This window comes from Acidovorax bellezanensis, assembly GCF_025421555.1.
Classification (GTDB): domain Bacteria; phylum Pseudomonadota; class Gammaproteobacteria; order Burkholderiales; family Burkholderiaceae_C; genus Comamonas; species Comamonas bellezanensis.
The window spans coordinates 391,873-446,742 of record NZ_JAODYH010000004.1 but is presented as its reverse complement, the minus strand read 5'-3'; the positions used below and the strand labels follow the sequence as shown (position 1 = coordinate 446,742).

At 66.8% G+C, this 54,870-nt stretch carries 53 protein-coding genes (2 of these 53 cut by a window edge); 23 read left to right on the top strand and 30 right to left on the bottom strand.

Annotated elements, in window-relative coordinates:
* On the top strand, positions 1-911 hold the 3' portion of the coding sequence (locus tag N0K08_RS23240) for a methyl-accepting chemotaxis protein (RefSeq protein ID WP_315967994.1). It extends 697 nt beyond the left edge of the window; only the last 911 of its 1,608 coding nucleotides appear in the window; its start codon lies beyond the left edge, outside the window; its stop codon occupies positions 909-911.
* Between the two features lie 85 nt (positions 912-996).
* Here N0K08_RS23240 and N0K08_RS10255 read toward each other — a convergent pair whose 3' ends face one another.
* The 6 genes from N0K08_RS10255 to N0K08_RS10230 form a co-directional block, all read right to left on the bottom strand.
* Complete coding sequence (locus N0K08_RS10255; protein ID WP_261500178.1) at positions 997-2,367, bottom strand: YadA family autotransporter adhesin; 1,371 nt, start codon at positions 2,365-2,367, stop codon at positions 997-999.
* A gap of 26 nt (positions 2,368-2,393) precedes the next feature.
* Positions 2,394-4,643, bottom strand: a complete 2,250-nt coding sequence (locus N0K08_RS10250; protein ID WP_261500177.1) for a phosphocholine-specific phospholipase C — start codon at positions 4,641-4,643, stop codon at positions 2,394-2,396.
* A 54-nt stretch (positions 4,644-4,697) separates the two neighbouring features.
* Positions 4,698-4,859, bottom strand: a complete 162-nt coding sequence (locus N0K08_RS10245; protein ID WP_261500176.1) for a hypothetical protein — start codon at positions 4,857-4,859, stop codon at positions 4,698-4,700.
* 62 nt (positions 4,860-4,921) lie between these two features.
* Entirely contained in the window at positions 4,922-5,914 is a 993-nt protein-coding gene (gene phnE, locus N0K08_RS10240; protein ID WP_261500175.1) for a phosphonate ABC transporter, permease protein PhnE, read from the bottom strand.
* Positions 5,911-6,744: a phosphonate ABC transporter ATP-binding protein gene (gene phnC, locus N0K08_RS10235; RefSeq protein WP_261500174.1), complete on the bottom strand. Its 834-nt coding sequence runs from the start codon at positions 6,742-6,744 to the stop codon at positions 5,911-5,913. The genes phnE and phnC overlap by 4 nt, the downstream gene beginning before the upstream one ends.
* Before the next feature lie 11 nt (positions 6,745-6,755).
* On the bottom strand, positions 6,756-7,688 hold the full coding sequence (locus N0K08_RS10230) for a phosphate/phosphite/phosphonate ABC transporter substrate-binding protein (protein ID WP_261500173.1): 933 nt from the start codon (positions 7,686-7,688) through the stop codon (positions 6,756-6,758).
* A 174-nt stretch (positions 7,689-7,862) separates the two neighbouring features.
* On the opposite strand from N0K08_RS10230, the gene N0K08_RS10225 reads away from it, so the two are divergent.
* The gene (locus N0K08_RS10225; RefSeq protein WP_261500172.1) at positions 7,863-8,681 is read left to right on the top strand and encodes an HAD-IIA family hydrolase; all 819 of its coding nucleotides are present in this window, start codon (positions 7,863-7,865) and stop codon (positions 8,679-8,681) included.
* Here the strand turns inward: N0K08_RS10225 and N0K08_RS10220 are convergent.
* On the bottom strand, positions 8,668-9,576 hold the full coding sequence (locus N0K08_RS10220; protein ID WP_261500171.1) for a MurR/RpiR family transcriptional regulator: 909 nt from the start codon (positions 9,574-9,576) through the stop codon (positions 8,668-8,670). The two genes, N0K08_RS10225 and N0K08_RS10220, sit on opposite strands and share 14 nt — an antisense overlap.
* Before the next feature lie 122 nt (positions 9,577-9,698).
* Here N0K08_RS10220 and N0K08_RS10215 point away from each other — a divergent pair, with 122 nt between their 5' ends.
* The gene (locus N0K08_RS10215; RefSeq protein WP_261500170.1) at positions 9,699-10,829 is read left to right on the top strand and encodes an esterase-like activity of phytase family protein; all 1,131 of its coding nucleotides are present in this window, start codon (positions 9,699-9,701) and stop codon (positions 10,827-10,829) included.
* Positions 10,830-10,834: 5 nt separating this feature from the next.
* Here N0K08_RS10215 and N0K08_RS10210 read toward each other — a convergent pair whose 3' ends face one another.
* A complete protein-coding gene (locus N0K08_RS10210) occupies positions 10,835-11,713 on the bottom strand; it encodes a LysR family transcriptional regulator (protein ID WP_261500169.1) in 879 nt (292 codons plus the stop codon).
* Between the two features lie 108 nt (positions 11,714-11,821).
* On the opposite strand from N0K08_RS10210, the gene N0K08_RS10205 reads away from it, so the two are divergent.
* The 4 genes from N0K08_RS10205 to N0K08_RS10190 all read left to right on the top strand — a co-directional run bounded on the left by N0K08_RS10205 (position 11,822) and on the right by N0K08_RS10190 (position 13,957).
* Positions 11,822-12,157 (top strand): DMT family transporter, encoded by a 336-nt coding sequence (locus N0K08_RS10205; protein ID WP_261500168.1) that lies wholly within the window; start codon positions 11,822-11,824, stop codon positions 12,155-12,157.
* 3 nt (positions 12,158-12,160) lie between these two features.
* Complete coding sequence (gene mdtI / locus N0K08_RS10200; protein ID WP_261500167.1) at positions 12,161-12,490, top strand: multidrug/spermidine efflux SMR transporter subunit MdtI; 330 nt, start codon at positions 12,161-12,163, stop codon at positions 12,488-12,490.
* A 168-nt stretch (positions 12,491-12,658) separates the two neighbouring features.
* Positions 12,659-13,417, top strand: coding sequence for a hypothetical protein (locus N0K08_RS10195; RefSeq protein WP_261500166.1), 759 nt, complete (start codon positions 12,659-12,661; stop codon positions 13,415-13,417).
* Positions 13,418-13,456: 39 nt separating this feature from the next.
* Positions 13,457-13,957 carry a nucleoside 2-deoxyribosyltransferase gene (locus N0K08_RS10190; protein ID WP_261500165.1) on the top strand — a complete coding sequence of 167 codons (501 nt, stop codon included), beginning with the start codon at positions 13,457-13,459 and terminating at the stop codon, positions 13,955-13,957.
* A 38-nt stretch (positions 13,958-13,995) separates the two neighbouring features.
* Here N0K08_RS10190 and N0K08_RS10185 read toward each other — a convergent pair whose 3' ends face one another.
* Entirely contained in the window at positions 13,996-15,390 is a 1,395-nt protein-coding gene (locus N0K08_RS10185; RefSeq protein WP_261500164.1) for a sensor histidine kinase, read from the bottom strand.
* On the bottom strand, positions 15,387-16,046 hold the full coding sequence (locus N0K08_RS10180; RefSeq protein WP_261500163.1) for a response regulator: 660 nt from the start codon (positions 16,044-16,046) through the stop codon (positions 15,387-15,389). Before N0K08_RS10180 ends, N0K08_RS10185 begins: the two co-directional genes overlap by 4 nt.
* 141 nt (positions 16,047-16,187) lie before the next feature.
* Here N0K08_RS10180 and N0K08_RS10175 point away from each other — a divergent pair, with 141 nt between their 5' ends.
* Both N0K08_RS10175 and N0K08_RS10170 read left to right on the top strand, forming a co-directional pair.
* Positions 16,188-18,023 (top strand): phosphoethanolamine transferase, encoded by a 1,836-nt coding sequence (locus N0K08_RS10175; protein WP_261500162.1) that lies wholly within the window; start codon positions 16,188-16,190, stop codon positions 18,021-18,023.
* A gap of 257 nt (positions 18,024-18,280) precedes the next feature.
* Positions 18,281-19,795, top strand: coding sequence for a M28 family peptidase (locus tag N0K08_RS10170; protein ID WP_261500161.1), 1,515 nt, complete (start codon positions 18,281-18,283; stop codon positions 19,793-19,795).
* Positions 19,796-19,827: 32 nt separating this feature from the next.
* On the opposite strand, the gene blaOXA is transcribed toward N0K08_RS10170, so the two are convergent.
* The 3 genes from blaOXA to N0K08_RS10155 form a co-directional block, all read right to left on the bottom strand.
* Positions 19,828-20,628, bottom strand: coding sequence for a class D beta-lactamase (gene blaOXA, locus N0K08_RS10165; protein ID WP_261500160.1), 801 nt, complete (start codon positions 20,626-20,628; stop codon positions 19,828-19,830).
* Positions 20,629-20,647: 19 nt separating this feature from the next.
* Positions 20,648-22,786 carry a putative bifunctional diguanylate cyclase/phosphodiesterase gene (locus tag N0K08_RS10160; protein WP_261500159.1) on the bottom strand — a complete coding sequence of 713 codons (2,139 nt, stop codon included), beginning with the start codon at positions 22,784-22,786 and terminating at the stop codon, positions 20,648-20,650.
* A 498-nt stretch (positions 22,787-23,284) separates the two neighbouring features.
* Positions 23,285-24,160 (bottom strand): amidohydrolase family protein, encoded by an 876-nt coding sequence (locus tag N0K08_RS10155; RefSeq protein ID WP_261500158.1) that lies wholly within the window; start codon positions 24,158-24,160, stop codon positions 23,285-23,287.
* 139 nt (positions 24,161-24,299) lie between these two features.
* Between N0K08_RS10155 and N0K08_RS10150 the strand changes: the two genes are divergently transcribed.
* Genes N0K08_RS10150 through N0K08_RS10130 form a run of 5 tightly spaced genes read left to right on the top strand, consistent with a single transcriptional unit; the run spans position 24,300 to position 29,314 of the window.
* On the top strand, positions 24,300-25,082 hold the full coding sequence (locus N0K08_RS10150) for a crotonase/enoyl-CoA hydratase family protein (protein WP_261500157.1): 783 nt from the start codon (positions 24,300-24,302) through the stop codon (positions 25,080-25,082).
* Between the two features lie 43 nt (positions 25,083-25,125).
* Complete coding sequence (locus tag N0K08_RS10145) at positions 25,126-27,006, top strand: feruloyl-CoA synthase (protein WP_261500156.1); 1,881 nt, start codon at positions 25,126-25,128, stop codon at positions 27,004-27,006.
* 11 nt (positions 27,007-27,017) lie between these two features.
* Positions 27,018-27,782, top strand: coding sequence for an SDR family NAD(P)-dependent oxidoreductase (locus N0K08_RS10140; protein ID WP_261500155.1), 765 nt, complete (start codon positions 27,018-27,020; stop codon positions 27,780-27,782).
* 23 nt (positions 27,783-27,805) lie between these two features.
* Complete coding sequence (locus N0K08_RS10135; RefSeq protein ID WP_261500154.1) at positions 27,806-28,795, top strand: Bug family tripartite tricarboxylate transporter substrate binding protein; 990 nt, start codon at positions 27,806-27,808, stop codon at positions 28,793-28,795.
* A gap of 57 nt (positions 28,796-28,852) precedes the next feature.
* The gene (locus N0K08_RS10130; RefSeq protein ID WP_261500153.1) at positions 28,853-29,314 is read left to right on the top strand and encodes a MarR family winged helix-turn-helix transcriptional regulator; all 462 of its coding nucleotides are present in this window, start codon (positions 28,853-28,855) and stop codon (positions 29,312-29,314) included.
* Here the strand turns inward: N0K08_RS10130 and N0K08_RS10125 are convergent.
* The 3 genes from N0K08_RS10125 to N0K08_RS10115 all read right to left on the bottom strand — a co-directional run bounded on the left by N0K08_RS10125 (position 29,311) and on the right by N0K08_RS10115 (position 32,169).
* Positions 29,311-30,870, bottom strand: a complete 1,560-nt coding sequence (locus tag N0K08_RS10125) for an EAL domain-containing protein (protein ID WP_261500152.1) — start codon at positions 30,868-30,870, stop codon at positions 29,311-29,313. The two genes, N0K08_RS10130 and N0K08_RS10125, sit on opposite strands and share 4 nt — an antisense overlap.
* A gap of 75 nt (positions 30,871-30,945) precedes the next feature.
* The gene (locus N0K08_RS10120) at positions 30,946-31,443 is read right to left on the bottom strand and encodes an AAA family ATPase (protein ID WP_261500151.1); all 498 of its coding nucleotides are present in this window, start codon (positions 31,441-31,443) and stop codon (positions 30,946-30,948) included.
* A 195-nt stretch (positions 31,444-31,638) separates the two neighbouring features.
* Positions 31,639-32,169, bottom strand: a complete 531-nt coding sequence (locus tag N0K08_RS10115) for a hypothetical protein (protein WP_261500150.1) — start codon at positions 32,167-32,169, stop codon at positions 31,639-31,641.
* Positions 32,170-32,334: 165 nt separating this feature from the next.
* Here N0K08_RS10115 and yghU point away from each other — a divergent pair, with 165 nt between their 5' ends.
* Both yghU and N0K08_RS10105 read left to right on the top strand, forming a co-directional pair.
* Positions 32,335-33,177 carry a glutathione-dependent disulfide-bond oxidoreductase gene (gene yghU / locus N0K08_RS10110; protein WP_408642938.1) on the top strand — a complete coding sequence of 281 codons (843 nt, stop codon included), beginning with the start codon at positions 32,335-32,337 and terminating at the stop codon, positions 33,175-33,177.
* 70 nt (positions 33,178-33,247) lie between these two features.
* Positions 33,248-34,234, top strand: a complete 987-nt coding sequence (locus N0K08_RS10105; protein WP_261500149.1) for a Bug family tripartite tricarboxylate transporter substrate binding protein — start codon at positions 33,248-33,250, stop codon at positions 34,232-34,234.
* Positions 34,235-34,259: 25 nt separating this feature from the next.
* On the opposite strand, the gene N0K08_RS10100 is transcribed toward N0K08_RS10105, so the two are convergent.
* A complete protein-coding gene (locus N0K08_RS10100; RefSeq protein WP_261500148.1) occupies positions 34,260-34,751 on the bottom strand; it encodes a DUF6882 domain-containing protein in 492 nt (163 codons plus the stop codon).
* Between the two features lie 136 nt (positions 34,752-34,887).
* On the opposite strand from N0K08_RS10100, the gene N0K08_RS10095 reads away from it, so the two are divergent.
* Positions 34,888-35,514: a glutathione S-transferase family protein gene (locus N0K08_RS10095; RefSeq protein WP_261500147.1), complete on the top strand. Its 627-nt coding sequence runs from the start codon at positions 34,888-34,890 to the stop codon at positions 35,512-35,514.
* Positions 35,515-35,559: 45 nt separating this feature from the next.
* Here N0K08_RS10095 and N0K08_RS10090 read toward each other — a convergent pair whose 3' ends face one another.
* Genes N0K08_RS10090 through N0K08_RS10080 form a run of 3 tightly spaced genes read right to left on the bottom strand, consistent with a single transcriptional unit; the run spans position 35,560 to position 38,969 of the window.
* Positions 35,560-36,693 (bottom strand): CaiB/BaiF CoA transferase family protein, encoded by a 1,134-nt coding sequence (locus N0K08_RS10090; RefSeq protein ID WP_261500146.1) that lies wholly within the window; start codon positions 36,691-36,693, stop codon positions 35,560-35,562.
* Positions 36,690-37,685, bottom strand: coding sequence for an oxidoreductase (locus N0K08_RS10085; protein ID WP_261500145.1), 996 nt, complete (start codon positions 37,683-37,685; stop codon positions 36,690-36,692). The genes N0K08_RS10090 and N0K08_RS10085 overlap by 4 nt, the downstream gene beginning before the upstream one ends.
* Positions 37,686-37,727: 42 nt before the next feature.
* Positions 37,728-38,969, bottom strand: coding sequence for a CaiB/BaiF CoA transferase family protein (locus N0K08_RS10080; RefSeq protein ID WP_261500144.1), 1,242 nt, complete (start codon positions 38,967-38,969; stop codon positions 37,728-37,730).
* Positions 38,970-39,093: 124 nt separating this feature from the next.
* Here N0K08_RS10080 and N0K08_RS10075 point away from each other — a divergent pair, with 124 nt between their 5' ends.
* The 4 genes from N0K08_RS10075 to N0K08_RS10060 all read left to right on the top strand — a co-directional run bounded on the left by N0K08_RS10075 (position 39,094) and on the right by N0K08_RS10060 (position 43,514).
* Positions 39,094-39,903, top strand: a complete 810-nt coding sequence (locus N0K08_RS10075; RefSeq protein WP_261500143.1) for an IclR family transcriptional regulator — start codon at positions 39,094-39,096, stop codon at positions 39,901-39,903.
* 13 nt (positions 39,904-39,916) lie between these two features.
* Positions 39,917-41,071, top strand: coding sequence for an acyl-CoA dehydrogenase family protein (locus N0K08_RS10070; protein WP_261500142.1), 1,155 nt, complete (start codon positions 39,917-39,919; stop codon positions 41,069-41,071).
* A gap of 78 nt (positions 41,072-41,149) precedes the next feature.
* The gene (locus N0K08_RS10065) at positions 41,150-42,136 is read left to right on the top strand and encodes a Bug family tripartite tricarboxylate transporter substrate binding protein (RefSeq protein WP_261500141.1); all 987 of its coding nucleotides are present in this window, start codon (positions 41,150-41,152) and stop codon (positions 42,134-42,136) included.
* A gap of 139 nt (positions 42,137-42,275) precedes the next feature.
* A complete protein-coding gene (locus N0K08_RS10060) occupies positions 42,276-43,514 on the top strand; it encodes an MFS transporter (protein WP_261500140.1) in 1,239 nt (412 codons plus the stop codon).
* A gap of 14 nt (positions 43,515-43,528) precedes the next feature.
* Here N0K08_RS10060 and N0K08_RS10055 read toward each other — a convergent pair whose 3' ends face one another.
* From N0K08_RS10055 to N0K08_RS10030, 6 genes are all read right to left on the bottom strand, one after another.
* Entirely contained in the window at positions 43,529-43,894 is a 366-nt protein-coding gene (locus N0K08_RS10055; RefSeq protein WP_261500490.1) for a cupin domain-containing protein, read from the bottom strand.
* Positions 43,895-43,948: 54 nt separating this feature from the next.
* Positions 43,949-45,217, bottom strand: a complete 1,269-nt coding sequence (locus tag N0K08_RS10050; RefSeq protein WP_261500139.1) for an NAD(P)/FAD-dependent oxidoreductase — start codon at positions 45,215-45,217, stop codon at positions 43,949-43,951.
* 35 nt (positions 45,218-45,252) lie between these two features.
* Positions 45,253-46,548: an NAD(P)/FAD-dependent oxidoreductase gene (locus N0K08_RS10045; RefSeq protein ID WP_261500138.1), complete on the bottom strand. Its 1,296-nt coding sequence runs from the start codon at positions 46,546-46,548 to the stop codon at positions 45,253-45,255.
* A 4-nt stretch (positions 46,549-46,552) separates the two neighbouring features.
* Complete coding sequence (locus tag N0K08_RS10040) at positions 46,553-47,284, bottom strand: amino acid ABC transporter ATP-binding protein (RefSeq protein ID WP_261500137.1); 732 nt, start codon at positions 47,282-47,284, stop codon at positions 46,553-46,555.
* A complete protein-coding gene (locus tag N0K08_RS10035) occupies positions 47,281-47,940 on the bottom strand; it encodes an amino acid ABC transporter permease (RefSeq protein ID WP_261500136.1) in 660 nt (219 codons plus the stop codon). Before N0K08_RS10035 ends, N0K08_RS10040 begins: the two co-directional genes overlap by 4 nt.
* 82 nt (positions 47,941-48,022) lie before the next feature.
* The gene (locus N0K08_RS10030) at positions 48,023-48,784 is read right to left on the bottom strand and encodes an ABC transporter substrate-binding protein (protein WP_261500135.1); all 762 of its coding nucleotides are present in this window, start codon (positions 48,782-48,784) and stop codon (positions 48,023-48,025) included.
* A 257-nt stretch (positions 48,785-49,041) separates the two neighbouring features.
* Between N0K08_RS10030 and N0K08_RS10025 the strand changes: the two genes are divergently transcribed.
* Positions 49,042-49,896: an IclR family transcriptional regulator gene (locus N0K08_RS10025; protein ID WP_261500133.1), complete on the top strand. Its 855-nt coding sequence runs from the start codon at positions 49,042-49,044 to the stop codon at positions 49,894-49,896.
* A 36-nt stretch (positions 49,897-49,932) separates the two neighbouring features.
* Here N0K08_RS10025 and N0K08_RS10020 read toward each other — a convergent pair whose 3' ends face one another.
* Both N0K08_RS10020 and N0K08_RS10015 read right to left on the bottom strand, forming a co-directional pair.
* Positions 49,933-51,459, bottom strand: a complete 1,527-nt coding sequence (locus N0K08_RS10020) for an amidase (RefSeq protein WP_261500132.1) — start codon at positions 51,457-51,459, stop codon at positions 49,933-49,935.
* 21 nt (positions 51,460-51,480) lie between these two features.
* Positions 51,481-52,464 (bottom strand): Bug family tripartite tricarboxylate transporter substrate binding protein, encoded by a 984-nt coding sequence (locus tag N0K08_RS10015; RefSeq protein WP_261500131.1) that lies wholly within the window; start codon positions 52,462-52,464, stop codon positions 51,481-51,483.
* 128 nt (positions 52,465-52,592) lie between these two features.
* Between N0K08_RS10015 and N0K08_RS10010 the strand changes: the two genes are divergently transcribed.
* A complete protein-coding gene (locus N0K08_RS10010; RefSeq protein ID WP_261500130.1) occupies positions 52,593-53,507 on the top strand; it encodes a LysR family transcriptional regulator in 915 nt (304 codons plus the stop codon).
* An 11-nt stretch (positions 53,508-53,518) separates the two neighbouring features.
* Here N0K08_RS10010 and alr read toward each other — a convergent pair whose 3' ends face one another.
* Positions 53,519-54,628: an alanine racemase gene (alr, locus tag N0K08_RS10005; protein ID WP_261500129.1), complete on the bottom strand. Its 1,110-nt coding sequence runs from the start codon at positions 54,626-54,628 to the stop codon at positions 53,519-53,521.
* A protein-coding gene (locus N0K08_RS10000; RefSeq protein ID WP_261500127.1) for a D-amino acid dehydrogenase crosses the window boundary here: on the bottom strand, positions 54,625-54,870 show its 3' end. 1,047 nt of this gene lie beyond the right edge of the window; 246 of the gene's 1,293 nt are visible here — the last part of the coding sequence; the start codon falls outside the window, past its right edge; its stop codon occupies positions 54,625-54,627. Before N0K08_RS10000 ends, alr begins: the two co-directional genes overlap by 4 nt.

The following is a 54,870-nucleotide window of genomic DNA, read 5'->3' as shown; positions in this document are numbered from 1 at the left end:
ATTTGCACACGGCCATAGACGTCAAGAGCCGCGACGAGGCCGGCCAGCTGCTGCAGGCCTTGCAGGAGATGCAGGCGGGCCTGACCGGCGTCGTCGGCACGGTGCGCAGCGGCTCCGAGGCCGTGGCCACCGCCAGCAGCCAGATCGCCCAGGGCAACAGCGATCTGTCGCAGCGCACGGAAGAACAGGCCAGCGCGCTGGAAGAGACGGCCGCCTCGATGGAAGAGCTGTCTTCCACCGTGCGCCAGAATGCCGACAACGCCCGCCAGGCCAGCCAGCTGGCCCAAAGCGCCTCGGGTGTCGCCGTCCAGGGCGCGGATCTGGTGGTCCAGGTGGTCAATACCATGCGTGGCATCAGCGATTCGAGCAAGACCATCAGCGACATCATCAGCGTGATCGACGGCATCGCTTTTCAGACCAATATCCTGGCGCTGAACGCGGCCGTGGAAGCCGCGCGCGCGGGCGAGCAGGGCCGCGGTTTTGCCGTGGTCGCGTCGGAAGTGCGCAGCCTCGCAGGCCGCTCGGCCGAGGCCGCCAAGCAGATCAAGACCTTGATCACCGACAGCGTGCAGCGCGTGGCCCAGGGCAACCGCCTGGCCGACCAGGCGGGCAGCACCATGCAGGAGATCGTCGCCAGCATCCAGCGCGTGACGGACATCATGGCGCAGATCAGCGCGGCCAGCAGCGAGCAAAGCCAGGGCGTGTCGCAAATCGGTGAAGCCATCACCCAGATGGACCAGGTGACGCAGCAGAATGCGGCGCTGGTCGAGGAAATGTCCGCGGCCGCCAACAGCCTGCGCAGCCAGGCGAGCGAGCTGGTGCAGGCCGTGGCGGTGTTCGATCTGGGCGCGCAAGGCGCGCGTGCCGTGCCTGGGCCCGCAGCCCTGCCCGCGCCGGCCGCGTCTCTGTGACCCATGGCGCCAGCGCCCTCCGCAGCCCAAGCCACTGGCGTGCTCCCGCAAGGGGGCGCGACACAGTCGCTCAGGGCGGCTGGTTTCAGTCAAACACCCCGGTGAATGCCACCCGGGAGACCGCGCCCGAGCTGCTCAGGCCGACGCCGGCGGTGACGCTGTAGCGGCCGTCCTTGAAAGTGTGGCGTACCGAAGCGCCGACCGCGCTTTCGCTGCGGTAGTTGCCCATGCCCACGGCGTAGCTGGTCTTGCCCGGAACCAGCGGCGCGGCTTCCATGGCCGCGACGCCGGCAATGCCGGCATAGGCGCGGCGGCGCGTCTCATGCAGTTCGCTGCGCAGCGCGGCCGTCGCCATGTCGCTGTGCTGCATGGCCTGGCCGACCATGCCCTGGACCTGGCCCAGATTGGTCGCATCCGTGGCTTCGCTGGCGGCGGCCACGCCCGTGATCTGGCGCTGGCCCACGGCCACTTCGCCGTTCGAGGACTGGGCCTGGGCGAGGCCGGCGGCCTGGTAGCTGGCGAGCGCGCCGCGGCTGGTGCTGCTGCCCGCGCCCAGGGCGATGCTGCTCGCGTGCGTGGCCTGGGCACCGGCGCCAAGCGCGATGGCGCCCGTGGCGCTGGCCCGTGCGCTGCTGCCGATGGAGACGGCGTCATCGGCGCTCACATAGCTGCCGGCGTCGTTGCCGATGGCCACGTTGCGCTGGCCTTGCACATGCTGGCCGGCGGCCTGGCCCAGGGCCATATTGCCCGTGCCGACCACGCCTTGGCCCGCTGCCGTGCCCAGGGCCTGGTTGTGATTGCCCTGCACGCCGCTGCCCGCGCCCTGGCCGAGCGCAAGATTGGCCGTGCCGTTGACGCCGGAGCCTGCCATGGCACCCAGGCCGACGTTGTTCGCGCCGGTGACGTTGGAGCCGGCATTCGAGCCCATGGCCAGGTTGTCGTCGCCCTGCACGCGGTTGCCGGCGTTGGCGCCATGGGCCTGGTTGCTGTTGCCGTCCACATTGCGGCCGGCGTTGCTGCCATGGGCCTCGTTGAAGGAGCCGGTGGTGTCGGTGCCGGCCCAGAAGCCGGAGGCGTTGTTGTAGTTGCCGGTGACGTTGCGGCCGGCGCTGCGGCCGAAAGCCTGGTTCCAGCCGCCGACCACGTTGTTGCCCGACTCGTAGCCTATCGCCTGGTTGGCATTGCCGCCCGAGACGTTGTTGCCCGCGGACTGGCCGATGGCGAGGTTCCAGTCGGTGGCGACGTTGTTGCCGGCGTTGCCGCCCATGGCCTGGTTGCCCTTGCCCGTGATGTTGGTGGTGCCGGCGTTGTTGCCCAGCCCCAGGTTGTTGCGGGCCGGGTCCCATTGCATGGGGGGCGGAGTCTGGGCCACGGCCAGGCCGGTGCCCAGGGCAGTCAGCAGGGCCAGGGCCAGTGGGTGTGTGCGCGCCGCGGCGCGGGAAATAAGGTGTTGCATGACGGTGTGCTGGTTAGGTCGGTGGGTCAGGCCTGCAGGTGCAGTGCCATGGCCGGGTCGCTCAGGCCGTTGCGGCCGGTTTCGACGCGACCGGCGAAGCGGCGCTCGAAGTGCGCCGCGGTGACGCTGAAGTCGTACCAGTGGGCGCTGCGGGTCAGGTCCCAGTGCTGCTCGGCCGAGCCGTTGGCGGGCACTGTCAGCGTCCACGGGCCTTCGCTGAAGTAGGCGTTGGCGCTGATGCTCACCTGGCCGGCCGCGTCGCCGCGGTTGTGCACCTTGAGATAGACGTTGCCGGCCGCGGGGTCGTAGCAGACCTGCACTTCGGGGCGAAAGCCCGCCTGGGCCCACTGCAGGCTGTTGCCCTTGAACGTGCGCACAAAGCCATTGCTGCCGTAGACCCAGAGGTCGTAGTCACCGTTGTCGGTGGCGGCGCTGCGCCAGTAGTCGGTGAGCGACTTGCCGGCTTCCACCGTGTAGCGGCGTGGAATCAGGTCCAGGTGCAGCTTGTCGTAGACGTGGAACACCGCGCCTTGCGCGCCGGTATTGGAGAACAGCAGCTGCAGCAGTCCGCCGGCTTCGGTGCGCGCGCTGGTGTGCAGCTCGTAGGGCAGGGCGCGCGAGAAGCGCGTGCCGGTTTCCTGGAACAAGGGCTGGGGCGTGGCGGGCGCGGTGGTCACGGGGCCCGTGGGCAAAAGCCGCTGCGCCGCATTGATCGCCGGATAGTTGCTGGTGTCGGGCAGCTTGGGGACGACGGGATCGTTGGGGTGGACGAAGTCGAAGCAGGAGGTCAGGTCGCCGCAGACGGCGCGGTGCCAGGGGCTGATCGCATCCACCGTGATGCCGAAGCGCTTCTCCAGGAACATGCCCATGGAGGTGTGGTCGAAGACCTGCGAGCTGACCCAGCCGCCCTTGCTCCACGGCGAGACCACGTACATGGGCACGCGCGAGCTCAGGCCCCAGGGGCGGGTGGTGCCGCTGACGGTGTCGGCGGCCGTGAGGTATTTGCGCGCCGGGTCGGAGAAGTAGTGGCCCTCCAGCGGCACGGTGGACTTGCCCATCAGCTGGCCGTCGGCGTCATACGAGGGCACGGCGGGCATCGCCAGGTGATCGAAGAAGCCGTCGTTCTCGTCGAAGGTCACGAACAGCGCCGTCTTGCTCCAGACCGCGGGATTGGCCGTCAGCGCGGACAGCACGTCCGAGATGAAGTCGGCGGCGCCGCTCACGCCTTCCTTGCTGCCGGGATGCTCGGCCAGGTCCTGCGTGGGCAGGACCCAGGAGACCTGGGGCAGCGTGTCGTTCATCACGTCCTGCTGCAGCTGGGCGAGGAAGTTCACCGCGCCGTCGGCCTTCTCGGGGCCGCCGGTCAGGCCGCGTTCATAGATGGGCGAGCCCGGCTGCGCGGTGCGGAAGCTCTCGAAGGCCAGGCCGCCGTGCATGGCGCCCGTCCAGTTGTTGTTCATGTTCTGGTAGATGTGCCAGCTGACGTTGGCCTTTTGCAGCAGGTCCGGCAGGGTGTCCCATTGGAAGCTGTTGTTGACGTATTTGTAGTTGGGCACTCCCGTGGACGGGTCGACCTGGCCCGAGCCGTCGGCCTGCTGCGCCCGACCCGCGACCCAATTGGACGGCTTGGGCCAGCAGCGCGAGTTGACCGGCTCGGAGTCGGTGTCCGTGCTGTTGATGCCTTGCTTGCGCAGTTCCGGGTTGAAGTTGGAGCCGGACATGAACACGATGCGGTTCGGATCGGTGCCGGTCAGCACGGAGCAGTGGTAGCCGTCGCACAGCGTGAAGGCATCGGCCAGCGCGAACTGGAACGGAATGTCTTCGCGCAGGTAAAAGCCCATGGTCGCCTGGTTCTTGAACTGGATCCAGCGGTCCATCTTGCCCTGGCTCCAGGCCGCTTGCTGGTCGGGGAAATTGTGCGGCGTGCCCGAGCCGATCAGTGCATTGGCGATGCGCGAGTCGCGGCGGAAGGGCGGGATGTCCGGGCCCCCTTTGGGGTTGGGCTGGAAATACACCGGCTTGCCGCTGGCCAGCGGAATCGGGAAACGGTCGCCGAAGCCGCGCACGCCGCGCAGGGTGCCGAAGTAGTGGTCGAAGCTGCGGTTTTCCTGCATCAGGATGACGATGTGCTTGACGTCCTGGATGGTGCCGGTCTCTACGGCGGCCTCGATGGCCAGGGCCTTGCGGATGGCCGGCGGCAGCGCTGTCAGCGCCGTGGCGGCGCCGAGCGCGCCCGCGGAGGTACGAAAGAAGTTGCGGCGTTGGATATCGGTCATGGGATGGGACTGGATAAGGCGGAACAGGTGGGAAGGGCGGCAGGCGGGTCGCGCTCAGGGCGCGCAGCGCAGTTGTGGCGGCTGCTGGGGCGTGGTCGGGACTTCGGGTCCGGTGGGCGGCGTGGTCGTGCCGCCGTCGTCGCCACCACAGGCGGCCAGGCTGAGCAACAGGGCGCTGGCACACAGGCCATGCAAAAGACGGGATGCAAGCTTCATCGCGGAAATCCTCGATAGGTGGGGGAAGAAAGGGGGAAGGGGAAAAACGGGAGGCAGCGGCTTCAGGCGAAGCGCCTGCGCAGGCGGGCGGCGATCTGGTCGAGCAGGAACACCGTCACGAAGATGGCCAGCAAAATGGTGCCGACATGGGCGTACTGGTACATGTCGTAGCGGCCCTTGAGCTCCTGGCCTATGCCGCCGGCACCGACCAGTCCGACCACGGTGGCCATGCGCACATTGCGGTCCAGCACATACAGCGTGTAGCCGATGAATTGCGGCATGACCTGCGGCAGCACGGCATGGCGCATCACCTGCAGCGGGCTGGCCCCGATGGCGCGCAAGGCCTCCTGGGGCTTGTCGTCGGCGGTCTCTATGTCCTCGGCGTAGAACTTGCCCAGAAAGCCCGCGCCATGCAGGGCCAGGGCCAGCACGCCGGCAATGGGCCCGAAGCCATAGGCCAGCACCAGCAGCAAGGCGCTGACCAGTTCGGGAATGGCGCGCAGCGCGCTCACCAGTGCGCGGGCCAGGCTGTAGCAGAGCCGGTTGGGGCTGTAGTTGGTGGCGCTGAACCAGGCCAGGGGCAGGCTCAGCAGCACCGCCAGCAGCGTGGCCCAGAGGGCGATTTCCAGCGTTTCGCCCATTTTCAGCAGCACATGCCACAGGTAGCCCAGCGGCTCGACCAGCACTTCGCGCTGTGCCTGCTGGGTCTCCATCTGCAAGGTCTCGGGGTTGAGCCGGGGCTCGTCCACGCTTTCGCGCTCGATGAAGGCAAAGGGCGGCAGCTGCTGGCGGTCGAAGTTCTCGATGCGCGAAATTTCGGTGCGCTCGGACACCTGCAGCGGGAACATGTTGCGCCCTATGCTGGCCATGCCGGTCGACACCTGGGAGCTGTCGCGCAGGCCCACGGCGGCCATGAGACCTTCACCCGTGAGCTGCAGCATGCGGCCGATTTCGACGCGCTGGCCGGTGAAGCCGCAGACCGCGAGCACCAGCAGCAGGGTCAGCAGCGTGCGCAGGCCGTAGGGCGCGGGGATTTTCCAGGCGGTGGTGCTCATGCGGCCTCCAGCGTCGGTGCGTGGGGGAAGGCCGCGTGCGGCGGCGGGGGGCTGGGGCGCGCGGGTCGCGGCGCGTCGCCGCGGCGGTACAGCGCCTGGGCCGTGGCCGCGTCGAACGCGGCCGGCGGTCCGTCGAACACCAGCACACCGTCGCGCAGGGCGACGATGCGGTCGGCGAAAGCGCGCGCCAGATCCACCTGGTGCAGGCTGCACAGCACCGTGGTGTCGCGCTGGCGGGCCTGGGCGCGCAGCAGCTCGAGCACATCGTGGCTGGCCTGGGGGTCGAGGCTGGCGACCGGCTCATCGGCCAGCACCAGCGGCGGCGCCAGCATGAAGGCCCGGGCAATGCCCACGCGCTGCTGCTGGCCGCCCGACAGCGCGCTGGCGCGACGCGTCAAATGCTCAGGGCGCAGGCCCACGGCTTCGAGCAGCGCGCAGGCCTGGTCCTGCAGCGCGGCCGGGTACAGGCCCAGCAGGCTGCGCCACAGCGGCAGCCCGGGCAGGGCGCCGGCGAGCACGTTCGCCGCCACCGTGGCGCGCGCCACCAGATTGAACTGCTGGTGGATCATGCCTATGCGCGGGCGGATCTGCGCCAGGTTGCGGCGGGTCACGGCCTGGCCGGCGAAGCGGATGCTTCCCTGGCTGGGTTCGACCAGACCGTTGGCCATGCGCAGCAGCGTGGACTTGCCGGCGCCCGAGCTGCCCAGGATCACGCAGAACTGGCCGCGCGGGATGGCGAGCGAGACCGACTTCAGCGCCTCGGTGCCGTCGGCGTAGCGCATGGCCACGGCGTCGAACTGCAGCATGGGCGGCGGGGAAAGAGAGGGCATGGGCGCGGACATCAGCGGGCCGCGGCCTTCTTCAGGACTTCGCCCTTGAGCGCGTCCGTCAGCATGGCCAGCTTTTCGCCCGCCACCTTGAATTCGGCCTCCGAGAAATTCGTGTCGAAAGCGTCGACTTTCTTGCCGCCGTAGCCGCGGATCATGTCGGGCGTCACGCCCGGCGCCTTGTGCACGCTGGCAAAGGCCGACTTGATCTGGGCCTTGAGCGGCTCGCTGAGCTTGGAGTTGAGCGCCAGCGGCGGATTGGGAATGGCGATGCTTTTGGCCACCACCTTGATCTGCCGGGGATCGACAGCGCCTTGCTTGACGGCTTTTTCGTAGGAGTCGAACGACAGCGCCGCCACATCGACCTGGCCCTGGGTGAGCGCCGCCAGGCTGTTGGCGTGGCTGCCGGTCATGCGGATGGCTGCCAGGTCCTTGACCGGGTCCATGCCGGCGTCCAGCATCATCGCCATCTGGAACGTGAAGCTGGAGGCGGAGTTGACGTCGCCAAAGGCCATGCGTTTGCCTTTCAGATCCTGCAGCGTCTTCACCGGCGAATCGGCCTTGGCGAACATGCCGGCGTAATAGGTCGAGGTACCTTTTTCCACGGTCACCGCCAGCAGCTGCGCGCAGCCGCGCTGGTGGGCCTGGACGTAGGCCACCGGGCCGAGAAAGGCAACGTCGGCCAGCTGGTTGCACATGCCTTCGACCACGGCGCCGTAGGACTGGCCCACCTTGAGGTCGAAGTGCAGGCCGGTGGTGCGGGCGATGGCGTTGAAGACCGGCAGATAGTCGGCCTTGGTGCCGCTTTCCGTGCCGCCATCGGCGGGGATCAGCAACACGCGCAGCGGCCGTTCCTTGGAACTATCAGCGACGCCTTGGGCGTGGGCCGGCAAAAGGGCGGCAGCGCCCAGGGCGAGCGCAGCGGCGGCGGTGAGGAGTTTCTTCATGTCGGTGTCTCTTGCAATCGGTGGATGAATGGGGGCGATGACGAGGCAATAGTAGGAAACGGATATGACAGAGAAATGAATTTGAATCAATTTTTTTAATAAATTGATTGAGACAAACTCAATAGAATGGAGCGCAGCACTGGATGGCCGGTGCCCATCGCACACATCAAATCCATGAACACTGAGAGCGCGGCCCACCGCCTGGCCCACACTGCCGCCGCACGCCTGGCACAGGCAGAGCACCTGATCGTCGACCTGGACGGCACCCTGATCCGAGAGCACGAAGTGCTGGCGGGCGCGGCCCAGCTGCTGCAGCGCTTCGACGGTCGCTATGTCGTCGTTTCGAACAACTCCACCCATTCACCCGACAGCCTGAGTCGCAAGCTGCACCGCATGGGCCTGAAAGTGGCGCCGCAGGCGCTGGTGCTGGCCGGCGAGCAGACCCTGGCCTATCTGCGGCGCGAACATCCCAAGGCGCGCATCTTCCTGTCCGGCAGCCGGGCCTTGCAGCAGATGGCGCAGGCCATGGGCTGTGATCTGGTGCGCGACGAGGCCGAGGTGGTGGTGCTGGCACTGGACCCGCATTTCAACGTCGCGCGCCTGACGCACATCGTGAATCAGCTGCGGCGCGGTGCCTTGCTGGTGGTGGCCAATGCCGATGCGACGCATCCGGGGCCGCGGGGCAGCGTGGTGCCGCAGACCGGCGCCCTGCTGGCGGCGGTGCGCACGGCCAGTGGCGTGGCGCCGCACCGCATCATCGGCAAGCCCGGCCCGCTGCTGCTGGCCGAAGGAATGCGCCGGCTGTCAGCGCGCGCCGATGGCTGCGTGCTGATCGGCGACAACCCCGACACGGACGGCCTGGGCGCGCGCGCCATGGGCATGGCCTGCATTCTGGTGGGCGCCCATGAACGTGCCGATGTGCCGGAGCTGGCCGCGCTGTGGCGCCCGGCGGTGGTGTCGGGCGCCGCTGAAAGCTGTCTCAGTAGCGTTTGAGCGACAGCACGTCAAACGTCTTGCGCAGGGTCTCGACGGATTTTTCGTAGTCGCTCAGTGCCAGGCAGGCGATGAGCGCGTCGATGATGGCCAGTTGCGCGAGCCGGCTGGTCATGGCCTCGGTGCGGAAGTTGGTTTCGCGCGCCATGGTGAACAGCGTCAGGTCGGAAAAGGCCTGGAGCGGCGACTTGCCGAAGTTGGTGATGCAGATGGTGGTGGCGCCGGCTTCCTTGGCCAGGCGCGTGGCCAGCACGGTCTCGTGCGTGCTGCCCGAATGGGAAATGGTCAGCGTCACCACGCCGGGGCCGGTCAGCGCCGCGCTGATCGCCTGCACATGCGAGTCCACCACCACTTTCACGTTGAGGCCTATGCGCAGCATGCGGTAGTGCGCGTCCTCGGCGATGGTGGCGGCACTGCCGATGCCGTAGATCTCGATGCGCTTGGCCTTGCGCAGCAGTTTCACCGCCTGCGCCATCGCGGCCACGTCCAGCGAAGCCTGCGTGTCCTGCAGCGTCTGCACATTGCTCTGGAAAATCTTGCGCACCGTGGTTTCCACCGAGTCCTGCTTCATCAGGTCTTCGTGTATGAACTGCACGGGCTGAACCAGCTCCTGGGCCAGGGTGATCTTGACCTGCTGGAAGCCCGTGGCCCCGAGGTTCTTGCACAGGCCGACCACGCTGCCTTCGCTGGAGCGGGTGCGCGCCGCCACCTCGCTGACCGACATGTGGACCACTTCCTGCGGATGCTCGGCAATGAACTGGGCAATGCGCTGGCCCGCGGGCCCGAGCGAAGGCCAGAGGGAGTCGATGCGCGCCAGCACCGCGGCCAGCGGGGCGGGCGTGGTGTCGTCGCCCGTGGGTTTGGCACGGCGGGAGGCCGAAGGAGTGGGTTTCATTGCTGCAGATTATCCCTGCGCTGTGACGCGGCCAAGACGCTGGCATGGATAGCTGCATTTCTCTCATCCGCATGTCATAAAGCGCTTCTAGGCTCGGCGGTTTCAACGGAGCAATGCAAACCATGCACAGTATTCACAGGCAGGTGGCCCGCGGCATCGCCGCCATGGCCCTGGCTCTCGGTCTTGTGGGGTGTGGCGGTGATGACGGCGCGGAGATCGCCGGGCTGCGCCTGCTCGGCGACTACGCCATCCCGACGGGGACGCTGTTCGACGGCGTGGAGTTCGGCGGCATCTCCGGCATTGACCGCGCGCCCGACGGCAGCTACTGGGCGATTTCGGACGACCGCGGCGGCGAGCGCGGCGCGCCGCGGTTTTATTCCCTGTCCCTGGATTTCGACGCCACGGGTTTCAAGCGCGTGGACATCCGCAAGATGGTCTATCTCCAGGGACCGGATGGCCAGCCCTTGCCCGGCACGGCGCGCAGCGTGGACCCCGAAGGCATTCGCCAGGCGCCCAACGGCAACCTCTATGTTTCCAGCGAAGGCGTCTACACCAGCCCGGCCCGGCGCATTCAGCCGTTTGTGCGCGAATTCACCACCGGCGGGCGTTTCGTGCGGGCGTTCGAAACGCCGGCGGCCTTCGACTACGTGGACAGTGCCACCACGGGCGGGCGCAGCAACAAGCTGTTCGAAGCGCTGGCCGTGACGCCGGACGGCACGCTGTTCACCGCCAATGAAGATGCGCTGGTCCAGGACGGGCCGCTCAGCTCGCTGACCGCCGCCAGCGTGGTGCGCGTGCTGCGGATGGACGCCGCCAGCGCAAAATCCACGGCGCAGTATGCCTACCCACTGCCCAGGATCCCGGTCGACAAGGCCGCGGGCGGCAGCTTTTTGCCGGACAACGGCCTGGCCGAGCTGCTGGCCGTGAGCGACCAGCATTTCATCGCCGTCGAGCGGGCCTATGCCGATGGCGTGGGCAATACCATCCGCCTGGTGCTGGCGACGATCAACGCCGACACCACCGATGTCCAGCACCTGCCCAGCCTGGTCGGCGCGGCCTACCGGCCCATGCAGCGCAGACTGCTGCTGGAAATGCCCATCGTCTGGCAGGGCGTGAAGCTGGACAACATCGAAGGCCTTGCCTGGGGGCCGCGCCTGGCCAATGGCCACCGCACGCTGGTGCTCGTGGCCGACAACAACTTCTCCGCCAAGCAGGTGACGCAGTTCATCGCGCTGGAAGTCCTGCCCCGCTAGCGGCTTCAGGCCGGGATCTGGCGCAGCAGTTCGGTGAAGCGGGCCTCAATCCAGCCGGCCGGCCGACTCGGTTGCCAGCCCTGGCACCACAGCATGCGCACCGACAGCTGCGGCAAGGCCAGCGAAGGGCAGTCGAGCTGCTGCAATGGCTTGCGGTACGTGTCGTCGGTGGCGATGTTGACCGGCAAGATGGCCCAGCCCAGGTCGTCGGCGACCATTTCGGCCAGGCTGTAGAAGCTGTCCGAACGCCAGACCTGGGGACTGTAAGCGGTTTCATGCACCTCTTCGGCGTGCAGTATGAGCTGGCGGTATTGCACCAGGTCCTTGCGTTGCACGCTGTGCAGGCGGGTCAGCGGGTGGCCGCTGGGCGCGAACAGGCCCTGGGGCACGGTGCCTATGTGGCGCTGGTCAAAGCGCGCGGAAATCGTTCCGCGCACGAAGTGGATGGCCATCTGGGCGCGTTCCTGATCGACATAGTCGGTCACTTCGGTGGCCGTGCCGTTGAGCCGCGTCAGCTCCAGGTTGGGAAAGCGCTGGGCGATCTCCCGTATCAGTGCGTTGACGGCCGTGTACGGCAGCGCCTCGTCGAGCGCCAGGGACAGCTTGGCTTCGTCGCCCGCGCTCAGCGACTGGGCGCGCTGGTCCAGCGACTGGGCCTGGCGCAGCAGCTCGCGCGCTTCGAGCAGCAGCAGCGCCCCCGCATCGGTCAGTTGCGCATTGCGCCGCGAGCGGTCGAAAAGCGCCAGGCCCAGGTCGGCTTCCAGCAGGGCGATGGCGGTGCTGACCGCGGACTGGGCCTTGCCCAGGCGGCGCGCGGCCTCGCTGAAAGAGCCGCTGTCGGCGGTCAGTACGAACTGGCGAAGTTGGTCCAAAGTCCATTGCATGGCGTCACACTATCTAAAAAACAGATGGATGTAAACTTTTTCAATCAATGAAGAGCTTGGAGAATGCATATATCGCCGTGCACAGCCATGGCTTCTTCAAGGATTTTTATGGCTTTACGCCCCTGGTTTTTTCTGCTCGCAGCCGTGGCTGCCGAGATCGTCGGCGTCACGGCCATGAAGCTGGACGCGCAGCATGGCTCCTGGGGGGCACTGCTGTTCATGTACGCCATGGTCGGCCTGTCCTTTTTCCTGCTGGCGACCGCGATGGAGCAGATTCCCATGGCCGTCAGCTATGCCACCTGGGAAACGCTGGGCCTGGGCGCCGTGGCCTTCATCGGCTACCGCTTTTTCGGTGAAAGCATAGGGCCCATGAAGCTGCTGGGCCTGGCCGTGCTGATTGCCGGCGTGGTGCTGGTCAACGCCGGCGGCCAGGCGCAGGAGTGAAAAATGCAAAACGCACTCTTTGTTCACTATGCCTACATGGCGCTTGCCGTCCTGCTGGAAGTCGCCGCCAACATCTTCATCAAGTCCTCGCAGGGCTGGCGTAAAAAAACCTGGGGTGCGCTGGGCATCCTGTGCATTCTGGCTTCCTTTGCGGCGCTGTCCCAGGCGGTTCAAGGCATCGATTTGTCGATCGCCTATGCGCTGTGGGGCGGCATGGGGATTGTGCTGACCGCGGCCGCGGGTTGGGTTTTCTTCCGCCAGGCCCTGGGTCGCGCCGGCTGTATGGGCATCGCGCTGATCGTGGCTGGCGTGGTGCTGCTCAAGCTGTCCTGAGCGCCCGGCCGGGCTGCGGCGCGTGCTTGCATCCATTTGATAGCTGGAACCTATTGATTTCTGAGGTTACTTAGTCTGTGTGGGCGCTTGCAGCACAGCTCACCCAGGCGCAGTCCTCTTTCCGTTCCATACCTTGCTTGCAGAATCATGATGATCAACCGCACAGCCATGAAAAACCATTCGAACCAGCGCCCGTCGTTTGTGGGGGCCATGCTGGCCGCGATGCTCCTGCTGACGGCTTGTGGCGGCGAGTCCGAGGTGTCCACGCCCGTCACCGGCTCCGGCGTTGCCAGTGCTTCAGGCGCCTCGGACGCAGGCAGTGGCTCCTTCACCGCGTCCACCTTCACTTCGGAATTTCGCAACGCCGCGGGCTCCATGGGTGCCATCGAGACGCGCACTGTGTCCCGTTCTTCCGGCGCTGGCAGTTCCGTGCAGGTTTCCAAGGCGGTCCGCCTGAGCAACGCTGCCGGCGCCACGCGAACGCATGACTTCGACCGCTATTCCCAAGAGCTGGCGGGCAAGAAAATGGCCGAGACCGCGAATCTGGGAGGTACGGGCTATGCCAGCGCCGCCTTGACGTCCTTGCTGCAGGCGGTGGACGGGAAGTCCCTGGTCGATCATCTGGAGATGTTCTGGCAGCAGTCCAGCGATGCGGCGCAGACCCTGGCCGCGGAAGATTTCATCCATCTGGTCCTGGGCGCCCATGCGGGGACAGGCGCGGTCACCACCGAACTGGAGGCGTTTTTGCAGAGCTTGCGGAAATTGCCGGCATTCCATGCCATGGGCCAGGAAAAAGGCGATGCCCAGTCCATGGATGGGCAAAATGCAGCGCATGCATTTCTGCTGCAGCTGTCGGATACCTTTGGTCTTGCGGCGCTGCCGGGCGCGCTGGCCCAGGCCCGGGAGGTGGCTGCAGCGGCTGACTGACTGCAGGCCAGGCATGGCCCACTTCAGCACAAGGAGTTCATGTTGAAAAGTGTTTATCTCGCCGGGCCGGAAGTTTTCTATCCCGAGGCACGGCAACATGGGCGGCGCATGCAGGCCGTCTGCGCCGAACAGGGCTTAGCGGGCCTGTTCCCGCTGGATGCGGAAATTCCCGCCACGCCACAGGGCCAGTCCCTGGCCATTTACCAGGCCAATCGGGCGCTCATAGACCGGGCCGATGCGGTGGTCGCCAATCTGCGGGATTTCCGGGGGTTCGAGCCCGACAGCGGAACGGTGTGGGAAGTCTCTTATGCCTTGGCACGGGGCAAGCCCGTCGTGGGCTACTGCCCCACGGCGGCCACGATTGCCGAGCGCTTGCAGGCCAGCCCGCATGGCCGGCTGTTTGACGCGCAGTGCGCCGTGGAGAATTTCGGCCTGCCGCTCAATCTGATGCTGGCCCACAGCCTGACGGCGATCGCCTATGGCAGCGAAACCCATTTCGCGGGCCTGAAAGCGGCCCTGGCGCAATTGCAGGGCATTTAGGCGGCGAAACTTTAGCGGCTAAAAAGGCCCACGCGCTTTCAGCCAGCGGTGGGCGCCGACAGGCTGGCGAATTTCAGCCGCACTTCCAGTCCCTGGCTGCCGTCTTCCAGCGGTGAGCGCAGCTCCAGCCTGGCGCCATGCTTTTGCACGATCGAGCCGACGATGGACATGCCCAGGCCGTAGCCCAGGCGCTGGCTGTCGGCGCGCACATGGCGCTCCAGGATGTGGGGCAGCTGCGCGGTCGGCACGCCCGGCCCGTGGTCGCGCACCACCAGGGCGGGCTGCGGCGAGCGTTCGACGCTGAGTTCCACCGCGGCCTGGGTATGCGTCAAGGCGTTGTCCAGCAGATTGCGCAGGGCGATGGCCAGGCTGTCGATATCGCCCAGCACCCATACCGGCTCATGGCCTTCCGGCGCTATCCAATCCAGGCGCTTGAGCGCACGCGGCTGCTGCCAGAACTCCTGGGCCAGCGTGCCGGCCAGCTGCACCAGGTCCAGGGGCGCGAAGCGTGCGGTGTCGCCGGCTTCGGCGCGCGACAGCTGCAGCAGGCGCTCGGTGCGGTGGGACAGGGTTTCCAGCGCCTGCAGCGCGGCCTTGGCCTCCGACAGCGGCACGCTAGCGGCGGCGCTGGCTTCCGCCTGGTCTATGGCGGTGTGCAGGCGCAGGCGCACCGAGGCCAGGGGGGTGCGCAATTCATGGGCCGCATTCGCCGCCAGCGAGCGCTCGACGTTCAGCGCCTCCTGCAAGCGGTCGAGCAAAAGGTTCACGCCCAGGCCGACCTGGGCCAGCTCCAGCGGGTAGTGGGTGGTGCGCAGCGGCTCCAGGTTGCGGCCGTTGCGGGCCTGGATCTGCTCCTGGATGTCGCCCAGGCTGCGCAGCTGCCGGCGCGCGACCCAGCGGATGATGAAGGCCAGCACCGGCAGGATCAGCAGCAGCAGCAGCACCAGGCCGGAGAGGGTGTTGCGGCTGGCCTCGCGCCGCTCCTCCCGGGTGTCGGCCATTTGCAGCCACAGCTGCTTGGCCGGATCGTAGAGCGTGAAGACGCGGTAATTGTGGGTGTCGCTGAAGCCTTCGGCCAGTTGGCTGGTCCAGCCGGTTTCCGGCGCCGCCGCGGTGCGCACCAGCACGCGGCCCTGCAGATCGCGCAGCTGCAGCAGCAAGGGCGCATCGTGGACCGTGTCCGGCGGTTCATGCATCACGGCCGGGATTTCCTCGCCCGCGGCCGGAATGTACATGGGCGCGGCGAACAGCTGGCGGTGCGCGCTTTCCGACAGCTCGAAATCGAAATTGTGCTGGATCTGGTAATTCACATACCAGGCGACCAGCACGGTTCCCAGGGCCCAGACCAGCACCACGGCCGCCAGCAGGGTGCGCGTGAGGCTGGAGACCAGGCTGGGCTGCGGCGCGTCAGCCGCCGGCGTGGGCGCGCTCATGGCGGTGCCAGGCGGTAGCCAATGCCGCGCACCGTCTGGATCAACGAGGTGCCGAGCTTGCGGCGCAAGCGGCTGATGAACACTTCCAGCGTATTGCTGTCGCTGCTGTCATCCCATTGGTAGAGCGCGTCGAGCAGGCGCTCGCGGCTGTGCACCTGCTGGGCGCGGCTGGCGAGCACCCGCAGCAAGGCCCATTCCTTGGGCGTCATGACCACGGGAAAGCCTTTGGCCTTGACGACTTCGCGCGTCAGGTCGATGCTCACTTCGCCGCGCACGACCACCGAGCTGGTCTGCTGGCTGCGGCGGCGTTCGACGGCGCGCAGCCGGGCCAGCAGTTCTTCGGGGTCGTAGGGCTTGATCAGATAGTCGTCGGCGCCCGCATCCAGCCCGCGGATGCGGTCGCTGACCTGGTCGCGCGCCGTGACCACGATCACCGAGGCCGGCTCGGCCTGGGCCTGGATGGCCGGCAGCAATTGCAGGCCATCGCCGTCGGGCAGGTTCAAGTCCAGCAGCACGGCCGAATAGCCGGCGAGCGAGACCATGGAGCGTGCCTGGCCGAGGTTGGTGGCTAGGTCGACCAGAAACTGCTTGCCCTGGAGATAGCCCAGTACCGCGCTGGCCAATGCGGCATCGTCCTCGACCAATAAAATGCGCATGGAAAGTGGATGTAAAGAGAGACAGTGCCCATGGTAAGCCCTTGGCGCCCGCAGGTGGCCGCGAGTATGGTGAGCCCACATGAACCGAATCTGAACAAGCCATTCAGGGCAGGTTCATGACAACTGCTTACATTCGTGGCCGTGAATACATTTGCCCTACCTCCACAGCCCGCTTCGGCCAGCGAAGTGTCCAGCCCCGCCTCGACCTCTCCCGCGCCCCGCACGCCACCCCGATGGAAGATCAGCCTTGCGCCCCGCTGGGGCGCGGTGCTGTTGACGCTGTGGTGCACGCTGGTGCTCAATACGCCGCTGTGGTCCAAGCTGGGCCAGTTGCCGGATTTTGTCGACCCCTGGTTCTGGCAGCGCGCCGCCATCGTCGGCCTGATCACCTGCGCCACCTACTGGTGGTTCATGCTGCTGTCCTGGCCCGGCGTCCGGCGCATAGGCTGGAGCCTCACGCTGTTGACCGCGGCCGGCATGGAGTACTACATCCAGCATTACGGCATCCTGCTGGACAGCGGCATGGTGCGCAATGTGCTGCAGACCAATACCAGCGAGGCCCTGGCCTTGCTGGGCCCGGGAATGCTGTGGCATATCGCCCTGTTTGGCGGTCTGCCCAGCCTCTGGTTGTGGTTTGGCGTGCAGTGGCGCAGCGAGTCCTTGCTGCGCGGCTGGCGTTCGCTGCTGCTGGTACTGGCCAGCTTTGCCTTGCTGACGATTGGCGTGGCCGGCATGTTCCGCCAGCTCGCGCCCTTGCTGCGCAACCACATGGAACTGCGCTACCTGATCAACCCCACGTCGGGCATCGTGGCGCTGGCCGATGTGACGCTCAAGCCCTTGCTGATGCCGGCGCGGCCTTTCGTCTCCATCCTGGCCGGCGCCGTGCTCGGTCCCAGCTATGGCGCTGTCCCGGCTTCCGGCCCTGCGCAGCCACTGCGCGCCGTTGCGACCCCGGGCGCGGCCCCGGGCGCGGCCTCGCACAAACCGCCTCTACTGGTGCTGGTGGTCGGCGAGACCGCGCGTGGCGACCACTTCGGCATGAACGGCTATGCCCGCGACACGACGCCGCATCTGCGCGCGCAAAACGCCATCAGCTGGAACAATGTGCGTTCCTGCGGCACGAACACGGCGGCATCCGTGCCTTGCATGTTCTCCTATCTGGGCAAGCAAGGCTTCGAGGGCCGCAAAGCCAACCATGAGACCTTGCTGGATGTGGTGCAGGCCGCGGGCCTGGGCGTGAACTGGCTGGACAACCAGTCGGGTTGCAAAGGGGTGTGCGACCGGATTGCGCATGTCTCCGCGTACGACCAGGCGACAGCGACCCAGCGCGCCAAGTGGTGTGAATCGGATGGCGAATGCCTGGACCAGCTGATGCTGGAGCAGCTGGACATGAGCCTGGCCAAGATCCCGGCGCAAAAGCGCGCTGTCGGCACGGTCCTGGCGCTGCACCAGATGGGCAGCCACGGCCCGGCCTACTACCGCCGCTCTTCGCCGCAAAGCAAGCGCTTCCTGCCCGAGTGCACCACGCAGGTGACGTCGAACTGCAGCCAGGAGGATTTGATCAATGTCTACGACAACAGCATTGCCGAAACCGACCTGTTCCTGTCCAAGACCATAGATTGGCTCAAGACCAAGGCCGCCGACTATGAAGTCGCCCTGGTCTATGTGTCGGACCACGGCGAATCGCTGGGCGAGGGTGGCATCTACCTGCATGGTCTGCCTTACGCCATCGCGCCCGACAGCCAGAAGCACGTGGCCTGGATCACCTGGCCGGGCACTTTGGCCGCGCGCACGCGCACCGACGAAGCCTGCCTGCGGGCCAGCGTGGCCCGTCCGCTGACGCATGATTTCTACTTCCATACGGTGCTGGGCCTGCTGGATGTGCGCAGCCCCGTCTACCGCTCCGACTGGGACGCTTATGCGCCTTGCCGCCAGGCCCAGGTGAGCGCGGCCCCGGCCAAGCCCGCCGCGATGTGAGCGCAGCGCAGCGACTTGGCAACCACCGGTAAGTTTCGCTGCCGATGGAAAAGGGGCTTGACGTCCACGAGAGCCCATGCGTTGCCCGAAAAGCGCGGGGGGCATGGATGGGGCGCTCGGGCGCAGCGCACGGCCACCAACGTGCGCTCCAAAGGTGCGCAGCAAGGCGGGCCGGGGCGGTTGATAGGCGGATAAGGTGAAGCCTGGAAGTGGCGTTGACGGCTGGCAACATGCGAGCCCTCCAAACGAGGAACTCCATGGCCCACATCCCGTCAGCTATCCCGTCTTCTTCCATTCCATCGTCGGCGCGCACAGCGCGTTGGCGCTGTTTTTTCATGGCCGCGGCGGCCTTGCAGCTGTCGGCTTGCGGTGGGGGCGACGAGGCCGCCATCCAGACCGCGGTCGGTGGGGCGGCCCCAGGGCTGGCGGTCGCCGCGAACTGCGACACCCAGGTCAATGACACGCAGGAGAAACTGCTGGCCTGCGTGACGCTGCCCGGAGTGCGCGCCCACCAGGCGGCACTGGCCGAGATCGCCCAAGCCAACGGCGGCACCCGGCTGGCGGGATCCGCGGGTTTCGATGCTTCCGTGGCCTATGCACGGCAGGTGCTGACGGACGCGGGTTACCGCGTGTCCGTGCAGCCGTTCGCGTTCTCGGCGTCCAGAACCCTGGGTTCGATCTTGTTGGAGCCCGGCCAGGCGGCGGCCGAGCCGATTGCGCACCAGGTGGTGGACTACTCGGGCAGCGGCGATGTCACGGCGCCGGTCACCCGCCCGTCGGACCCCGACGGCTGCGCAGCCTCCGATTTCGCGGGCTTTGTGCGCGGCCATATCGCACTGATACGCCGTGGCGGCTGTGATTTGCCCGACAAGCTGAGCCATGCCGTCGCCGCCGGTGCCTCCGGGGTGGTGATCTACAGCCAGGACGAGGGCGACTTGACGGCCACCCTGACGAGCGAAGCGCCCCAGGACATTCCCGTGGTGATGGTCGGCAAGGCGGTGGGGGAGCAGTTGGCCCAGCGCACGCTCACGGGCGTGCAACTGCACCTGCGGACCGAAACCGAGCGCAGCCTGCAGACCGCCTACAACGTCCTGGCGGAATCCACTGGCGGTGATCCCCAGCATGTCACCATGCTGGGCGCCCATCTGGATTCGGTGCGCGCGGGTGCCGGCCTCAACGACAACGGCTCCGGCGCCGCGGCCGTGCTGGAGACCGCCCGCCAGATGGCAAGGGTGCAACCCGTGAACCAGCTGCGGTTTGCGCTGTGGGGCGCTGAAGAGCAGGGCCTGCTCGGCTCCACCTACTATGTGAAGAAGCTGGATACGGCCCAGCGGGCGAAGATCGCGCTGTACCTGAACTTCGACATGATTGGCTCCCCCAACCATGTGTTCTTTGTCTACGGCGGTGACGGCTCCGCGGGCAGCCAGGCCATTTCCAGCCCCGCGCGGTCGGCCGGCATTGTCGCGACCCTGGGCGACTTCTATACCCGGCGCCAACTGCCGTTCAAACGGCTGGACTCGGGCTCCCGCTCCGATCACAAACCGTTTGCCGATGTCGGTATTGCGTTCGGCGGGATTTTCACCGGCGCCGAAGGCATCAAGACGGCCCAGGAAGCCCAGACCTGGGGCGGCACGGCGGGCCAGGCCTACGACCCCTGCTACCACCGGGCCTGCGACAACATGGCCAACAACAACGATGCCGCGCTGCAAACCAATGCCCACGCGGTCGCCAGCTCGGCGCTGTTCTTTGCCATGAACCGGTTGCCGGGCTGAGGCGGGCGTGACAGGCCCTGTCCGCCAAGGGCTTACGGCGTGGCGGGCAGGGCGTCGAGGGTGCGCAGAATGCGGTGCGTGATGGCCTGGCGCTTGGCGAGGTCGCCAAGGCGGTGGGGCGTATCCATGTTCAAGGCGAAGAAGACCGGGCCGCTGGGCCACTCTATCCAGCCCACCCACCAGCCTATGGAGCCGGTCCAGCCGGTTTTCGCGCGCAGGATCCAGTCGGCGCCGGCCGCGTTGATCATCACGTCCTTGACCAGCCGCTGGTGCGCGACCTGGAATGGCAGGCTGTTGGCATGGAGCCGGCGCAGGAAAGCGATCTGCTCGAAGGACGAGAGGGCCAGATCGCCTTCGACCCAGAAAGGCTGGTCGCCGCTGATGGCGGCGTTGCCGTAGCCCAGCTTTTGCAGGTAGGCGGTCTCGCGCTCCGGGCCCAGCTCCCGCGCGAAGCGCTCGTAGACCCAGACCGTGGAGTTGCGCATGGCAGAGCGCAGGTTCTGGTCCTGGTTCCAGGCGGCCGTGGAGCGCTGCACGCCATCCCAGGGGATGACCTGGAATTCGTCACGCAGTATCCCGGCATCGAGCGCAAAGAGACTGTGGGGGATCTTGAACGTGGACGCCGGCGAATAGCGGCGTTGGGCGCGCGCCGGGTGCACGACGTGGGTCGTTGCCTCCGCGGTGCGGGCATCCACCACCAGCATCGAACCATCGATGCCGGCCTCGGTGAAAAAGCGCGCCCATTCGGGGTGCTCCTGGACGGCTGGGGCGGCTTGTGCAGCACTGCCCAGCCCGTAGGCCAGGGCGCAAGCCAGCCAATTTCGGCGATTCATAGCGTTCCTCTGTAATCTGTCAAAGCGCCGCGGCGCGCGCCTTCTCGGCCTGTGATTCGCTCTGTGCCCAGGCCAGCAGCGAATCCGCGGGCATGGGACGCGCGAAGAAAAAGCCCTGCAGTTCATCGCAGCGCATGCCCAGCAGCACGTCGCGCTGGCCGCTGGTTTCCACGCCTTCGGCCACCACGCGCAGGCCCAGGGCGTGCGCCAGCTTCACCACGGCGCCGACCACGGCGCGCGCGTCTTCACTGGTTTCCAGGTCCTTGACGAAGCTGCGGTCGATCTTGAGTTGGCGCGCGGGCAGCTGACGCAGGTAGTTCAAGCTGGAGTAGCCCGAGCCAAAGTCGTCGATGGACAGGAATACGCCGATGCGCGCCAGTCCGTCGAAAGTCCGTTGCGTGGCCTTGATGTCGTCCATGGCCACCGATTCCGTGATTTCACACAGCAGCTGCGAGGCATTGACGCGGTGGCGGATCAACGCTTCCTCGATGCGCTCGACCAGGCCGTGTTCGCGCAGCTGGTGCGCGGAAATGTTGATGGCCACGCGCATGGCGGTGCCGTTCTTCGCCCATTCGGCCATCTGGCGGCAGGCCTCGTTGATCACCCAGTTGCCCAGTCGTCCGATCAGGCCAAAGCGCTCGGCCAGGCCGATGAACACCGTGGGGCTGACCATGCCGTGCTGGGGATGCTGCCAGCGCAGCAGCGCTTCCACGCCGCAGATCTGCCCGTCGGCCCCATCGATCTTGGGTTGGTAGTGCAAGCTCAATTCACCCCGGTCCAAGGCTTGGCGCAGGTCGTTTTGCAGCGCCAGTTGCTCGGCGGCATCCGTGCCCATGTGCGGCTCGAACAGCACGTAGTTGCCGCCGCCCGCCCGCTTGGCGGCGTACATGGCTGCATCCGCATTGGCCACGAGCTTGTTGCGTTCGCCATGATCGGGGTGCATGGCAATGCCTATGGAACAGGTGATCTGCAATTGCTTGCCCGAGACTTCAAACGGCCTGGACAGCGCGGCCAGCACCCTTTTGGCCACGGCCACACTGGCGGCCACGTCGGTCACGCGCTCCAGCAGGATCAGGAATTCGTCGCCTCCCACGCGCGCCACCGTATCGCATTCGCGCGCCTCCTGGCGCAGGCGGTCGGCCGCGCCGCGCAGGATGGCGTCGCCCGCCGCATGGCTGAATGAATCGTTGATGGGCTTGAAGCCATCGAGGTCCACGAACAGCACGGCCAGCCGTTCGGAAATGCCTTGGTGATTGGCGCGGTCCTGGCGCGATAGCGCGTGCTGGAGCCGGTCTTCGAACAGCAGGCGGTTGGGCAGACCGGTGAGGGCGTCCGCGAAGGCGCGGTGCTGCAATTCGTCGTTGGCGGCCTTGAGGCGGGCATTGCTGTCCTGCAGCGACTGGGTCAGCCGCTGCGCCGTGCTTTGCAGCCGGGCGTCCAGAATCGAGGTGAACAGCGTGCTGATCAGCAGCATGCCGGTGGCCAGCAGCACCAGCACGGTCAGGCCCGGGCCGCCCAGCTCGCCCGCGCTCAGGCACACCGCGCCGACGGAAAACCGGGCCGCGGCCATGCCGGTGTAGTGCATGCCGCAAATGGCGATCGCCATCACGAACGATGCTGCCAGCTGGTAGTGCAGTCGCTGGCTGGGCTTGACCTGGCGCAGCAGCTTGAAGATCATCAGCGCCGTCGCCGAGGCCAGCACCGCGATCAGCACCGACAAGGCGACGATCAGTGGGTCCCAGACGATGCCTGGCGCCATGTCCATGGCGGCCATGCCGATGTAGTGCATGCCGCTGATGCCCGCGCCCATCACCAAGGCCCCCAGCACCAGGTGCAGGCGGCCGAAATTCCTGCGGCTGGCCAACTCCAGCGCCACCGCCGACGCCCCCACCGCGGCCACCCAGGACAACAGCGTCAAGCCACTGGCAAAGCCGATGTCTATGGGCAGCCTGAACGCCTGCATGCCCAGAAAGTGCATGGACCAGATTCCCGTGCCCATGACGATGGAGCCCGCGGCCCACCAGGCCAGGCCCACGCGCCGTTGCGAAGTGCGTACGCGCCGCGCCAGATCCAGCGTGACGTAGGAGGCCAGCATGGCGATGACAAATGACGCTGCGACCACAAGCGAGTTGTAGCCGAAGGGCATGAACGTATTCATTAAGGGAGAAGTTTCCAGAGGGGATCGACAAGGAGCGGCGCGCTCCACTGCCGCGGTGCACACCATGCGCGGGCAAAGCATGACAGGCATGCAAGGTCAAGGAACGCGGGCCATGGGGCGCGATAACGGCCTGGAGGCTGGCGTTTCAAGAAGGTTCCATGCAGGACAGGGCGGGGGAGAGGACAAAAATTGTCTCATGCATGGGAGGCCTTTTCGCTCACAACGCGAATTTAGCCCCACCCACAGGGCCTGCAAGGGGGCGTTGTCGCATGGGCGTCTGTTCCCGCCGCGCGTCGGGCCCGGCGCGCGCGCTGTGCTTGCCTGTTTTTTAAGCAGCCCCCGCAAACCCAGCACTGGCGCCAGTTTTTGGAGTTATTCCTGCAGTTATGCACAAGCTTGGACCCCTGCCATGGGGATAAGGCGAGGGGCTGATTTTTCGGCCGGGGCGGCCGGGATCTCTCGGGTTGCGCTGCCGCCAGGCGCGATGCCATGTCCCCGTCAGGCCGCAGGCCGTGCCCCGCCCAGCAGCCGCATGGCATTGCCCTTGAGGATGCCGGGCATGACTTCCGGCTTGAATCCCGCATCCTCGAAATCCTTCATCCAGCGATCGGGAGTGATCAGCGGGTAGTCGGAGCCGAACAGCACGCGGTCCTTGAGCAAGGTGTTGGCGTACTGCACGAGCTGCTTGGGGAAGTACTTGGGACTCCAGCCGCTGAGGTCTATCCACACATTGGGCTTGTGGGTGGCCACGCTCAGCGCCTCGTCCTGCCAGGGGAAGCTGGGGTGGGCCATCACGATCTGCATGTCGGGAAAGTCGATGGCCACGTCGTCGAGGTGCATGGGGTTGCTGTACTCCAGCCGCAGGCCGCCGCCGCAGCGCATGCCGCTGCCGATGCCGCTGTGGCCGGTGTGGAAGATGGCGGGCAGCTGGTAGGCGTTGATCACTTCGTAGATGGGCCAGGCCATGCGGTCGTAAGGGTGGTAGCCCTGCACCGTGGGATGGAACTTGAAGCCCTTGACGCCGTATTCCTTGATCAGCCGCTCGGCCTCGCGCGCGCCCATCTTGCCCTTGTGCGGATCGACGCTGGCGAAGGCCACCATCATGTCGCTGTTCTTTTGCGCGGCTTCGGCGATCTCCTCGTTCGGGATGCGCCGCCGCCCCATCTTCGATTCGGCGTCCACGGTGAACATCACCAGGCCGATCTTGCGCTCGCGGTAATACGCCACCGTTTCCTCGATGGTCGGGCGGCGGCCGTTCTTGAAATACTTGTCGGCGGCGCGGTCGTACTCCTCGCCGTAGTTGTCGAAAGGGTTCCAGCAACTGACTTCGGCATGGGTGTGCATGTCGATGGCGATCAGCTTGTCAAAGTCCATGGAGTGTCTCCGTTGAAGTGTGGTGGGGGCCCATTCCGCGGCTTGCGGCTCAAGGGTAAACACGGTCAAAACGCGTTCTTGCGGCGCTTGAATTAGCTATGTTTCATAACCATAATTCATCCCACAAGGAAAATCAACCATGCAGCACAAAGACATACAACTCGAGATTTGCGGCGCCGAAAAAGAAGTCGCGGTGGTCCGGCTGACACGCGGTGCCAAGCGCAATGCGCTGTCCGACGGCCTGATCCTGGCCCTGCGCAATCTCTTCGAGCAACTGCCCGCCAGCGTGCGCGCGGCGGTGATCGACGGTGAAGGCCCGCACTTCTGCGCCGGGCTGGATTTGAGCGAGCTCAAGGAGCGCGATGCCGCGGCCGGCCTGCAGCATTCCCGCATGTGGCATGCCGCGCTGGAGCGCGTGCAATACGGCCCGGTGCCGGTGGTCGCCGCGCTGCACGGCGCGGTGGTCGGCGGCGGTCTGGAGCTGGCCAGCGCCTGCCATATCCGCGTGGCCGACAGCACCACCTTCTACGCGCTGCCCGAAGGCTCGCGCGGCATCTTCGTCGGCGGCGGTGGCTCGGTGCGCATTCCCAAGCTGATCGGGGCGGCCCGCATGACCGACATGATGATGACCGGCCGCGTGTACAACGCCGAAGACGGCGAACGCGCGGGCTTCGCGCAGTACTTGGTGCCCGAAGGCACGGCCTTCGACAAGGCCTTGGCGCTGGCACAGCGCATCGCGCAGAACGCGCCGCTCACCAATTACGCGCTGATGCACGCCCTGCCGCGCATCGCCGAGCAGCCGGCCGACCACGGCTTTTTCACCGAAGCGCTGATCGCCGGCATTGCGCAAAGCGCGCCCGAGGCCAAGGAGCGGGTGCGCGACTTCCTCGAAGGGCGCGCGGCCAAGGTCCAGAAAAGCTGACCGCCGCCGCCCAGCCCTTCCCTTGTCGCAAGTGATCCACACCATGAACGAGACCCACTCCACCGCGAGCGCCGCGCCGCGCTACCGTCCGCTGCACTTCGGTGTGACCCGCGTCAACCTGCAGGCGGGCGCCGACGGCGTGCGTTACCTGCGGGCCGACCTGCCGCTGGGGGCCTACGCCCGGCGCGTCACCGACTATCTGCTGCACTGGGCCGAGGCCGCGCCCGAGCGCAGTTTCATGGCCCGGCGCATGCCCCTGGCCGGCGGCGGCACGGGCGACTGGCAGCATGTGCGCTATGGCGAAGCGCTGGCGGCGGCCCGCAGCATCGGCCAGGCGCTGCTGGGCCGGGGCCTGAGCGCCGAGCGCCCGGTGCTGATCGTGAGCGACAACAGCCTGGAGCATGCGCTGCTGGCACTGGGCTGCATTTACGCCGGCGTGCCTTACTGCCCGGTGACTCCGGCCTACGCCACCGCCAGCCAGGACTACGACAAGCTGCGCCATGTGGTGGGCACGCTGACCCCCGGCCTGGTCTACGCCAGCGACGCCCAGCGTTTTGGCCCGGCGCTGCAGGCGACCCTGGATGCGAACGTGGAAGTGGTGCTGGGCCAGGGCCGGATCGAAGGCCGGGCCACGACGGCCTTCGCCGATCTGCGCGCCACCCTCGCCACCGACGGGGTCGACGCGGCCATGCAGGCCACGGGGCCCGACACCATCGTCAAGTTCCTGTTCACCAGCGGCTCGACCAAGCTGCCCAAGCCGGTCATCAACACCCAGCGCATGTGGTGCGCCAATCTGCAGCAGATCACCTTGTCGCTGCCGGTGCTGGCCGAAGCGCCGCCGGTGCTGATCGACTGGCTGCCGTGGAACCACACTTTCGGCAGCAACCACAACGTCGGCATCACGCTGCAGCATGGCGGTACACTGTTCATCGACGACGGCAAGCCCACGGCCGCACTCATGGGCGAGACCCTGCGCAATCTGCGCGAGATCGCGCCCACGGTGTATTTCAACGTGCCCACCGGCTTTGAAATGCTGGCCGAAGCCATGAAGACCGATGCCGCGCTGCGCCAGAACCTGCTCTCCCGGGTGCGCATGTTCTTCTATTCGGGCGCCGGCCTGTCGCAGCCGGTGTGGGACAGCCTGCACGCCACCCAGGAGGCGGAACTGGGCGAGCGCATCGTCATGGGCACGGGCCTGGGCATGACCGAGTCGGCGCCGTCGGCGATGTTCGTCAACAGCACCGAAGTGCGCGCCGGCGATATCGGCGCCCCGGTGCCGGGCATGACGCTCAAGCTGGTCGAGGTGGATGGCAAGACCGAAGTGCGCTACCGCGGCCCGAACGTCACGCCCGGCTACTGGCGCTCTGAAGCCGCCACCCGCGAGGCGTTCGACGAGGAGGGCTATCTGCGCACCGGCGACGCCGTGCAGTGGATAGACCCGGACAACATCCACCGCGGCCTGAAGTTCGACGGCCGCATCGCCGAAGACTTCAAGCTTTCGACCGGCACCTTCGTGAGCGTGGGTCCGATGCGCGTGAAGATCGTGGTCGCCGGCGCGCCCTACATCCAGGACGCGGTGCTGACCGGACTGAACCGCAAGGAAGTCGGCGCGCTGATCTTCCCCGCGCCGGCCTGCCGCGAGATCAGCGGCCTGGGGCCTGACGCAAGCATGGCCGACGTGCTGGCCAGCGCCGCGGTGCGCCAGCGCATGCAGGCCATCCTCGACCAACTCGCCCGTGAAGCCACGGGCAGTGCCAGCCGCGTGGCACTGGCCCTGCTCATGGCCGAGCCGCCGTCGGCGCAAAAAGGCGAGATCACCGACAAGGGTTCGATCAACCAGCGGGCCGTGCTCCAGCACCGCGCCGCCCTGGTTGATGCCCTGCACGACGGCAGCGCGCCGCACATCCTCCAACCCCAAGCCTGAAAGACCATCCCATGCAGATCCAAGGACAAGCCGCGCTCGTGACCGGCGGCGCATCCGGCCTCGGCGAGGCCACGGCACGCGAACTCGCGCGCCTGGGCGCCAAAGTGGCGGTGCTCGACCGCAACGCGGCGCTCGCGGAGAAAGTGGCGGCCGAGATCAACGGCATCGCCTGTGCCTGCGACATCACCGACACCGACAGCGTCAACGCCGCGCTCGACAAGGCCCAGGCCGCCCACGGGCCGGCGCGCATTCTGATGAACATCGCCGGCATCGGCAGCGCCAAACGCATCGTCGGCAAGGACGGCCAGCCGGCGCCGCTGGAAGACTTTGTGCGGGTGGTGCAGATCAACCTGATAGGCACTTACAACGTCAGCCGCCTGTTCGCCGCGCGCTGCGCCCGGCTGGAGGCCGTAGACGGTGGCGACAAGGGCGTGATGGTCTTCACCGCCTCGGCGGCGGCCTTCGACGGCCAGGTCGGCCAGCAGGCCTACAGCGCGTCCAAGGGCGGGCTGGTCGGCATGACGCTGCCCATGGCGCGCGACCTGGCGCAGCACGGCATCCGCGTGTGCACCCTGGCGCCCGGGCTGTTTGCCACGCCGCTGCTGCTGGAGTTGCCCGAGCCCGTGCAGCATTCGCTGGCCGCCGCCATTCCATTCCCGCCGCGGCTGGGAAAACCGTCTGAATTTGCCGAGCTGGCCTGCCACATCGTCACCAACGGTCACCTCAATGGCGAAGTCATTCGCATTGACGGTGCGCTGCGCATGGCCCCGCGCTGAAGATTTCACTCCCGGAGACAACCATGCACCCACGCCGCCACTTCATCCACCTGCTGGGCAGCGCTGCCGCCCTGGGCGCGCTCGCGCCCCTGTCGGCCCGCTCCCAGGCACTGGAGCAGATCAAGATCATGTACGGTTTCCCGCCGGGCAGCGCGGGCGACAGCGTGGCCCGCCGCGTGGCCGAGAAGCTGGGCGGCACGGCCTACAGCAAGAATCCGGGTTTTGTCGAGAACAAGCCTGGCGCGGGCGGGCGCATCGCGGTGGAGGCGCTGAAGAACGCGCCCGCCGACGGCTCGGTGCTGACGCTGGCTCCCGTCTCGGCGCTGGCGGTCTACCCGCACATCTACCCCAAGCTCAGCTACAAGCCCGAAGACGTCACGCCGGTGTCCATAGGCGCGGTCATGCACCACGGCCTGGCCGTGGGCCCGGCCGTGCCGCCCGAAGTGAAGACCCTGCAGGATTTCCTGGCCTGGGCCAAGGCCCACCCGGACAAGGCCAGCTACGGCTCGCCCGGCGCGGGCACCATGCCCCATCTGCTGGGCGCGCTGCTGGGCCTGCGCGCGGGCGTGGACATCAAGCATGTGCCTTACCGCGGCACCGTGCCCAGCATCACCGACCTGGTGGGCGGCCAGATCGCCGCGGCCGTGAACCCCAGCGGCGACTACCTGCAGTACATGAAGAGCGGCCGCGTACGCGTGCTGGCCAGCTCGGGCAAGAAGCGCTCGCCTTATCTGCCGGGCGTGCCCACGTTCACCGAGCTGGGCTACCCCGACGTCACTTCGGAAGAGTGGTTCGGCTTCTACGCTTCCGCCAGAACCCCGGCCACCACCATTGGCCAGGCCAACGCGGCCATCACCGCCGCGCTCAAGGACAAGGCCGTCATCGAGGCGCTGGGGCTTGTCGGCCTGGTGGCCTACGGCAGCACGCCGCAGGAGATGGCGGCCGACCAGAAGGCCGAGTTCGAGCGCTGGGGTCCGCTGGTCAAGCAAATCGGCTTCACCGCGGAGTCCTGAGCCGCGCCGGCCGGCGGTGCGGCCGGGGGCGCGCTTTTGGCTGGCACAATCCCGTCTATGCCCGATGCCACTGACCCGCCCTACGTTGAAACGGTTGACACGCGTTTTCTGGAATCCCTGGTGGGCTACAACGCCCGCCGCGCCGCGCTCAGCATCATTGGGCAATTCCTGCCGCGCATGGCCGTCTACGACCTGCGGCCCCTGGATTTCTCGGTGCTGTCGTTGATCGCCCACAACGCCGGCATCACTTCGCGCCAGCTGTGCACCGCCTTGAGCCTGCAGTCGCCGAATGTGGTCGGCATCGTCAGCGCATTGGAAAAGCGCGGCCTGATCGAGCGCCGCACCCACCCGCACGACCGCCGCGCGGTGGGCTTGCATTTGACGCCCGACGGTACGGCCCTGGTCCAGGAGGCGGAAAAAACCGCCGCCACCCTGGAAATGGATGCCACGGCCCGCTTGACGGCCGCGGAGCGCAAGACGCTGATCCGCCTGCTGCAGAAAATCTACAGCCGCGGCTAGGTGCCGGCCTGCGTCTTTGCCTGGCGGCTGCGCGCAAAGGCCAGAAACTCCGCTGCCGGCAGCGCCTTGGCAAACAGCCAGCCCTGGGCAAACTGCACGCCGCGCTCGCGCAGGTAGTCGGCCTGGGCCTGGGTCTCCACGCCCTCGGCCACGACCTGCAGGCCCAGCGCCTGCGCCATGTCGATGATGTGCGGCGTGACGCTGCTGGTGACCGTCTCGGCGCCTATGGTGTCGATGAAGGACTTGTCTATCTTCAGCGCATCCAGCGCAAAGCCCTGCAGATAGGACAGGCTGGAGTAGCCGGTGCCGAAGTCGTCGATGGCCACCGCATGGCCGGCGGCGCGCGCGCGGTTGATGGTGGCGCGGGCCGCGTCGGCGTCCATGAAGCCGCGCTCGGTGGCCTCCAGCCAGATCTGCTGCGGCGCAATGCCGCTGCCCTGCAGCGCCTGCGCCAGCACCGCCAGCACCCGGCCGCTGCGGATATCCTGGGCGCTGAGGTTGATGGCGATGTGCAGATCGCGGTCGCTGACCAGCGCGGCCCGCATCTCGCGCACCACTTCGGCGATCACCTGGTCGGTGATGGGCAGCACCAGGCCGCTGTCTTCGGCCAGTGGAATGAACAGGTCGGGGCGCACCATGCTGCCGTCGGGACGGCGCCAGCGCACCAGTGCCTCGGCGCCTATGCAGCGGCCCGTGGCCAGTTCTATCAGCGGCTGGTAGTGCACCACGAACTCGCGCCGCGCCACCGCCATCTTCAGCTCGCCCAGCGGCGACAGCCGCCGGCGCAGGCCCCAGGCCACGACGGCGACGATCAGCGCCGCCATCAGCGCGCCCAGCGGCAGCAGCCAGCGCATTTCGCGCCGCAGCGGCGTGAGCACGCGGCTGCGCGGCTCCGCGGCCACGGCGATCAGGTGCTCGTCGCGCTCCAGGGCGTACAGCAGCGTTTGATCGGTTTTGCCGGTCTGCAGCAGGCGGCGCACGCCCTCCGGCAGCGGCTCATGCAGGCTGCCGAGCAGGCGCCCGTCGCTCAGCGCGATTGCCAGGTCGATTTCCGGCTCGGCCAGCACATCGGCGAAGCGCACCGGGTGGATCAGCAGCTTGTAGTGGCCCAGCGCCATGCCCACCATGACGATGCCCGGGCTGGCCTGCGGCGCAAGGTCCAGGCTCACGCCAATGCCGTCCGCGGTGACGAAGTCGTCCTTGCTGCGCGTGATGCCGGGTTCGGCCGCGCCGGCCGAAGTGCAGGCCAGCTGGTCGCCGTTGAAGAAGCCGATGTCGTCGGTATTGCGGTTGCGCAGCGTGAGCGCGCGCATCAAGCGCACATGGGCGTCGGAGCAGGGGGTCAGTGGCGTCGCCTGCATTTCCCGCAGCACGCTGCGCGCGTCGGCAAACGACTGCTGGGCCCGGTCCAGTGCCTTGCGGGCCAGCTGCTGCAGGTAGCGCTGCTCGGCCGCCACCGCGCGCTGCTGCGCCAGATGAACGGCCGTGGCAAGGGGCAGGGCTACGCCGGCCAGGGCCAGCAGGGCGGCGATGACAACGATCCGGGTGCGGTCCAAATGATCTCCCTGGCAGTTGCCTGTCGCCACAAAATGTTTGCAGCGATTCTATCGACCTGGCGTCGGCGGGCGCGATCAGGCGTGGTGCACGACGTCGAAGCCCTCCTCCGGGGCGGGGGCGACGAAATGCCGGGTGATCTGGTCGAACTCCGCATCACTGGTGGAAAAAGGATGTTCTCCCGCGGCATTGCGCGCGCGCAAGCGGGCCTTGCAGGCGTCGTCGGGAACGTCCAGATAGTGCAGGCAATGCGGCGCGCCCGCCTGCTCGAAGACGCCGCGTGCCCAGGCGCGTGTGGCGAGGGTGTTGGCGGGGAAGTCGAGCACGACCGACATGCCGGCTTGCAGCAGCGCTGCGATGTGGCCGGCCATGGCCGCGCGCAATCTGCCGGCACAGCGCACATAGTCCGCGATGGCGTGGATCTCGTTCGGGTACAGACGGGCGAGCCAGTCGTCCTCGCTGATCAGCACCGTCATCGGCGCCTGCGCCAGGCGCTGGGCCAGGCTCGACTTGCCGGAGGCAATCTTCCCGCACACCATGTGCAGTACCGCTGGCGTGGTCTCGAATGTAGGCATGGCAATTTCCAGTGACTTGGGGAAGCTCCGGAAGGCAGAAAAAAACCCGCCTCACGGGGCGGGTTGCGGATGACTGCAGAGCGTGCGCTAACCCACCATCTTTCGAATGGTGTGAATCAACGATGCAATGTGCGAGCCGGTCATAGCGGCCCATGCTAGCGCAAGCGCAGGGGCTTGCCAAGCCGCGACGGGGTATCAGTGCTGCTGGGGATCTGGCGAGCCGTCCAGGCCCAGCTCGGCTGCCGCCCGTCGCAGTTCCGCGAACTGGTAGTCCTGCACGGTCTGCCGCGAGGAGACGCTGCGCTGGTCGGGCCCGGGGATGAGCAGCCAGGCGGTGGCGCTTTCGTCCTGGGGATGGGGCATGGCAAACATCAGGAACTCGCAGTCGATGCCCCAGACGTCATCCACGCGCATCTCCTGGCACTGGGAGGGCACGTGCAGGAAGCTCACGCGGTCGCTGACGGCACGCAGGAAATCCTCGTCCTGCGGGTCTTGCGCGTCCGGTGCGCCTTGCATGGGGTCAATGAAGGTGATGAGGGCCGTGCTGCTGAACGCGCCGTGCTCCCATTCCAGCGCTTCGCGCTGGAACATCAACGTGGCCTTGCCCGTGAAGGCGAAGCCGGATTGGTCGTCGCCGTACTGGAAGCTCTTGGCCGCGGCCACTGCCTGCGCATAGCCTTCGTCGTCAATGCCTACAAAGCGCAGGTCCTCGGTGATGCTCGTCATGTGTTCATCCAAAAAATAAGCCCGATCCAAACGTTCGGATCGGGCCTTGTTCAAGCGCGCAATTATCGGTCAAGATGCGCAAGCCCTGCGGGGGCAATGTCCCCCTATAGGGCTGTCCGCAGCAATGGGGCGTGACAATGCCAGGGGTGATCAACATGAGAGGACATGATGAGTAACGAAACCTATACACCGCCGCGTGTCTGGACTTGGGTCAGGGGCAATGGCGGCAAGTTTGCCAACATCAATCGGCCGATCGCCGGCCCGACCCACGACCAGGAACTGCCCCGGGGCCAGCACCCGCTGCAGCTGTATTCGCTGGCCACGCCCAATGGCGTCAAGGTCACCATCATGCTCGAAGAGCTGTTGGCGTTGGGGATCGCCGAGGCCGAATACGATGCCTGGCTGATTCGCATCAACGAGGGCGATCAATTCGGCAGCGGCTTCGTCGAGATCAATCCCAACTCGAAAATTCCGGCCATGCTCGATACCAGCCTCAGCCCGCCGCTGCGGCTGTTCGAGTCGGGTTCCATCCTGCTGTATCTGGCGGAGAAGTTCGGCGCCTTTCTCCCGCGGGATGCGCGCGGCCGGGCGGAATGCCTCAACTGGCTGTTCTGGCAGGTCGGCAGCGCACCGCTGCTGGGCGGCGGCTTCGGCCACTTCTACGCCTACGCGCCGGAGAAGTTCCAGTACCCGATCGACCGCTACACCATGGAAACCAAGCGCCAGCTGGATGTGCTCAACCGGCAACTGGCGCAGCAGCGCTATGTGGCCGGCGAGGAGTACAGCATCGCCGACATGGCCATCTGGCCCTGGTATGGCGGCGTGGCAACCAATGAGGTGTATGCGGCGGCGGAGTTCCTCGAGGCCCACACCTACACCCATGTATTGCGCTGGGCGCAAGAGATAGGCCAGCGCCCGGCAGTGCAGCGCGGCCGCAAGGTCAATCGCAGCTGGGGCGAGCCGGACGAGCAGGTGCCGCAGCGGCATTCAGCCAAGGATCTTGATTGATGCCGCAAGCCACGGCACGCAGCCCCAGCGCGCAGCGTGTCGCCGTTGAAACGTCTTCCTGAAGAAACGAATGAAAAAATCTTGCTTATTCCGCAGTGCCGCGACCGGCCTGCTGGTGACTCTCGCCGTGTGGCTGAACCCGGCGCATGCGGCCTGGCCTGACAAGCCCATCAAGTTGGTCGTGCCATTTCCGCCCGGCCAGGCCACGGATATCTTTGCGCGCGCCGTCGCCGAGCAGCTCGGAAAACGCTTGGGCCAAAGCGTCATCGTGGAAAACAGAGCCGGGGCCGGCAGCAATATCGGCACGGAACAGGTGGTCCGGTCCGCGCCCGATGGCTACACCCTGGTGGTGGCCGGCAGTGCCATGGCCGTCAACCAGACGCTGTACAGCAAGGTCAACTTCGATCCCACCAAGGACCTGGTCGGCATCTCGCTCATTGCCAAGGTGCCGCTGATCTTCCTGGCCACGCCGGGCTCGGGCATTCGCTCGCTGCCCGATCTGGTGAAAAAGGCCAAGGCCGCACCCGGCCACTTGAACTACGCCAGCGCCGGCATTGGCGGCACCCAGCACCTTTCGGGTGAAATGCTCAAGAACCAGGTAGGCGTGTTCATCACGCATATTCCCTACCGCGGCAGTGGGCCGGCACAGGCCGACTTTCTGGGCGCTCAGGTGCCGCTGATGGTCGATTCGGTCACCGCCGCGCTGCCGCATATCCAGGCCAAGCGCGCCGTGCCGCTGGCCGTGACTTCGGCCACCCGTTCGTCGCAGCTGCCCGACGTACCCACGGTGCGTGAAAGCGGCCTGCGCGAGCTCAAGGACTTCGAAGCCGTGGGCTGGCTGGGCCTGATGGCGCCCAAAGGAATACCTGCGGACATCAGCAGCCGTCTGAACCGCGAAGTCACGGACATTCTGAAAAGCGACAGCATGGTCCAATTCATCCGCGACCGGGGATCAGAGCCCGCCCCGACCACGGGGCCGGAGTTCGACCGGTTTGTGGCCAGCGAAATTCAAAAATGGGGCCGCATTGTGAAAGCCTCGGGCGCCAGCGTGGAGTAAAAGCCCCTTGCGGGGCTGACGGCCCTCAATGCAGCAAGGGGTTTTCGGCCGCGGCCAGCCGCAGATGCAGCAGCGTGAAATACAGCGTCACATCCCCGCGCTGGTCGATGAAGGTGCCCATGGCGCGCTGCAGGCGCGCCGCGATGCACAGACACTCCGTTGCCTCGGGCCGGCCTCCCTGGATGCGCGGCGTGGTCAGCAAGGCCAGCTGGTTGTCGCGGCCGAATTCGTGCACGACTTCCAGCGCCTGGCCGTGCTGCTGGGGGACGGCCTCGTTGGCCCAGCTCCACAGGAAGCTGCCTTCGCTCTGGCTGCTGGTGCCCACCAGGCAGACCGTTGCCAGCACCGGGCCTAGCGCGCCGTCGAAGCTCAAGGTCGCGCTGGCCAGGTCCCAGTGGTAGGGGGGCGATCCCTCCAGCCCGAAGTCACGCTGCCATTGGGCGTTGCTGGCGATCATGTTTTCCACGGCCTCGCGGCTCCAGGCATTCCAGTCGGTAGGTTGTTGCGCTGTACTCATTCCAGGTCCATTCATTTTCTTGGCCGCCATTGTGGGCCAAGATGCCCTCTGGAAAGCGCATCGATTCGGCTACAGTCGGCAATGCCCGGCTGCGGCACAGCGCGCGGACTTGGCCTATTCCTTCATGGAGACCCCGATGATCACCGTCCATCACCTCAACAACTCTCGCTCGCAACGCATTCTCTGGTTGCTCGAAGAGCTGGGCCTGCCCTACGAGATCAAGCACTACCAGCGGGATCCGCAGACCCGCCTGGCGCCGCCCGAACTCAAGGCCGTCCACCCGCTGGGCAAGTCGCCCGTGATCGAGGATGGTACGCAGGTGGTGATCGAATCCGGCGCCATCGTCGACTATTTGATCCGCCGCCACGGCAAGGGCCGGTTGCAGCCGGATCCGGCCACCGCCGCCTATGACGAATACGTGCAATGGCTGCACTTTGCCGAAGGCTCGGCGATGTTTCCGCTGCTGCTCAAGCTCTACGTGGGCCGCCTCGGTGACGCGGGCGCGCCGCTGCAGCCGCGCATTCAATCGGAGCTGGCGAACTACTTCGGCTATCTTGATCACGCCGTGAGCCGCAGGCCCTACTTGATGGGTGAGGAATTGAGCGGCGCGGACATCCAGATGAGCTTCGTCGGCGAATTGGCCACGGCACAAGGCATGGCCGGTGACTACCCGCACCTGGCGGCATGGGTGCAGAAATTTCAGGCGCGGCCGGCCTACCAGAAGGCCATCGCACGCGGTGGTGAGTACGCGTACGCCAAGTGAGCAGGGGCAGCAAAGCCCCGCGCCATCAGTGATGCGCTGAAGCGATCAGCCCGGCGGCGGCGATGTCGCCGGTGGGCCTATGCCCCAGTCCGCCAGCGTTGCCTCGGCGTTCGCGCCGCGCACGGCAGCGCCGCTGGCGATGCGCGAAGGGGTGCGGGAAAAGCGCAGCGCGGGCGCCGGGTGCAAGGCGCCGTCGACTGCCACGAAATTCCCGCGCTGCGCCAAGTGCTCGTGCGCGGCCAGGTCGGACAGGGACAGGATGGGCGACACGCAGGCCTCGGTGCCGGCAAACACCGTCAGCCAGTGTTCGCAGGGGTGTTGCCGGAACAGGGCGGCAAAGCGCTCGCGCATCGCCGGCCAGGCGGACTGGTCGTGTTGCGGGGGCAGTGCCTCGTCCGTCAGGCCCAGGCCTCGGAGCAGGGCCTGGTAGAAGCGCGGCTCGATCGCCCCAACGGCCAGGTGCTTGGCGTCGGACGTCGCATAGCTGCCGTAGAACGGGGCACCGCCGTCGAGCCAGTTCGACTGCCGCCGGTCGGTCCATTCACCGGCCTGCCATTGACCCAGGATGGGGGCCATCATGGCCAGCGAGCCATCCACCATGGCCGCATCGACCACCTGGCCTTTTCGGCTGCTCCGGGTCTCGAACAGCGCGGCCAGCACGCCCACCAGCAGCAGCATGCCGCCGCCGCCGAAGTCGCCGACCAGGTTCAAAGGCACGCTGGGCGGGCCGTCCGCCGGGCCTATGGCGTGGAGCGCACCGGTGGTCGCGATGTAGTTGATGTCATGGCCCACCGCCTGGGCGAGCGGACCGGTCTGGCCCCAGCCCGTCATGCGTCCATAGACCAGGGCCGGGTTGCGCGCCAGGCACGGCTCAGGCCCCAGCCCCAGGCGCTCCATCACGCCCGGGCGCAGGCCTTCCAGCAGGATGTCGGCGCGACCGACCAAGTCCAGCACCAGATCGCGGCCCGCAGGTGTCTTGAGGTCCGCCAGCACCGAGCGTTTGCCGCGCGCGTTGAACTGGAAGCGCGCGTCGCGCTGCATGCCCATGTTCTGCGCCTCGGGCCTGTCCAGCCGCACCACATCGGCGCCCATGTCGGCCAGCATCATGCCGGCCCAGGGCACGGGGCCTATGGCTTCCATTTCCAGCACGCGCAGGCCGGCCAGCGGGCCGCTTTTCATTGCACGCTGCCGCCCATGTCTATGACCGTGCGGCCCCGCACCTGTCCGGCGAGCGTGCGGTCCAGGTAGGTGGGCAGCTCCTGCATGTCTATCACATGGGCGATCTGCGCCAGGTGGGCGGGGCGGTATTCGCCGGCGATCTTGTTCCAGACGATTTCCCGCAGCGGCATGGGCGAGTTGGCATTGATGCCCAGCAGGCGGATGCCGCGCAGAATGAAAGGCAGGACCGTGGTCGCCAGTTCGGCGCCGCCGGCGTTGCCGAAGGCGGCGATCACGCCGCCGGGCTGCATGGTGCGCGTCAGCCAGGCCAGGGTGGCGCCGCCCACGGAGTCCATGGCCCCGGCCCATTGGGACTTTTCCAATGGCTTGGGCTGGTCCTGCGGCGCAATGCGCCCTGTCACGGCGCTGGCGCCCAGGCCCAGCAGGTAGGGCGTCGCGTCGGCTTTTCCGCTCATGGCCGTCACCTGGTAGCCGCGCTGCGCCAGCATGTCTATGGCCAGGCTGGCCACGCCGCCGGTGGCGCCGCTCACCAGCACCGGGCCCTGGTCCGGCGCCAGCCCGTTGAGTTCCATCAAATGCAGGGCATAGGCGGCGGTGTAGCCGGCCACGCCGATCACGGCAGCCTCGAACAGGCTCAGCCCCTTGGGCAGGGGCAGCACCCAGTCGGCCGGTACCCGCGCCAGCTGTGCATGCCCGCCGTCATGGTCGACACCGATGCCGAAACCATGCACCACGACTTCATCGCCGGGCGCAAAGCGCGCATCGGCCGACTCCAGCACGGTGCCCGTCAAATCGATGCCGCCTATGCGCGGCCAGCTGCGGATGATGGCGTTCAGCCCCTTGGACGCCAGCGCATCCTTGTAGTTGATGCTGGAGTAAGCCACCTGGATGACGACGTTGCCCGGACTCAGATCGTCCAGCGTCAAGGTGGCGATTTGCCGCAGGGGCTCGGTCTCGCCTGGCAGCAGGCGCAATGCTTGGAAGGTATGCATGGTGGGACTGGTTCGGAGGAGGAGGGGAGGAAGGGCGCGCGCTTAGACCACGCCTTGTGCTTTCAAGGCCGCCAGCGCCGAGGCTGCGACGCCAAACTCGGCAAACACCTGGGCGTTGTGCTCACCCACGTCAGGTCCGGTGCGCGGAATGGGCATCTGACGCCCCCGCACCCGCGGAACAATGCAGGGCGCGGGCAGGCTGCCGTACTGCGGGTCGGGCAGGCGCACGATGGCTTCGCGGGCGATGAACTGCGGATCGGTCTGGATGTCTTCTATGGTGTAGACCTTGCTGAACGGCACGCCGGCCGCTTCCAGCGTGCGCTCTATGTCCACGTAGGAGTGGGCCGAAAACCAGTCCGACAAGGCGCTGTCGAGGGCTTGCAGGTTTTGCACACGGTGCGGATTGGTGTCGAAGCGCGGGTCGCTGGCCCAGCCCGGCTGGCCCATGGCCTCGGCCAGGCGCGCGAAGATGGCATTCGACGAGGCCACGACGGTGAAATACACCTGCTCGCGGCTCGCATACATATTGCTGGGCGCCGTATAGCTGGCGCAATTGCCTTCGGGCTGGCGCACCAGGCCCAGCTGCTCATGCTCCACGGGCAGGGGGTCGAGCAGGCGAAACAGGGCTTCGGTGGCCGACAGGTCCACTTCCACGCCCTTGGCCTGCGGGTCGCCGCGCAGGCGCGCGATTTCCGCGGCGATGGAGAAGGCCGCAAACAGGCCCGCCACGGCGTCGCCCACGGGGAAATTGGAGTGCAGCGGCGAGCCGCCTTTCTCGCCGGTGAGGCTGGTGAATCCGCTCTTGGCCTCGAAGATGCGCGCAAAGCCGGGGCGCAGGCGATCCGGCCCGGTCTGGCCGAAGCCCGTCAGCCGCAGTATGACCAGGCGCGGATTGGCGGCGAACAGCGTGGCTGCATCCAGGCCCCAGCGGTCCATGGTGCCGGTGCGGAAGTTCTCGATCAGCACATCGAAGCGGGGCAGCATCTGCAAGAACAGGGCGCGTCCCTGCGCCATGCGCACATCCAGGGAAATGCCGCGCTTGCCGCGGTTGGCCACTTTCCACCACAGGGCGGTGCCGTCCTTCACCGGCTGCAGCGTGCGCAAGGGGTCGCTGCCATCGGGCAGCTCCAGCTTGACGACATCGGCGCCGTGGTCCGCGCACAGGGTGGCGCCAAAGGGCGCGGCCAGGACCGTGGCCATGTCAAGAATGCGCACGCCCGCCAGGGCGCCGTGATTGTTCGGTGTTGCACTCAACTGGAAATCTCCGCGGTGTAAAGCTTGCATACACGGGGTTTTGCCAGAGTTCATTTCGCCGTACAACGCATGTTTTGCACAGCGAAACAATCGACTCAATTCATTGACTGCGCCGCAGGCCAAAACCATCATGCAATCCAACACGCCACACACCATGCAGCCCATCCACTTGCCGGGTCTCGTCAACCCCCACGATCTCAGCGCCGATCGCCAGTTCTCCATGAACCTGGCGCGTGGCATGGAAGTGCTGCGCGCGTTCACGCAGGCCGATCCCATGCTGGGCAACCGCGAAATCGCCGACCGCACCGGACTGCCAAAGCCCACCGTCTCGCGGCTGACCTATACGCTGACCCTGCTGGGTTATCTGAGCCGGGTCGAAGGCCTGCAGAAATACCGCCTGGGCTCGGGCGTGCTGTCGCTGGGCTATCCCTTGCTGGTCAATATGCGCGTACGCCAGATCGCCCGGCCGTTCATGGAGCAACTGGCGCGCGAGACGGGTTGCACTGTCAACCTCGGCATGCGCGACCGCACCAACGTGGTCTATATCGATACCTGCCGCGTGGACCAGGGCAATGTCTACCAGCCCGATATCGGCAGCACGCGCCCGTTGCTGTCTTCGGCCATCGGCCGGGCCTTGCTCCTGGCCTGCCCCCTCGAAGAGCGCCAGGCCATCCTGAACCGGCTCAGGATCGAAGACCCCGAGCGCTTTGCCGCCGAGCTGCGCTATTGGGAGGCCGACCAGAGCGTGTTTGCCGAGCACGGCTACTGCCATTCCCTGGGTGACTGGCGCAAGGACATCCATGCGCTCGGCGCCCCCATTCGCCAGGGCCCACGCGAGGAAGCCCTGGCCCTGAACTGCACCCTGTCCACCTATCGCCTGGGCAAGAAGTCGCTGGCCAAGCTCGCGGCCAATCAGCTGCGCGAAGCCGTCCAGCAAATCGAAATCGCCTCTGGCTTCTCTTAAGAAAGACCTGTTCATGATCCGTCATCCCGAAAAATTCCAGCAGCTGCTGGCCCAGGTACGTGACTTCGTGCGCACGGAATGCATTCCCCTGGAAACACAGGTCGACCAGAGCGACGAGATTCCCGAAGCCCTGGTGCAGCGCATGCGCGACCTGGGCCTGTTCGGCCACAGCATTCCCGAGGCCTATGGCGGCGCCGGCCTGACGTCGGAAGAGCTGTCCATGGTCAATATCGAAGTCTCCCAGGCCGCCACCACCTTCCGCGCCCGCTTTGGCGGCAACACCGGCATTGCCTCGGAATCTCTGGTGGTCGACGGCACGGAGGAGCAAAAACGGCGCTACCTGCCGGGCCTGGCCAGCGGCGCCGTCACCGGTTGCTTCGCGCTGACCGAGCCTGGCGCCGGCTCGGATGCGACCGCGCTCACCACCGAAGCGGTGCGCGATGGCGATGACTACCTGATCAGCGGCCGCAAGTGCTTCATCACCAACGCCCCCATCGCCGGCCTGTTCACCGTGTTTGCGCGCACCGATCCTGCCATCAAGGGCGCGGCCGGCGTCACGGCATTCCTGATCGAGCGCGGCACGCCCGGCCTGGAAACTCCGCCGGCCTACCGGAAAATGGGCCAGCACGGCTCGCCCGTGGGCGAAGTGCTGCTCGACCGCTGCCGCGTGCCGGCCAGCGCCATCCTCGGCGGCCAGACCGGCCAGGGGTTTCGCACCGCCATGCGGGCGCTGAACAAGCAGCGCATCAACCTCGCGGGCCTGTGCATAGGCCCGGCCATCCGCCTGGTCGACGAGATGGTCGAACGCGCGGGCACGCGCAAGCAGTTCGGCCAGCCCGTGGCCGAGTTCCAGCTGGTGCAGCAGATGATCGCCGAAAGCAACGTCGAAGTGCATGCCGCGCGCGCCCTGCTGCTGGAGACTGCGCGCAAGCGTGACGACGGCCAGGACGTGACCATGGAAGCCTCCATGTGCAAGCTGTTTGCCTCGGAAATGTGCGGCCGCGTGGCCGACCGGGCGGTGCAGATTTTTGGCGGCGGCGGCTACATCGCCGACAACGTGGCCGAGCGCTTTTACCGCGACGTGCGCCTGTTCCGCCTCTACGAAGGCACGAGCCAGATCCACCTGGTGAACATCGCGCGTCGCACCATGGCCTTGGCGCAGCGGTAACCCATGAAGCGCGGAACATACCGCGCCCGGGCCCTCGCCCCCGTCCTATAGACCAAGCCATACCCGCAGGAGACATACATGACCCGATTCACCCGCCGCCAGGCCCTGGCCCTCAGTCTGGGCGCAGCCACGCTCGCGGCCATGCCCGCCCAGGCCCAGGACGCCGCTTTCCCCAGCCGTCCCATTCGCATCATCGTGCCGTTCTCGGCCGGAGGGGTGGTGGACTCGACCGCCCGTATCGTGGCCGAGAAGCTGGGCGCCAAATACGGGCACGCCGTCATCGTCGAGAACAAGACCGGGGCGGGCGGAGCGATAGGCACGGAACTCGTGGCCAAGTCCGCGTCCGACGGCTATACCTTGCTGGCCGTGAGTCCCAGCCACGCCGTGCTGCCCAGCGTGGTCAAGAATCTCAGCTGGAGCCCGGTGCGCGACTTCCGGGCCGTGCAAGGTTTTGGCGTCGTCCCCAACCTGCTGGTGGTGCTGCCCAGCATGCCCGTCAAGACCCTGTCCGAGCTGCTGGCGTTGGCGAAGAAAAGCAGTGAGCCGCTGTCATACGCCACGGCTGGCGTGGGCACTTCCAACCATCTTTCCGGGGAGCTGCTTGCCCAGATGGCGGGAGTCAAGCTCACCCATGTGCCTTATCGCGGCCAATCCGACGCCATGAACGATTTGCTCGGGGGCCGCGTCACGATGATGCCGTTGACCGTCGCCATCGCCGGGCCCTATGTCAAGGCCGGCAAGCTGCGCGCGCTGGCCATCACCACGGCCAAGCGCGCCACGGCTTTCCCGGACCTGCCCACGGTGGCCGAGGCGGCCCAGCTGCCCGGCTACGAGGTGGGCGCCTGGTTCGGCCTGGTCGCCCCCAGCAAGGCGCCCGACAGCGTGGTGCGCAAGCTCTTGGCCGATGTCGCCGCCATCCTGGCCATGCCGGACGTGAAAGCCAAGTTGGCGACGCTGGGCATGGAGATGGCGCCCAGGAATCCCGCCGAATTCGACGCTTTCGTGGCCGACGAAGCCAAACGCTGGAACCAGGTTCTCAAGCAGGCCGGGGTGGAACCCCAATGAGTCAGGCCTGACCGCCATGGCCTGGTGCGATACCCTGGGCATCCCCGTTGATGCGGCACAAGCCTCTGCGTAAGATCGAGGCCACGCCCTCCGGCGCATGCCATGGACCGCATGGCCTCTTGCATCACCACGACAAAAAATGACAAACACCAGTACCGCGCCCGCCAGCCCCTTCGCCGAGGTTTTGCCTGAAAAAATCCAGCGCGGCAATATCTGGCGCCTGTCCATCGCCCAGGCGCTGGCGGGCGCGAACTCGGTGGTGGTCTATGCCACGGGCGGCATCGTCGGCGACATGCTCGCGCCCACGCCCATGCTGGCCACCTTGCCGATCTCCATCTTCGTGGTCGGGATGGCGGCCTGCATTCTGCCCCTGGGCGCGCTGACACGGCGCCACGGCCGGCGCGCGGGCTTTCTGGTGGGGACGGGTGCGGGCGTGCTGACCGGTCTGCTGGCCATGCTGGCCGTCACCATGGGCTGGTTCTGGCTGTTCTGTCTGGCGACTTTCTTTGGCGGCAGCTACGCGGCCGTGGTGCTGTCGTTCCGCTTTGCGGCCGCCGATGGGGTGGAGCCCAAGCGGCGCGCACGCGCGCTGTCGCTGGTCATGGCCGGCGGGGTGGCCGCCGGAGTGGTCGGGCCGCAGTTGGTGACCTGGACCATGGATCTCTGGCCCCCGCACATGTTCGCCGCGACTTTTCTGGTGCAGGCCGTGGTGGCGGTGGTCTCGGCCTTCATCCTGCTGGGCGTGCGCCTGCCCATGCCCACGGCCGCGGAAATCACGGCCGGCCGGCCCTTGGCCGAGATCGCGCGCCAGCCGCGTTTCATCGCGGCGGTCATCGCCGGTGCGGTGTCCTATCTGCTGATGAACTTCCTGATGACCGCCGCGCCGCTGGCCATGCACATGGGCGGGCATTCGCAGGTGTCGGCCAACCTGGGCTTGCAGTGGCATGTCATCGCCATGTACGCGCCCAGCTTCGTCACGGGCAGCTTGATCGCACGCTTTGGCGCGGTGCGCATCGCGAGCCTGGGCTTGCTGTTGACCGGGATTTCAGTCGCCGTGGGCCTGGGCGGCGTGGATGTCGCGCACTTCTGGGCCTTCCTGGTCCTGCTGGGAGTGGGCTGGAATTTCGGTTTCCTGGGCGCATCCGCGCTGGTGCTGGACTGCCACCGGCCCGAGGAGCGCACGCGCGTGCAGTCGCTCAATGACTTCATCGTCTTCGGCCTGATGGTGATCGGCTCGTTCCTGTCGGGCGGACTGCTGTCCGCCTATGGCTGGAACATGGTGCTGTGGGTTTCGATCGCACCGCTGCTGCTGGCCATCGTGGCGCTGGCCGTGGCGGTGAGGCGCAGCGCCAATGAGGCCTTGTCGGCCCTGACCTAGGGCCCCGCGGTGGCTCAGTGGGTGACGACCACGAAATACACTTTCTTGACGAACTCGTCCACTTCCCAGTGGCCTTTGTAGCCTTCGGGCATGACGAAGGGATCGCCCGCCTTCAGGGCATGCACCGTGCCGTCCGGGTCGACGACGCGGCAGCTGCCCTCGACGATGTGGCAGAACTCGATGTAGCCGGTGGTGTCCGAGCGGAAGCTGCCGGCCGTGGCCTGCCAGACACCGGCCGTGGCCTTGCCGCCATGGCCTTCAAAGGTGTTCATGGTCAGGGTCCGGGTGTCGCCGGACAGCGGGCGCCTTGGGGCGCCCGCGACGGGGTTGATCAGTTCGGCGGTCTGCCAGCGCACCAGCTTGGCTTGAGGGTTGGTCATGGAATCGGTACTCATGGGAATGGGAAGGGGTGAAGTGTGCCGGTGGCCGGGCCGTCAGGCGCGAAACCGCGAAAGGCGAAAGGCGTGGGGTGCTACGCTGGGCGCAATGCCTTGTACCAGCTGGGCCAGCAGTTCGCCGGCCGCCGGGCCTATGCCAAAACCGTGGCCGCTGAAACCGGTGCCGATGAAGAAGCCGGGGATGCTGTCCACGGCCGAGATCACGGGCAGGGCGTCGGGCGTGACGTCCATCATGCCGCCCCAGGCCTGGGCCACCTGCACGCCGGCAAACACCGGGAAGGCCTGTTGCAGTTGCCGCATCGCGGCGTGCACGGAGCCCGTGTTGGGTCCGGGGTCGAGTGTGCGGGTTTTTTCGAACGGCGTGGGTTGGTCGAGCGCAAAGCGCGTGGGCGTGAACAGCTCGTGGAAAAAACGCCGTCCGAAGCGGATCTTGAGGAACTGCTTTTGCGCCATCCAGGCGCCAAAGAACAGCGGCAGCAGGCGAAAGCTGTCGGGCGTCACGTCGGCCACCGAGGCGGAGAGCTTGGATACCGTGTAGCCACCGTCCGCGCGGGGGCGGCAGGTGAAGTCCTTGCCATTGATGGGCAGGTCCAGCTGGGTGGCGCAGGCCTGCGTGCGCAGCGCCGAGCCATGCACCTTGAGCTGGGGCAGAAAGACGCCGCTGTTGCCGCACATCAGGCGGCTCCAGGCGCCGCCGGCCAGCACCACGCGCGTCGCCGCCACGCGGCCGTGCTCGGTGACCACGCCGGCGAGCCGACCGGCGACGATGTCCAGACCGCGCACCGCGCACTGCTCGAAGATCTGGCAGCCCGCGGCCCGCGCCAGTTGCGCGATGCCGGCGGTGGCGAGCTGGGGTTCGGCCAGACCGTCCGCGGCGCTGTGCAACGCACTGCTCCATGGGCGCCTGCAAGCTTCGCCCAGCTGCTGCTGCACGGCCTCGCCGGTGAGCAGGCGCGCGTCCGTGGGCTGTTGCCTTGCCGAGGCCAGCCAGGCTTCGTGCTCGGCCTGGTCGGCCGCGTTTTCGCCCAGGTAGGCCAGGCCGGTCTGGCGGTAGCCCACGTCGACCTGTTGCTGGATCTCGCGCCACAGGCTGTTGGCGCGGTGGGCCAGCGGCAGCTCCGCGGGGTCGCGGCCTATGCTGCGGATCCAGCCCCAGTTGCGCGAGGATTGTTCGCCCGCGAGCACGCCTTTTTCAAAGACGGCGACGCGCAGGCCGGCCTTGCTCAGTGCCCAGGCCGTGCTGATACCGATGATGCCGCCGCCGATGATGGCGACGTCGACTTGCTGTGGAAGTGGGGAAGACATGGTGCGGGAAAAGAATGAGACAAGGGGAGGCCGGCTCAGCCGGGATAGCCCAGCGCGTCGCGCAGCCGGTACCACTGCAGCGCGGCCAGCGCGCTGAACTGGCGCACGGGGTACAGGGGCAAGCGCCTGATGGGCGTGACGGGAAACTCCCGCGCCGATGCGGGCGTGCCGCGCACGGCGTCGCTCAGCACCCGGCCGAGGGCCGTGCCCATGGCCACGCCGCGACCGCAGTAGCCGTAGGCGGTCCACAGTCCGTCGTCCAGCTGGTGCAGGTGGGGCAGGTCGTCGATGGTCATGCCCACGCGGCAGGCCCAGCCGTGGGGGAAGGGCAGTTCGCTCAGCTGCGGGAAGCGCTCGCACGCCGCCTGGCGCAATTGCGCGCGGGTGCGGGCATCGAGCTGGTCGCTGTGGCGCCCCCGCCCGCCGATGACGAAGCGGCCCTCGGGATCGAGACGGCAGTAGTAGGTGATCTTGCGGGTTTCGGAAACTCCCGCGCGCAGCGGCAGCAGGCGGTGCTGCAGGGCCGCGGGCAGCGGATCGGTGGCGATTTGCGCGCTGGCCACGTTCACATAGGACTGCGCGACCTGGGGCAGCAGTTGGCCGGTGTAGGCGTCGGTCGCGACGATGACCTGGCGGGCGCGCACCGCATGGCCGTTGACCTGCAGCTGGAATCCGCCGGGGGCGCTGCGGATGGTCTGCACCGGCGAATGCTCGTAGAGCGTGGCGCCCAGATCGGCTGCCACACGGGCCAGGCCGCGCGCATATGCCAGCGGCTGCACGGCGCCCGCGCTTTGCTCGAGCAAGCCGCTGGGCCAGTAGTCGGAGCCGGTGGCGGCGCGCACCGCGTCAGCGTCGAGGTAGCGCGTGCTGCCGCCGTGGGCGTTGATCTCGCGTGAGCGCCGTGCCAGGTAGTCGCTGGAGGCGGGCGAATACGCGCCCTGCAACCAGCCGTTGCGCGTGGGCTGGCAGTCGATCTGGTGGCGCTCGACGAGGTCGAACAAGGCGTCGGCGCAGCCGTAGCCAAAGTCCATCATACGGCGCGCCGCAGGTGCGCCGAAGCGCTGGATCAGCGCCGAGGGCAGCGGCTTGAAGCCGGGCACGACCTGGCCGCCATTGCGGCCCGAGGCGCGGTGGCCGATTTCAAAGGCTTCGAACAGCGCGACCTGCACGCCGGCCTGGGCCAGGTGCAGGGCGGCGGACAGCCCGGTGAAGCCGCCGCCGATGACGGCCACGTCGACCTGCAGGGGCGCTTGCAACGCCATGCCCGCGGCGCGCGCTGATGCCGTGGCGGCCCAGAGCGACGCGCTGGGCGCGAAAAGATCGGTGCGCATGGCCTTACTCGGCATGCGTCACGCGGCGCAGGAAGTCCTGCATGCGTTCATTGCGTGGCTGGGTCAGCACCTGCGCCGAGGGGCCTTGTTCGGCGATGCGGCCGCCGTCGAGGAACAGCACGCGGTCGGAGACTTCGCGGGCGAACTTCATCTCATGGGTCACGACGACCATGGTCATGCCTTTTTCCGCCAGCTTGCGCATCACTCCCAGCACTTCGCCGACCAGTTCCGGGTCCAGCGCCGAAGTGGGTTCGTCAAACAGGATGGCGTCGGGCTGCATGGCCAGCGCGCGCGCAATCGCCACGCGCTGCTGTTGCCCACCCGAGAGCTGGTTGGGGTAATGGGCCATCTTTTCCGCCAGGCCCACGGAGGCCAGGATGTCGCGCGCCCGTTCGCTGGCTTCGGCCAGGCTTTCGTTCTTGACGTGGACCGGCCCTTCCATGACGTTTTCCAGCGCGGTGCGGTGCGGGAACAGGTTGAAGCGCTGGAACACCATGGCCACGCGCTGGCGGATCTGGCGGATGCTGGCCGCGTTCGCGTCCACGCGCACGCCGTCGATGGTGATGCTGCCGCCCTGGTACTGCTCGAGGCCGTTGATGCAGCGCAGCATGGTCGACTTGCCCGAGCCCGACGGGCCGATCAGACAGACCACTTCGCCGCGCTGGATCTCGGCGTCGATGTTCGTCAGCACCTGGTGGCTGCCGTAGGACTTGCTCAGTTGCTCGATCTTGATCATTTGCGATTTCCCAGACGGCGCTCCAGCTTGCCCACGCCATACATCATGGGCAGGCTCATGGCGAGATAAATCAGGGCCACCAGGGTGAAGATGGTGGCGCTCTTGAACGTGGCGGCGGAGATCAGCTTGCTCTGCATCGACAGTTCGACGACGGTGATGACGGCGGTCTGGGACGAATCCTTGAGCATCATCACCAGGTTGTTGCCGTAGGGCGGCAGGGCGATCTTGAAGGCCTGCGGAAAGATCACGCGGCGCAGCACCTTGGCGCGCGACATGCCCAGCGATTGCGCGGCCTCGTACTGGCCCACATCGACGGCGTCTATGCCCGCGCGGAACACTTCGGCCATGTACGACGAGTAGGCAATGCCCAGACCCAGCGCGCCGGCCTGGAATGCGCTCAGGCTGATGCCGAAGTCGGGCAGCACGAAGTACATGTAGAACAGCACGACGACGATGGGCACGCCCCGGATCAGGTTGGTGAGAATGCGGCTGGCATGGGCCAGGGGGGCGACGCCGGAAACGCGCAGCAAGGCCCAGAAAAGGCCTAAAAGCGTGGCGATGAGCAAGGCCGCAATGGTGATGGCGATGGTCGTCAAGACCCCTTGCATGAGGACGGGCAGGTACTCCACCGCATCGCTGAAAAAAGTGTCGAACATTCAGTTGCCTTGGCAAAAAGGAACAGGGTCCGCGCGGCCTTTGCACCCGGCAGGGCGGGGCACGCGCAGGCGGGGGAGCGCGTTACTGCGGCACGCCCCACTTCTTCAGGATGGCGGCCAGCACGCCGTTCTGCTTGATCTTGGCGACGGCGGTGTTGAGCTTGGCCAGCGTCTGGGTGTCGCCCTTGCGCACGGCCAGGGCGATGTCGGTGGCCAGCAGGCTCTGGTAGCTATCGACCAGGCGCACCTGCTTGGCGGCGGACATGCGCACCTGGTAGGCCACGACCGGGCCGTCGCCAAAGCCGGCGTCCAGGCGGCCCAGGGCGATGTCGCGCACCATGTCGGACATGGTGTCGTACATTTTCAGTTCCTTGAATCCCTGGACGGCCTTGAGCGGCTCGACATAGGAGGTGCCCATTTGCACGCCCACGACCTTGCCCTTGAGGTCGTCGTAGTTGCGGTAGGCCTTGGTGTCATTCATGGGCACCAGCAGGGCTTCCTTGTAGGTCAGCACGATGTCGGAGAAGTCCACCACTTCGGCGCGCGCGGGGGTCTTGGCGAAGGCCGACGAGATCATGTCGATCTTCTTGGTCTGCAGCGACGGGATCAGCGTGGCGAAGGGGATGCCCGAGATCTCCGGCGTGAGGCCCAGTTCCTTGCCCACCGCCTGGGCCACTTCCACCATCACGCCTTCGAGTTGATTGGTCTTGGGGTTGAGGAAGTTGAAGGGCACGGCGGTCGGCGTCGCGCCGACCTTGATGACTGCCGGCTGGGCGTGGGCCGAGGCAAAGGCGAAGGCCACGCAGGCCGCAGCCAACAGCGATTTCGGAGCAATTTTCAACATGAGAGGCTTTCAGTGGTTGGATGTTTGCGGAACACATCGGTCGGCGGTTGTCGTATTGCTATTCAATACGCATGAATTGCTTAGCGATTCATTGCTGCAATGGTAGTCAAGAATGCCTGGCTGCATTCGGCATTTTTCCGGGAAAAAATAAGTGATTTCCCTTGGATTCATGGGTTTTGGCGTGATTCCGCAGCCCATCGGCGCAATGTTGCAGCGTATTTCTATACAGTAGACGTATATCTTTTAGCGATACCATCATGAGCACTGTGAACCCGGAATCGTCGACCCTGTATGTGCAGTCGCTGGCCACTGGCGTGTCGGTGTTGAAAGCGTTCAATACCGAGCGCTCGTCCATGAGCCTGCCGGAGATCGCCGCAGCAGTCGGCATCTCCAAGAGTGCGGCGCAGCGCTTTGCGTTCACGCTGGAAGCGCTGGGACTGCTGAACAAGGACCCGCACTCCAAGCGCTACTCGCTGTCTTCGCTGAACCTGGACGCGGGCTACCAGTACCTGCAGTCCCACCCCCTGCTCGATCGCGCCAATCCCTATCTGCTGGACCTGAACCAGCGCTCCGGCGAGACGGTGAATCTGGCCGAGCCCGCGGGCGACAACATGGTCTACATCGGGCGCTTCTCCAGTCTGGTGCGCCTGATCATGCACATGCCCATAGGGCAGCGCATTCCCATGTTCTGTGCCTCTACGGGCCGCACCTATTTGTCCGGCCTGTCCGACGATGCGGCGCACGCCATCCTGTCGCGCAGCGACCGGGTGCGCTACACGCCGAAAACCGAAACCAATGTCGATGCGCTGATGGCTATCGTGCAGCGCGCGCGCGAGGACGGCTTTGCCTACTGCGACGAGGAGTTCTACCGCGGCGATCTGGCCCTGGCGGTACCGGTGCGCGACGGGGCAGGCAACATCATTGCCGGGCTCAACCTGTCCGTGTCGTCGACGGAATGGACCGCCAAGCGCGCGATCGCCAAATTCGTGCCGCTGATGCTGGAGACGGCGCGCCTGATCTCCACCACGCCGCCGAATGTGGCGGCGCAGCGGCCGTTTCGCACCGAACTGCGCATACCGCGGGGCGAGGGCGGGTCGGCCGCGGGGGCCTAGGGCCCGCTGCGCCGCAGCGTCCCCTCGCGGCTTGCGTCAGACGGCCGCGACGGCGATGGCCTCGGTGAGGGTGCCGGACAGGATGGGCGGCGTCTTGATAATCGAGGTCAGAGCGGGTTCGGCCGGGCGCAAGGCCGCCAGGTCGGGCCGCGGCCGGCGCAGTTGCACATCGCTGGCGAAGGCCTTCTCCATGGCATGCGCCGCACCCAGTAGCTGGCGGTCGGCCCTGAAGCCGCCCACGATCTGCAGGCCGAAAGGCATGCCCGCGTGATCGAGACCGCAGGGCAGCGAGATCGACGGATGCGTCGTCAGCGTCACGACATAAGTGAGCGCCAGCCAGCGATAGTAGTTCGCCTGCTGCTCGCCATTGATGGTGTCGGCATAGAGCTGCGTCCATGGAAAGGGCGTCACCGGTGTGGTGGGCGACAGCACCAAATCGTAGTCGGCGAAGGTCGACTGGAATCGCTGGATGAGGCGCGTCTGCTCGGCCTGCGCCCAGGCGCTGTCGAGCAGGCTCATCTGCGCGCCCATCTCGTAGTTGGCACGGGTGTTGGGCCCCAGACTGCCGGGATCGCGCTCGTAGGCGGCATGCATGCTCGCCACGAAGGCCTCGGCGCGCAGCACGTCGAAGCAGCGGTGCGTCTCGCCAAGGTCAAATTCAATTTCATCGCAGCGGTGGAACAGATGCCGCATCGCAGCCATCTTGTGGCGCATGGTGTCGCGTATGCCGTTGTCCACCGCGCAGGTGCCGAAGTCGTGGGTCCACGCCACGCGCAGTTGGCTGAGATCCACGTCGATGGGCTTGAGAAATGACAGCGGGTCCAGCGGATAGCTCAGGGGGTCGCCCGCGTGCATGCCGGCCGATGCCGCCAGTTGCAGGCAGGCGTCTTCCACCGTGCGGCCCATGGGACCGACGACGGAGATCGGCGTCCAGCCCAGCAGCTTGCGCACGCTCGGCACGATGCCCGGCGAAGGCCGAAAGCCGACCACGCCGCACATGGCGGCCGGAATGCGCAGGGAGCCGCCTGTGTCGGAGCCGGTGCACACCGGCAGCATGTCGCAGGCGAGCGCAGCCGCCGAGCCGCCGGAGGAGCCGCCGGCATTCAGGTTGGGATTGAAGGGGTTGCCGGTGGCGCCCCACACGTCGTTGCGCGAGTTGGCGCCTGCGCCCATCTCGGGTACGTTGGTCTTGCCCGTCACGATGGCGCCGGCCTTGCGCAGACGCGCCACCAGTTCGATGTCCGCCAGCGGCACGTGATCGCGGTAGATGGACGAGCCCCAGGTGGTGAGCAGGCCTTGCGTGGGTTCGAGGTCTTTCACGCCCAGGGGCAGGCCGTGCAGCAGTCCCAGCGGGTGGCCGTGCATGACGGCGGCTTCCGCCGCCTTGGCCTCGGCCCTGGCACGGTCGAAGCAGGTCGCGGTCACGGCGTTCACGAACGGGTTCACAGACGCGATGCGCGCGATGCAGGCTTCCAGCAGCTCGACGGGTGAAATCGCCTTGCGGCCGATGAGGCTGCGCAGTTCGACGGCGGATTTTTCTATGAGTTCGGTGGTGGTAGGCATGGGTTCGGGGTGGCTGAAGGGTCAGTCGGCGATGATGTTTGCGCGGGCGGCGATGGCTCGCATGATGGGCAGCTCCCTTTTGATCAGCTCGCTCGCCGCTGCGGCGTTGCTGTAGCTTGGCTCTAGCCCCAAGGCGCTCAATTTGGTCCGCGTGTCTGGATCGGCCATCGTCACGGCCAGTGCTTTCTCGAGCCGGGCCTTGGTGTCAGCGGGCAAGCCCTTGGGCGCGACCAGCATCAGCCAGGTATCCATGTCGATGTCAGGATAGCCGCTCTCGGCCAGGGTGGGGACGTCGGGCAGGAAACTGGAGCGTTTGGCTGCCGTGAGCGCGATGGCCTTGATCTTGCCGCTCTTGAGCAGCGGTATCGCCGCGCTCACCGTGTCGACGCTGAACACGATCTGTCCGCCCATGAGATCCGTCATGGTCTGTGCGCTGCCCTTGTAGGGCACATGCGTCATCTTCAGTCCGGCCGCATGCAAGATGGATTCGCCGGCGAATTGCGAGGTCGTGCCCGCACCGAAGGAAGCATAGGCATATTTGCCGGGCGATGCCTTCACGTAGTCCACGAACTGTCGGACGGTCTGTACCGGCGCGTTGTTGTTGGCAAGCAGGATCAACCCGGTGCGCCCGGTGACGCCGATCGGCTCGAAGCTCTTGAGCGGGTCGTAAGGCAGGTTGGCGCGGATCGCGGGGTTGACGGTGAAGGTGGTGCCCGAAGTGAGGAGCAGCGTGTAGCCGTCCGGCGCCGCCCTGGCAACGTAGGTCGCCCCGATGATCGATGCCGCGCCCCCCCGGTTGTCGACGACGACGGACTGACCGAGTTCCTCGCTCAATCGCTGGCCAATGATGCGGGCGGTTCCATTCGTGACGCCACCTGGCGGAAAAGGAACGACGAGCGTGATCGCTCGCGATGGAAACCCCGGCTCCGCGGCAACCGTGGCGAGCGGAGAAAAACCGAGGCAGGATGCCAGCGCGATGCCGGCGAAGACGGAAAGTTTGTGCATGACGAGCTCCTGATGAATCCGATCTTAGGAGCGATATTTCAATGCCACAAGCACAATGATTAGAATTGTGGATTGCCAAATCGGCAATCGAAACGGCGCGCTGTCGGCCGTGCAATGCGGAGAATTTCATGCGACTTCATGCCCTGCAGGAAACGGCGGTGCGGTATTTTCTCGAGGTCGTCAAAAGCGGCTCGGTGAAGGATGCGGCGCTCAAGCTCAATGTCGCACCTTCGGCTGTCAGCCGGCAGGTCGCCCGCCTCGAGCGCGAGCTGGACACGCTGCTGTTCGAGCGCCACGCGCGCGGCATGGTGCCCAATGCGGCGGGCGAGTTGCTGGCCGCGCATGCCAAGCGGACGCAGCAGGACATCGAACGGGTCGCGAGCGACATCGCCGGTCTGCGCGGCCTGCGCAGCGGACATGTGCGGGTGGTGAGCACCGAAGGCTTCGCCTTTGACTTCCTCCCGACGGTGATTGCACGCTTTCGCGAGCAGTACCAGGGCATCCACTTTCACCTGGAAGCGGCATCGCTGGGGGATGTTTCACGACGGATACGCGACGGTGAAGCGGATGTCGGCATGACCTTGAGCGCGCGGCCAGAGCCCGGCATCCAGGTCGAATTGCGCTATCCCTGTCCCATCCTGGCGGTGATGGCTCTGGGGCATCCGCTGGCGACACATCCGCAGTTGTCGCTGCGCCAGGTGGTGGGCTATCCGCTGGGCCTGCCGCCGGAGGGCAGCTCCATCAAGCAGCTGATCGACGCCAGCTGCAGCAGGCAGGGGCTGCAGTATGTGGAGGTCATGTCCAGCAACCATGCGAGCGCGCTGGTGAGTTTCGTGGCCGCGGGCGGCGGCGGCATCGCGTTTTACGGCGAGCTGTCCATTCCCACGCTGCTGAAAACCGGGACCTTGGTCGCGATTCCCCTGAAGGACAGGGAGATGCATGAGCGCCACCTCGAAGTGGTGACGCTGGCCGGTCGCTCGCCGCCCGATGCGGGCCGGGCGTTCGTGCGGTTCCTGACCGAGGCGATCAAGGCGGCCGCCTGAAAGGCCTCACGCTAAGGGGCGAGCGCTGCGTTGGCGCATTGCTGCGCCGCACGCGCTCCCGTATAGACCTTGCGCACGCGCTTGACGTTGCATAGCAGCTCATAGGCAATGGTCTGCGCACGGGTGGCGACTGCGTTGATATCGATGTTCTCGCCCCAGAGTTCGACCGGGCTGGAGACGCCGCAGCCGGGCAAGTCCGTGAGGTCGACCGCGAGCATGTCCATGGAGACCCGGCCGACGATGGTCGAGCGTGCACCGGCGATGGCGACAGCGGTGCCGTTGCCGGCCGCCCGGGGATAGCCGTCCGCATAGCCCATGGCGACCAGGCCTATGCGCATGGGGCGGTCCGCGGTGAAGCTGCCGCCATAGCCGACGCAATCACCGGGCGCAATGTCGCGCACCGCGAAAACCTCGCTTTCCAGGCGCATGACGGGCGACAGCGCCGTGCCGGGTTGCGGCAAGGGGCTCGCGCCATACAGCGCAATGCCGCAGCGGCCCCAGTCCCGGCGCGCCTCGGGCCAGGCCAGGATGCCAGCGGAGTTGCACAGGCTGCGCTCGCCCGCCAGATGCTGTATGGCCGCGTCGAAGGCGCGGATCTGCTCGCGGGTCACGTCCACCTGCGGCTCATCGGCGCGCGCGAAATGCGTCATCAGCACAATGCGGTTCACGGCCGCGCAGGCGCTCAGGCGTGCGTGGGCGTGGCGGATGCAGTCCAGGCCAAAGCCCGCGCGCCGCATGCCGCTGTCGGCCTTGAGCCAGACGTTGAGGCTTTTCGCCGGCAGCCGGGCATGCTCCAGCATCCGCAGCTGCTCTTCGTGGTGCACCACGCTCCACAGCCCTTGCTGTTGAAACTGCCGCAGCTCGGACTCGGAGAAAAAGCCTTCCAGCACCAGGATGGGCGATGCGATTCCGCTGTCGCGCAAGGCCAGGGCTTCGTCCCCGAAGGCGACGCCGAAGCCGTCGGCCTCGGGCGCCAGGTGCCGGGCGCATGGCAGGGCGCCATGGCCGTAGGCATCGGCCTTGAGAATGGCCAGCGTGCGACCGCCATGCTGGCGGCGCGCCAGGCCGTAGTTGCGCGCGAGCGCGGCCAGGTCGATGACGGCGCGGGCAGGGCGGCTCATGCGGACACCGGCAATGCGTGCCGGGCGCGTGGCGCGGCGGGAGCGTAGCGGTCCAGCGCCAGGCCGGCCGGGTTGATGGCGGGCGTGCAGCCGGTGATGATGTCGGCCATCAGCTTTCCCGAACCGCAGGCCATGGTCCAGCCCAGGGTGCCGTGTCCGGTGTTCAGGAACAGATTGGGATAGGACGTGCCGCCGATGATGGGCGTGCCGTCCGGCGTCATGGGGCGCAACCCGGTCCAGAA

What these genes read in the sequence shown, in the direction of transcription:
- N0K08_RS10115 (WP_261500150.1), bottom strand. Translation starts at nt 32,169, where the DNA reads ATGACGAGCATCACCGAGGACCTGCGCTTTGTAGGCATTGACGACGAA.
- N0K08_RS10150 (WP_261500157.1), top strand. Translation starts at nt 24,300, where the DNA reads ATGCAGCACAAAGACATACAACTCGAGATTTGCGGCGCCGAAAAAGAA.
- phnE (WP_261500175.1), bottom strand. Translation starts at nt 5,914, where the DNA reads ATGAGCACCACCGCCTGGAAAATCCCCGCGCCCTACGGCCTGCGCACG.
- N0K08_RS10145 (WP_261500156.1), top strand. Translation starts at nt 25,126, where the DNA reads ATGAACGAGACCCACTCCACCGCGAGCGCCGCGCCGCGCTACCGTCCG.
- N0K08_RS10105 (WP_261500149.1), top strand. Translation starts at nt 33,248, where the DNA reads ATGAAAAAATCTTGCTTATTCCGCAGTGCCGCGACCGGCCTGCTGGTG.
- yghU (WP_408642938.1), top strand. Translation starts at nt 32,335, where the DNA reads ATGATGAGTAACGAAACCTATACACCGCCGCGTGTCTGGACTTGGGTC.
- N0K08_RS10095 (WP_261500147.1), top strand. Translation starts at nt 34,888, where the DNA reads ATGATCACCGTCCATCACCTCAACAACTCTCGCTCGCAACGCATTCTC.
- N0K08_RS10195 (WP_261500166.1), top strand. Translation starts at nt 12,659, where the DNA reads ATGAAAAACCATTCGAACCAGCGCCCGTCGTTTGTGGGGGCCATGCTG.
- blaOXA (WP_261500160.1), bottom strand. Translation starts at nt 20,628, where the DNA reads ATGAATCGCCGAAATTGGCTGGCTTGCGCCCTGGCCTACGGGCTGGGC.
- N0K08_RS10080 (WP_261500144.1), bottom strand. Translation starts at nt 38,969, where the DNA reads ATGCAAGCTTTACACCGCGGAGATTTCCAGTTGAGTGCAACACCGAAC.
- N0K08_RS10130 (WP_261500153.1), top strand. Translation starts at nt 28,853, where the DNA reads ATGCCCGATGCCACTGACCCGCCCTACGTTGAAACGGTTGACACGCGT.
- N0K08_RS10040 (WP_261500137.1), bottom strand. Translation starts at nt 47,284, where the DNA reads ATGATCAAGATCGAGCAACTGAGCAAGTCCTACGGCAGCCACCAGGTG.
- N0K08_RS10045 (WP_261500138.1), bottom strand. Translation starts at nt 46,548, where the DNA reads ATGCGCACCGATCTTTTCGCGCCCAGCGCGTCGCTCTGGGCCGCCACG.
- N0K08_RS10035 (WP_261500136.1), bottom strand. Translation starts at nt 47,940, where the DNA reads ATGTTCGACACTTTTTTCAGCGATGCGGTGGAGTACCTGCCCGTCCTC.
- N0K08_RS10060 (WP_261500140.1), top strand. Translation starts at nt 42,276, where the DNA reads ATGACAAACACCAGTACCGCGCCCGCCAGCCCCTTCGCCGAGGTTTTG.
- N0K08_RS10025 (WP_261500133.1), top strand. Translation starts at nt 49,042, where the DNA reads ATGAGCACTGTGAACCCGGAATCGTCGACCCTGTATGTGCAGTCGCTG.
- N0K08_RS10100 (WP_261500148.1), bottom strand. Translation starts at nt 34,751, where the DNA reads ATGAGTACAGCGCAACAACCTACCGACTGGAATGCCTGGAGCCGCGAG.
- N0K08_RS10250 (WP_261500177.1), bottom strand. Translation starts at nt 4,643, where the DNA reads ATGACCGATATCCAACGCCGCAACTTCTTTCGTACCTCCGCGGGCGCG.
- N0K08_RS10085 (WP_261500145.1), bottom strand. Translation starts at nt 37,685, where the DNA reads ATGCATACCTTCCAAGCATTGCGCCTGCTGCCAGGCGAGACCGAGCCC.
- N0K08_RS10170 (WP_261500161.1), top strand. Translation starts at nt 18,281, where the DNA reads ATGGCCCACATCCCGTCAGCTATCCCGTCTTCTTCCATTCCATCGTCG.
- N0K08_RS10015 (WP_261500131.1), bottom strand. Translation starts at nt 52,464, where the DNA reads ATGCACAAACTTTCCGTCTTCGCCGGCATCGCGCTGGCATCCTGCCTC.
- N0K08_RS10055 (WP_261500490.1), bottom strand. Translation starts at nt 43,894, where the DNA reads ATGACCAACCCTCAAGCCAAGCTGGTGCGCTGGCAGACCGCCGAACTG.
- N0K08_RS10185 (WP_261500164.1), bottom strand. Translation starts at nt 15,390, where the DNA reads ATGAGCGCGCCCACGCCGGCGGCTGACGCGCCGCAGCCCAGCCTGGTC.
- N0K08_RS10160 (WP_261500159.1), bottom strand. Translation starts at nt 22,786, where the DNA reads ATGAATACGTTCATGCCCTTCGGCTACAACTCGCTTGTGGTCGCAGCG.
- N0K08_RS10030 (WP_261500135.1), bottom strand. Translation starts at nt 48,784, where the DNA reads ATGTTGAAAATTGCTCCGAAATCGCTGTTGGCTGCGGCCTGCGTGGCC.
- N0K08_RS10210 (WP_261500169.1), bottom strand. Translation starts at nt 11,713, where the DNA reads ATGCAATGGACTTTGGACCAACTTCGCCAGTTCGTACTGACCGCCGAC.
- alr (WP_261500129.1), bottom strand. Translation starts at nt 54,628, where the DNA reads ATGAGCCGCCCTGCCCGCGCCGTCATCGACCTGGCCGCGCTCGCGCGC.
- N0K08_RS10010 (WP_261500130.1), top strand. Translation starts at nt 52,593, where the DNA reads ATGCGACTTCATGCCCTGCAGGAAACGGCGGTGCGGTATTTTCTCGAG.
- mdtI (WP_261500167.1), top strand. Translation starts at nt 12,161, where the DNA reads ATGCAAAACGCACTCTTTGTTCACTATGCCTACATGGCGCTTGCCGTC.
- N0K08_RS10135 (WP_261500154.1), top strand. Translation starts at nt 27,806, where the DNA reads ATGCACCCACGCCGCCACTTCATCCACCTGCTGGGCAGCGCTGCCGCC.
- N0K08_RS10180 (WP_261500163.1), bottom strand. Translation starts at nt 16,046, where the DNA reads ATGCGCATTTTATTGGTCGAGGACGATGCCGCATTGGCCAGCGCGGTA.
- N0K08_RS10205 (WP_261500168.1), top strand. Translation starts at nt 11,822, where the DNA reads ATGGCTTTACGCCCCTGGTTTTTTCTGCTCGCAGCCGTGGCTGCCGAG.
- N0K08_RS10245 (WP_261500176.1), bottom strand. Translation starts at nt 4,859, where the DNA reads ATGAAGCTTGCATCCCGTCTTTTGCATGGCCTGTGTGCCAGCGCCCTG.
- N0K08_RS10120 (WP_261500151.1), bottom strand. Translation starts at nt 31,443, where the DNA reads ATGCCTACATTCGAGACCACGCCAGCGGTACTGCACATGGTGTGCGGG.
- N0K08_RS10225 (WP_261500172.1), top strand. Translation starts at nt 7,863, where the DNA reads ATGAACACTGAGAGCGCGGCCCACCGCCTGGCCCACACTGCCGCCGCA.
- N0K08_RS10075 (WP_261500143.1), top strand. Translation starts at nt 39,094, where the DNA reads ATGCAGCCCATCCACTTGCCGGGTCTCGTCAACCCCCACGATCTCAGC.
- N0K08_RS10230 (WP_261500173.1), bottom strand. Translation starts at nt 7,688, where the DNA reads ATGAAGAAACTCCTCACCGCCGCCGCTGCGCTCGCCCTGGGCGCTGCC.
- N0K08_RS10220 (WP_261500171.1), bottom strand. Translation starts at nt 9,576, where the DNA reads ATGAAACCCACTCCTTCGGCCTCCCGCCGTGCCAAACCCACGGGCGAC.
- N0K08_RS10020 (WP_261500132.1), bottom strand. Translation starts at nt 51,459, where the DNA reads ATGCCTACCACCACCGAACTCATAGAAAAATCCGCCGTCGAACTGCGC.
- N0K08_RS10070 (WP_261500142.1), top strand. Translation starts at nt 39,917, where the DNA reads ATGATCCGTCATCCCGAAAAATTCCAGCAGCTGCTGGCCCAGGTACGT.
- N0K08_RS10065 (WP_261500141.1), top strand. Translation starts at nt 41,150, where the DNA reads ATGACCCGATTCACCCGCCGCCAGGCCCTGGCCCTCAGTCTGGGCGCA.
- N0K08_RS10155 (WP_261500158.1), bottom strand. Translation starts at nt 24,160, where the DNA reads ATGGACTTTGACAAGCTGATCGCCATCGACATGCACACCCATGCCGAA.
- N0K08_RS10255 (WP_261500178.1), bottom strand. Translation starts at nt 2,367, where the DNA reads ATGCAACACCTTATTTCCCGCGCCGCGGCGCGCACACACCCACTGGCC.
- N0K08_RS10215 (WP_261500170.1), top strand. Translation starts at nt 9,699, where the DNA reads ATGCACAGTATTCACAGGCAGGTGGCCCGCGGCATCGCCGCCATGGCC.
- N0K08_RS10050 (WP_261500139.1), bottom strand. Translation starts at nt 45,217, where the DNA reads ATGTCTTCCCCACTTCCACAGCAAGTCGACGTCGCCATCATCGGCGGC.
- phnC (WP_261500174.1), bottom strand. Translation starts at nt 6,744, where the DNA reads ATGCCCTCTCTTTCCCCGCCGCCCATGCTGCAGTTCGACGCCGTGGCC.
- N0K08_RS10090 (WP_261500146.1), bottom strand. Translation starts at nt 36,693, where the DNA reads ATGAAAAGCGGCCCGCTGGCCGGCCTGCGCGTGCTGGAAATGGAAGCC.
- N0K08_RS10190 (WP_261500165.1), top strand. Translation starts at nt 13,457, where the DNA reads ATGTTGAAAAGTGTTTATCTCGCCGGGCCGGAAGTTTTCTATCCCGAG.
- N0K08_RS10140 (WP_261500155.1), top strand. Translation starts at nt 27,018, where the DNA reads ATGCAGATCCAAGGACAAGCCGCGCTCGTGACCGGCGGCGCATCCGGC.